The organism is Martinezella lusitana (assembly GCF_900094565.1).
Taxonomy (GTDB): domain Bacteria; phylum Pseudomonadota; class Alphaproteobacteria; order Rhizobiales; family Rhizobiaceae; genus Rhizobium; species Rhizobium lusitanum.
Window position 1 is genome coordinate 1 of record NZ_FMAF01000026.1, and the last position, 56,166, is coordinate 56,166.

General features: G+C 58.0%; 54 protein-coding genes and 5 pseudogenes (1 of these 59 only partly in view). 30 read left to right on the forward strand and 29 right to left on the reverse strand.

Translation table 11 applies throughout. The features are described 5' to 3' along the window. Positions 1-18: 18 nt before the first annotated feature. Positions 19-1,164 (reverse strand): annotated as a pseudogene (locus tag GA0061101_RS30325) (ISAs1 family transposase). A 519-nt stretch (positions 1,165-1,683) separates the two neighbouring features. On the opposite strand from GA0061101_RS30325, the gene GA0061101_RS30335 reads away from it, so the two are divergent. From GA0061101_RS30335 to arsK, 5 genes and pseudogenes are all read left to right on the forward strand, one after another. Further along, on the forward strand, positions 1,684-1,962 hold the full coding sequence (locus GA0061101_RS30335) for a hypothetical protein (RefSeq protein ID WP_004119911.1): 279 nt from the start codon (positions 1,684-1,686) through the stop codon (positions 1,960-1,962). Between the two features lie 279 nt (positions 1,963-2,241). Further along, complete coding sequence (locus GA0061101_RS30340) at positions 2,242-2,592, forward strand: DUF3088 domain-containing protein (protein WP_004119910.1); 351 nt, start codon at positions 2,242-2,244, stop codon at positions 2,590-2,592. A gap of 91 nt (positions 2,593-2,683) precedes the next feature. Continuing rightward, on the forward strand, positions 2,684-2,899 hold the full coding sequence (locus GA0061101_RS30345; protein WP_004119909.1) for a hypothetical protein: 216 nt from the start codon (positions 2,684-2,686) through the stop codon (positions 2,897-2,899). Between the two features lie 450 nt (positions 2,900-3,349). Continuing rightward, positions 3,350-3,556: pseudogene (locus tag GA0061101_RS30350) on the forward strand (arsenical resistance protein ArsH); the annotation flags it as partial. After that, a complete protein-coding gene (gene arsK, locus GA0061101_RS30355) occupies positions 3,553-4,788 on the forward strand; it encodes an arsenite efflux MFS transporter ArsK (RefSeq protein WP_004119907.1) in 1,236 nt (411 codons plus the stop codon). The pseudogene GA0061101_RS30350 and the gene arsK, both read left to right, overlap by 4 nt. 255 nt (positions 4,789-5,043) lie before the next feature. Here the strand turns inward: arsK and qatD are convergent, their stop codons facing one another. From qatD to GA0061101_RS30375, 4 genes are all read right to left on the reverse strand, one after another. Continuing rightward, the gene (gene qatD, locus GA0061101_RS30360; RefSeq protein ID WP_004119906.1) at positions 5,044-5,784 is read right to left on the reverse strand and encodes a Qat anti-phage system TatD family nuclease QatD; all 741 of its coding nucleotides are present in this window, start codon (positions 5,782-5,784) and stop codon (positions 5,044-5,046) included. Beyond that, a complete protein-coding gene (gene qatC / locus GA0061101_RS30365) occupies positions 5,781-7,016 on the reverse strand; it encodes a Qat anti-phage system QueC-like protein QatC (protein ID WP_240535453.1) in 1,236 nt (411 codons plus the stop codon). Before qatC ends, qatD begins: the two co-directional genes overlap by 4 nt. 35 nt (positions 7,017-7,051) lie before the next feature. After that, on the reverse strand, positions 7,052-7,648 hold the full coding sequence (qatB, locus tag GA0061101_RS30370; RefSeq protein ID WP_240535452.1) for a Qat anti-phage system associated protein QatB: 597 nt from the start codon (positions 7,646-7,648) through the stop codon (positions 7,052-7,054). 290 nt (positions 7,649-7,938) lie between these two features. Next, entirely contained in the window at positions 7,939-9,789 is a 1,851-nt protein-coding gene (locus GA0061101_RS30375) for a KAP family P-loop NTPase fold protein (RefSeq protein ID WP_004119903.1), read from the reverse strand. Between the two features lie 152 nt (positions 9,790-9,941). On the opposite strand from GA0061101_RS30375, the gene GA0061101_RS30380 reads away from it, so the two are divergent. After that, a complete protein-coding gene (locus tag GA0061101_RS30380; RefSeq protein WP_004119902.1) occupies positions 9,942-11,573 on the forward strand; it encodes an ATP-dependent nuclease in 1,632 nt (543 codons plus the stop codon). Continuing rightward, positions 11,570-12,709, forward strand: coding sequence for a UvrD-helicase domain-containing protein (locus tag GA0061101_RS30385; protein ID WP_004119901.1), 1,140 nt, complete (start codon positions 11,570-11,572; stop codon positions 12,707-12,709). Before GA0061101_RS30380 ends, GA0061101_RS30385 begins: the two co-directional genes overlap by 4 nt. Before the next feature lie 85 nt (positions 12,710-12,794). Here the strand turns inward: GA0061101_RS30385 and GA0061101_RS30390 are convergent, their stop codons facing one another. The 13 genes and pseudogenes from GA0061101_RS30390 to GA0061101_RS30455 form a co-directional block, all read right to left on the reverse strand. After that, positions 12,795-14,030 (reverse strand): type II toxin-antitoxin system HipA family toxin, encoded by a 1,236-nt coding sequence (locus GA0061101_RS30390; protein ID WP_004119898.1) that lies wholly within the window; start codon positions 14,028-14,030, stop codon positions 12,795-12,797. After that, positions 14,023-14,613, reverse strand: coding sequence for a helix-turn-helix domain-containing protein (locus GA0061101_RS30395; protein WP_015341966.1), 591 nt, complete (start codon positions 14,611-14,613; stop codon positions 14,023-14,025). Before GA0061101_RS30395 ends, GA0061101_RS30390 begins: the two co-directional genes overlap by 8 nt. A 152-nt stretch (positions 14,614-14,765) precedes the next feature. Then, the gene (locus GA0061101_RS30400) at positions 14,766-15,224 is read right to left on the reverse strand and encodes a hypothetical protein (RefSeq protein ID WP_240535451.1); all 459 of its coding nucleotides are present in this window, start codon (positions 15,222-15,224) and stop codon (positions 14,766-14,768) included. Further along, positions 15,221-15,841: a hypothetical protein gene (locus tag GA0061101_RS30405; RefSeq protein WP_004119892.1), complete on the reverse strand. Its 621-nt coding sequence runs from the start codon at positions 15,839-15,841 to the stop codon at positions 15,221-15,223. Before GA0061101_RS30405 ends, GA0061101_RS30400 begins: the two co-directional genes overlap by 4 nt. Before the next feature lie 23 nt (positions 15,842-15,864). Next, positions 15,865-16,590: a DUF5677 domain-containing protein gene (locus tag GA0061101_RS30410; RefSeq protein WP_240535450.1), complete on the reverse strand. Its 726-nt coding sequence runs from the start codon at positions 16,588-16,590 to the stop codon at positions 15,865-15,867. A gap of 258 nt (positions 16,591-16,848) precedes the next feature. After that, the gene (locus GA0061101_RS30415) at positions 16,849-17,838 is read right to left on the reverse strand and encodes a hypothetical protein (protein ID WP_004119888.1); all 990 of its coding nucleotides are present in this window, start codon (positions 17,836-17,838) and stop codon (positions 16,849-16,851) included. A gap of 6 nt (positions 17,839-17,844) precedes the next feature. Then, positions 17,845-18,348 carry a hypothetical protein gene (locus GA0061101_RS30420; protein ID WP_004119886.1) on the reverse strand — a complete coding sequence of 168 codons (504 nt, stop codon included), beginning with the start codon at positions 18,346-18,348 and terminating at the stop codon, positions 17,845-17,847. Positions 18,349-18,370: 22 nt separating this feature from the next. Continuing rightward, positions 18,371-19,471, reverse strand: coding sequence for a helix-turn-helix domain-containing protein (locus tag GA0061101_RS30425; RefSeq protein ID WP_004119883.1), 1,101 nt, complete (start codon positions 19,469-19,471; stop codon positions 18,371-18,373). 12 nt (positions 19,472-19,483) lie between these two features. After that, entirely contained in the window at positions 19,484-20,107 is a 624-nt protein-coding gene (locus GA0061101_RS30430; RefSeq protein WP_004119881.1) for a hypothetical protein, read from the reverse strand. An 85-nt stretch (positions 20,108-20,192) separates the two neighbouring features. Further along, a pseudogene (locus GA0061101_RS30435) lies at positions 20,193-21,269 on the reverse strand (RHE_PE00001 family protein); the annotation flags it as partial. 260 nt (positions 21,270-21,529) lie between these two features. Next, entirely contained in the window at positions 21,530-22,459 is a 930-nt protein-coding gene (locus tag GA0061101_RS30445; protein ID WP_004119876.1) for a TRADD-N-associated membrane domain-containing protein, read from the reverse strand. A gap of 71 nt (positions 22,460-22,530) precedes the next feature. Further along, on the reverse strand, positions 22,531-23,457 hold the full coding sequence (locus GA0061101_RS30450; RefSeq protein WP_004119873.1) for a hypothetical protein: 927 nt from the start codon (positions 23,455-23,457) through the stop codon (positions 22,531-22,533). Beyond that, positions 23,454-23,831, reverse strand: coding sequence for a Rap1a/Tai family immunity protein (locus GA0061101_RS30455; protein WP_004119872.1), 378 nt, complete (start codon positions 23,829-23,831; stop codon positions 23,454-23,456). The genes GA0061101_RS30450 and GA0061101_RS30455 overlap by 4 nt, the downstream gene beginning before the upstream one ends. 510 nt (positions 23,832-24,341) lie before the next feature. On the opposite strand from GA0061101_RS30455, the gene GA0061101_RS38975 reads away from it, so the two are divergent. The 5 genes and pseudogenes from GA0061101_RS38975 (at position 24,342) to GA0061101_RS30490 (ending at position 29,179) form a co-directional block, all read left to right on the forward strand. After that, positions 24,342-24,701, forward strand: coding sequence for a hypothetical protein (locus tag GA0061101_RS38975; RefSeq protein ID WP_028755196.1), 360 nt, complete (start codon positions 24,342-24,344; stop codon positions 24,699-24,701). A gap of 154 nt (positions 24,702-24,855) precedes the next feature. Next, on the forward strand, positions 24,856-26,526 hold the full coding sequence (locus tag GA0061101_RS30470) for an IS66 family transposase (RefSeq protein ID WP_028755408.1): 1,671 nt from the start codon (positions 24,856-24,858) through the stop codon (positions 26,524-26,526). Between the two features lie 653 nt (positions 26,527-27,179). Beyond that, the gene (locus GA0061101_RS30480; protein WP_004119867.1) at positions 27,180-28,097 is read left to right on the forward strand and encodes a recombinase family protein; all 918 of its coding nucleotides are present in this window, start codon (positions 27,180-27,182) and stop codon (positions 28,095-28,097) included. Positions 28,098-28,382: 285 nt separating this feature from the next. Beyond that, positions 28,383-28,835: pseudogene (locus tag GA0061101_RS30485) on the forward strand (Fic family protein); the annotation flags it as partial. Positions 28,836-28,975: 140 nt separating this feature from the next. Continuing rightward, positions 28,976-29,179: a cold-shock protein gene (locus tag GA0061101_RS30490; RefSeq protein WP_004119863.1), complete on the forward strand. Its 204-nt coding sequence runs from the start codon at positions 28,976-28,978 to the stop codon at positions 29,177-29,179. Here GA0061101_RS30490 and GA0061101_RS40405 read toward each other — a convergent pair. The 4 genes and pseudogenes from GA0061101_RS40405 to repA form a co-directional block, all read right to left on the reverse strand. After that, a pseudogene (locus GA0061101_RS40405) lies at positions 29,128-29,713 on the reverse strand (GNAT family N-acetyltransferase). The gene GA0061101_RS30490 and the pseudogene GA0061101_RS40405 sit on opposite strands and share 52 nt — an antisense overlap. A gap of 114 nt (positions 29,714-29,827) precedes the next feature. Beyond that, positions 29,828-31,042 carry a plasmid replication protein RepC gene (gene repC, locus GA0061101_RS30500; protein ID WP_004119862.1) on the reverse strand — a complete coding sequence of 405 codons (1,215 nt, stop codon included), beginning with the start codon at positions 31,040-31,042 and terminating at the stop codon, positions 29,828-29,830. A 161-nt stretch (positions 31,043-31,203) separates the two neighbouring features. Further along, on the reverse strand, positions 31,204-32,178 hold the full coding sequence (gene repB, locus GA0061101_RS30505) for a plasmid partitioning protein RepB (RefSeq protein ID WP_004119861.1): 975 nt from the start codon (positions 32,176-32,178) through the stop codon (positions 31,204-31,206). Positions 32,179-32,237: 59 nt separating this feature from the next. Next, a complete protein-coding gene (gene repA, locus GA0061101_RS30510; RefSeq protein ID WP_028755142.1) occupies positions 32,238-33,458 on the reverse strand; it encodes a plasmid partitioning protein RepA in 1,221 nt (406 codons plus the stop codon). A 378-nt stretch (positions 33,459-33,836) separates the two neighbouring features. Here repA and traI point away from each other — a divergent pair, with 378 nt between their 5' ends. From traI to GA0061101_RS30570, 12 genes are all read left to right on the forward strand, one after another. After that, complete coding sequence (gene traI, locus GA0061101_RS30515; RefSeq protein ID WP_004119859.1) at positions 33,837-34,475, forward strand: acyl-homoserine-lactone synthase; 639 nt, start codon at positions 33,837-33,839, stop codon at positions 34,473-34,475. Beyond that, positions 34,472-35,449 (forward strand): P-type conjugative transfer ATPase TrbB, encoded by a 978-nt coding sequence (gene trbB, locus GA0061101_RS30520; RefSeq protein ID WP_004119858.1) that lies wholly within the window; start codon positions 34,472-34,474, stop codon positions 35,447-35,449. The genes traI and trbB overlap by 4 nt, the downstream gene beginning before the upstream one ends. Beyond that, a complete protein-coding gene (locus GA0061101_RS30525) occupies positions 35,439-35,822 on the forward strand; it encodes a TrbC/VirB2 family protein (RefSeq protein ID WP_004119857.1) in 384 nt (127 codons plus the stop codon). Before trbB ends, GA0061101_RS30525 begins: the two co-directional genes overlap by 11 nt. After that, positions 35,815-36,114: a conjugal transfer protein TrbD gene (locus tag GA0061101_RS30530; RefSeq protein ID WP_004119854.1), complete on the forward strand. Its 300-nt coding sequence runs from the start codon at positions 35,815-35,817 to the stop codon at positions 36,112-36,114. Before GA0061101_RS30525 ends, GA0061101_RS30530 begins: the two co-directional genes overlap by 8 nt. A 9-nt stretch (positions 36,115-36,123) precedes the next feature. Next, complete coding sequence (locus tag GA0061101_RS30535; RefSeq protein ID WP_004119853.1) at positions 36,124-38,580, forward strand: conjugal transfer protein TrbE; 2,457 nt, start codon at positions 36,124-36,126, stop codon at positions 38,578-38,580. Continuing rightward, on the forward strand, positions 38,552-39,355 hold the full coding sequence (trbJ, locus tag GA0061101_RS30540; RefSeq protein WP_004119852.1) for a P-type conjugative transfer protein TrbJ: 804 nt from the start codon (positions 38,552-38,554) through the stop codon (positions 39,353-39,355). Before GA0061101_RS30535 ends, trbJ begins: the two co-directional genes overlap by 29 nt. Before the next feature lie 4 nt (positions 39,356-39,359). Then, on the forward strand, positions 39,360-40,538 hold the full coding sequence (gene trbL, locus GA0061101_RS30545; protein ID WP_004119851.1) for a P-type conjugative transfer protein TrbL: 1,179 nt from the start codon (positions 39,360-39,362) through the stop codon (positions 40,536-40,538). 24 nt (positions 40,539-40,562) lie between these two features. Continuing rightward, positions 40,563-41,225, forward strand: coding sequence for a conjugal transfer protein TrbF (locus GA0061101_RS30550; RefSeq protein WP_004119850.1), 663 nt, complete (start codon positions 40,563-40,565; stop codon positions 41,223-41,225). A 16-nt stretch (positions 41,226-41,241) separates the two neighbouring features. After that, on the forward strand, positions 41,242-42,054 hold the full coding sequence (gene trbG, locus GA0061101_RS30555; protein WP_004119849.1) for a P-type conjugative transfer protein TrbG: 813 nt from the start codon (positions 41,242-41,244) through the stop codon (positions 42,052-42,054). 3 nt (positions 42,055-42,057) lie between these two features. Next, a complete protein-coding gene (gene trbH / locus GA0061101_RS30560) occupies positions 42,058-42,492 on the forward strand; it encodes a conjugal transfer protein TrbH (RefSeq protein ID WP_004119847.1) in 435 nt (144 codons plus the stop codon). A gap of 10 nt (positions 42,493-42,502) precedes the next feature. After that, entirely contained in the window at positions 42,503-43,804 is a 1,302-nt protein-coding gene (gene trbI / locus GA0061101_RS30565; protein WP_004119844.1) for an IncP-type conjugal transfer protein TrbI, read from the forward strand. A gap of 158 nt (positions 43,805-43,962) precedes the next feature. Beyond that, on the forward strand, positions 43,963-44,667 hold the full coding sequence (locus tag GA0061101_RS30570) for an autoinducer binding domain-containing protein (RefSeq protein ID WP_004119842.1): 705 nt from the start codon (positions 43,963-43,965) through the stop codon (positions 44,665-44,667). A 3-nt stretch (positions 44,668-44,670) separates the two neighbouring features. Here the strand turns inward: GA0061101_RS30570 and GA0061101_RS30575 are convergent, their stop codons facing one another. Continuing rightward, the gene (locus GA0061101_RS30575) at positions 44,671-44,985 is read right to left on the reverse strand and encodes a transcriptional repressor TraM (protein ID WP_004119838.1); all 315 of its coding nucleotides are present in this window, start codon (positions 44,983-44,985) and stop codon (positions 44,671-44,673) included. A 249-nt stretch (positions 44,986-45,234) separates the two neighbouring features. Between GA0061101_RS30575 and GA0061101_RS30580 the strand changes: the two genes are divergently transcribed. Beyond that, positions 45,235-45,471 (forward strand): helix-turn-helix domain-containing protein, encoded by a 237-nt coding sequence (locus GA0061101_RS30580; RefSeq protein ID WP_004119837.1) that lies wholly within the window; start codon positions 45,235-45,237, stop codon positions 45,469-45,471. Positions 45,472-45,734: 263 nt separating this feature from the next. On the opposite strand, the gene GA0061101_RS30585 is transcribed toward GA0061101_RS30580, so the two are convergent. From GA0061101_RS30585 to traA, 4 genes are read right to left on the reverse strand one after another with little or no spacing between them, the layout of a single operon-like run. After that, positions 45,735-46,343 carry a TraH family protein gene (locus tag GA0061101_RS30585; RefSeq protein ID WP_004119835.1) on the reverse strand — a complete coding sequence of 203 codons (609 nt, stop codon included), beginning with the start codon at positions 46,341-46,343 and terminating at the stop codon, positions 45,735-45,737. A gap of 15 nt (positions 46,344-46,358) precedes the next feature. After that, positions 46,359-47,522, reverse strand: a complete 1,164-nt coding sequence (locus GA0061101_RS30590; RefSeq protein ID WP_004119833.1) for a conjugal transfer protein TraB — start codon at positions 47,520-47,522, stop codon at positions 46,359-46,361. Further along, entirely contained in the window at positions 47,512-48,078 is a 567-nt protein-coding gene (gene traF / locus GA0061101_RS30595; RefSeq protein WP_004119831.1) for a conjugative transfer signal peptidase TraF, read from the reverse strand. The genes GA0061101_RS30590 and traF overlap by 11 nt, the downstream gene beginning before the upstream one ends. After that, positions 48,075-51,386, reverse strand: a complete 3,312-nt coding sequence (gene traA / locus GA0061101_RS30600) for a Ti-type conjugative transfer relaxase TraA (protein WP_004119830.1) — start codon at positions 51,384-51,386, stop codon at positions 48,075-48,077. Before traA ends, traF begins: the two co-directional genes overlap by 4 nt. 256 nt (positions 51,387-51,642) lie before the next feature. On the opposite strand from traA, the gene traC reads away from it, so the two are divergent. The 4 genes from traC to GA0061101_RS30620 all read left to right on the forward strand — a co-directional run bounded on the left by traC (position 51,643) and on the right by GA0061101_RS30620 (position 54,939). Then, positions 51,643-51,939 carry a conjugal transfer protein TraC gene (gene traC, locus GA0061101_RS30605; protein WP_004119828.1) on the forward strand — a complete coding sequence of 99 codons (297 nt, stop codon included), beginning with the start codon at positions 51,643-51,645 and terminating at the stop codon, positions 51,937-51,939. Between the two features lie 4 nt (positions 51,940-51,943). Then, positions 51,944-52,159, forward strand: a complete 216-nt coding sequence (gene traD, locus GA0061101_RS30610; RefSeq protein WP_004119826.1) for a type IV conjugative transfer system coupling protein TraD — start codon at positions 51,944-51,946, stop codon at positions 52,157-52,159. Next, positions 52,152-54,128 (forward strand): Ti-type conjugative transfer system protein TraG, encoded by a 1,977-nt coding sequence (gene traG, locus GA0061101_RS30615; protein WP_004119814.1) that lies wholly within the window; start codon positions 52,152-52,154, stop codon positions 54,126-54,128. The genes traD and traG overlap by 8 nt, the downstream gene beginning before the upstream one ends. Before the next feature lie 232 nt (positions 54,129-54,360). After that, complete coding sequence (locus GA0061101_RS30620) at positions 54,361-54,939, forward strand: thermonuclease family protein (protein WP_004119813.1); 579 nt, start codon at positions 54,361-54,363, stop codon at positions 54,937-54,939. 149 nt (positions 54,940-55,088) lie between these two features. Here GA0061101_RS30620 and GA0061101_RS39595 read toward each other — a convergent pair whose 3' ends face one another. Next, the gene (locus GA0061101_RS39595) at positions 55,089-55,265 is read right to left on the reverse strand and encodes a hypothetical protein (RefSeq protein WP_015342042.1); all 177 of its coding nucleotides are present in this window, start codon (positions 55,263-55,265) and stop codon (positions 55,089-55,091) included. A gap of 361 nt (positions 55,266-55,626) precedes the next feature. Between GA0061101_RS39595 and GA0061101_RS30625 the strand changes: the two genes are divergently transcribed. Then, positions 55,627-55,884 (forward strand): WGR domain-containing protein, encoded by a 258-nt coding sequence (locus tag GA0061101_RS30625; RefSeq protein WP_004119812.1) that lies wholly within the window; start codon positions 55,627-55,629, stop codon positions 55,882-55,884. 22 nt (positions 55,885-55,906) lie between these two features. Here the strand turns inward: GA0061101_RS30625 and GA0061101_RS30630 are convergent, their stop codons facing one another. Then, a protein-coding gene (locus tag GA0061101_RS30630) for a hypothetical protein (protein WP_004119811.1) crosses the window boundary here: on the reverse strand, positions 55,907-56,166 show its 3' portion. It continues 40 nt past the right edge of the window; 260 of the gene's 300 nt are visible here — the last part of the coding sequence; its start codon lies beyond the right edge, outside the window; the stop codon is at positions 55,907-55,909.

The window sequence follows — 56,166 nt, forward strand, 5'->3', positions numbered from 1 at the left end:
CTGAATCCGGGTTAACAGTCATGCTCGGATGATTTCGGCCATGTATTGTGGGTTTCTGCCTGCTTTGTTTCGTCTGAGTTTGATACTGCGCTTGTCGTTATGGCTTCGAACCATGTTGATGGCGAAGTGTCGGACGACGGCCATGTTGGCTGGTCCATGCCCGGTTCGAGATCGGGCGGCATCCTCGTTGAAGGTGACGTCGAGTACCCAATGGAGGGAGTTCTCGATGGCCCAATGGCCACGTATGGCCTCGGCGAACTGGAGCGCGGTCATCGACCGCGAGGAGATATAGAAGCGGACCTGGCTGCTTTGCCTGGACTTTTCATAGACTTGTGCTTGCACCTTGACGATGGTGGCGATGGACGGGAAGCGGTATTCGCCGGGAAAGCGCCTGTCGCCGGAGAGCCAGTCGATTTGAGTGGAGACGGTGACCCGCCGCTCTTCGACCCGGCCATGGCCCTTGTCGACTTCGGTCACGGTTGAGGTGAGGTTTGCCGGAGCGTCGGCAAAGAAGCGCTCGATCTCACCCATCAGGCCGGGCTGATTGGCCTTGGCCGCCAGGAGGTAATCAGCGCCTGCATCGAGCACCGCCTAGGCGGTTTTGGCATTGCAGGCAATGGCGTCGATGGTCACGAGCGCGCCTTTCAGGCGATCCTTTTCGGCCAACCGTTCCAGCAGCAAGGGGATGGTGTCCTGCTCACAGCTTGTCGTTGCCACTGCCTCTTGTCCAAGAACCAGCCGTTCACGGGTGGCGAAAGCCGAGACGAGATGCAGCGCCGCCCGGCCGTTGGCCCGGTCATGACTGCCGCGCGAGGTCTTTCCGTCAATCGCCACCAGCGCCGGAGCATCGGGTCGAAGCGTCGCCGCCCAGGATATGAAGCAGTTCGAAAACAGGTCCGGATCGATCCGGTTGAGCAGAATGCGCAGCCAGCGCGAACCCGGTATGCCATGGTGATAGGGAAGAAACCGACGTAAAAACGCCAGGTTATCCTCCCCCCATTCGACGACCTCGTCAAAATCGTCGCATGCGCCGATCGTCCCGCAAACGACCAGAAGAAGCACCTCGGGTAACGGATGGGCGACCCGCCATTGCTCCCGCTCATCCTCAACGAGACTAAAATGGTCCAGCAAAACCCGCAGCCGCGGGCGATCGTCTTCAAACATGTCGGCCTCCAAATCACCGACACTCTTGAATCACACCCAAACCGTTCAGGGAAGAAACGTTAACCCGAGTTCAGAGCCGTGCCTCGAAACCGCTTCCCTTGACGTCGGATCAATCGTGTTGAAGCAAGGGCTGGAGCAAGCCTGGTCCCAGGAGGCGGTTTCAGGTGCATGGGGCAGTACTATTCACAGGATGTGCGATCGGGCCATAGCATCCGCACTCGAGGGCGTCAGCGGAAGCGTCAGCTACATAGTCGACAACACGCGCTTTCTACCTCGGTCCATCATAGCCAGCACGCCTAAATACATTACGGACCGCCACCTGTGGGAACACCAACCCGTCAGGGGTTCCGTGGAGCTGCAGCAAGGCTGCGGCGGAATAGAGCCTGGTCCGAAGGACGTGCCTGTGAAATCACGTGGCACCGATGGGAAAACAAATGAAGAACGATTTACGCCGTGCTATGCCTATTCACGGCACCTCGTTTCATAGGTGATGCAGGGATAGACAAGCAGGATGCTGTGATGCTGAAAACCGATACCCGCCAAGCGAATTGGCGCCGTGCCAATCCAGGCAAATACGATGCTCACCTTGCTGTGCAGCGAGCGGTGAAGGCAGGCGAGCTAGAAAAGCAAATATGCGAGGTTTGCGGGATCGAAGCGGTCGATGCCCATCATGATCAATACGATGAGCCTTTAAGGGTGCGGTGGTTATGCCGACGGCATCACACCCGGCTTCACCACTACGGCGAAGATATGTTTCCGATCAGGGACTTGATCACTGGCAGCGACTGCAGAAACTGACACGCAGTCCAATAACTGTCCGTACGGGGCAAAATGACCTGGTCATAAATTATCTTGGCAGGCTTTCGAACAGAGGAGATATTTCGGACAGCCTATTCGGCCTAAATTGACCCATACCGCACCTTTGCCTAATCTTTCAATTTCGTTGCGGAGGTGTGGCGAACTGGAAAAAGCCTGTCCGACAAACGGACGTTTTGCGGGCCGTGCAAGAGGCTGCCGCGCACTTGAAGATTGGCAAGCCCGCGCTCTACAATGCACTGAAATCGGAAAGGAAATGAAATGGCGAACCGCGACCGACTGTTCTTGCTGCGCCCGGGCTTTGACGATTCTGCCTATCCAGGTCAGCAGTTTTATTGCTGGCACTGCGCCCTTCTGGAGGGGGTGCTGGCCTCGTTCCCGGATTTGGCGATGAAGCTTAATGTCGAGCGCATAGAATGGCCGAGACCCAGACAAAGCGTCATCGCCCTTGTTGGAGAGCAAAACCAGTCCTTGCCCTTGCTGGTACTAGCGGAGGGAGACAGCTCGCCTCATCAAACAGGGGTTTATGAGGGGCGCATCTTCATCGCAGAGAAAGACAAGATCCTTGCCGCGCTATCGGATCGGCACTGCTTTCCGCTCCCACATCCATAACCAGTGAAAAGCGGTTCTTCACTCGTTCTCAAAAGCCGGACAGAATCACCACTTCGGTGTCGTGACGCCTAAAGGGAGAGGACATGAACGGATGAGACTGGTACGCCTGACCTTGAATGCCGCAGTCTTGGTGCTCGGCCTTGGCGCAATCTTCTTTATGATCGGCGCCACACTTGAATTTCTGAGGATCGATGTGGGCATGGCCGACGTGTTCCGTAGCACCATCTATTCATCGATTTGCACGATCCTGTTGGCATTCGCCGCCGTCTGCCTGGACAAAGCCAACCAAGCATTGTTGCGGAAATAGATGCTCTGAGGCGTGGGTGGGGCCATGGCCCCTGCTCGCGATGAGGTCTCGGAAGATAGCCAATCGGTTAAAGAGGAACCTGCTGGCAAATCACTTAGACCTGAGCCCGAGGCTGGCATACGCAGCCCCCTCCATCCATACCAATGGTCTTGCAGCGACGGTAAATGACTTGCAAATCGCGCATAATTAGGTTGATCAGGGGTTGTAGGAAAGCACTACCGGTGTGGCGGATATCCAAGTTCAACTGTGCGCATATCCTTGGTGGCAAGGCGGCCATCACTTGACGCGGAGAAAGATAATCGCGACATTTCAGAGATGACTATATTCAACCTCCTCGCTGTGAGAGTTCAGATCCGGACCGGCACCTTTGGTGCCAGTACGCGCTGCATCTGTCCTTCGCCTTGTCAGCAAGGCGGTCGACGCCGGTTGGGGCGAGCGGGAGGTTGCCGCAGCACTCGAAAGGCTTTCCAGGAATTCGATGCCAAGGGCCGGATGAAGCCATCCTCCTATTATGACCGTGTCGTCGATGTCTGCGAGGAGCTGGCAAAGTTCACCTGGCTGACGCGTGATGCGTCCGGCTACCTGACAGACCGCTACAGCGAGCGGAAAGAGGAGGCCGAAAAACTCGAACAGCGCGTGAGCCTCAAATCCATATGACGATGATCAGCACCGAACGACCGCCCGTCGCGGCTATCCTTGCCCTCGGTCTCACGCAGATCATCGGGTACGGATCGCTCTATTACAGCTTCAGCATCCTCGCACCGGGCATAGCGCGGGATCTGAAATGGTCGTCGAAATGGATTTTTGGCGCGTTGTCGGCCGGTCTCCTGATCGGCGGCTTGGCGGCCCCAGCCATGGGCAAGTGGATCGACCGCTTTGGTGCCGGTCGCGTCATGACAGCCGGCTCGGCGATTGCCGCCGCCGCCCTTGTGGCTTGTGCGTTTGCCTCTGGCAAGATTGCCTTCGTCGCCGCCCTGATCGCGCTTGAGACGGCTTCCAATCTCGTGCAGTACGGTGCGGCCTTCGCGCTTCTCGTTCAGATCAGACCAAAGGTCGCCCAGCGCAGCATTACCTACCTGACGCTGATCGCCGGCTTCGCCTCGACGATCTTCTGGCCGATCACGACGGCGCTCAACGCGCATATGTCGTGGCAGAATGTCTATCTGGTCTTCGCTGCGCTCAATGTCGCTGTCTGCCTGCCGATCCATGCGTGGCTGTCGTCCAGCGTCACCAGAAGCCGCAAGCGTGCATCGGCCGAGCCTGCAAAGCATGTCGAGCCAAGTCTCTCTCCGTCGATCCGCTCGCCAGCCTTCATGCTAATGGTAACAGGCTTTGCGCTGGAGAGCTTTGTCAATGCCGCGCTCCTCGTCCACATGGTCCCGGTTCTGTCGGGACTTGGGCTCGGAGCGATGGCGCTCATGGTAGGCACGCTGTTCGGCCCGTCGCAGGTGCTGAGCCGGTTCATCAACATGGTCTTCGGAGGCGGCCTACCGCAGCTGGTGCTGGCGCTGATCTCCGCCGTGCTGTTGCCGGCCGCGCTGGTCATCCTGATTGTCACCGCCCCCTCCGTGCCAGGCGCACTGGTGTTCGCCGTGGTCTTTGGCCTCGGCTCGGGCTTGAGCAGCATCGTGCAGGGAACCTTGCCGTTGGCGCTCTTCGGCAGTGAGGGTTACGGCCAACGACAGGGACAGGTATTGGCCATCCGTCTGGTGGTCTCGTCGACGGCGCCCTTTATCCTGGCATTCCTGATGACGAACGTCGGGGTGTTCTGGTCACTAACGGTTGCCGCCACTGTCGGCGCGATTGCCGTATTTGCGTTCGTCGCAATCAGCCGGCTGGCGCACCTGCCTGACCCTTCGCATCTCGCTCTTAACCGTGCCGAGACCTGATCTTTTCAACAGCCTTTGCGAAGGATCGAAGACAGTCCGCTCAACAGATCTCGAGATGTCCTCGACGGTGCCGCAAGGATCGCCATATCGCCAACCTCGCACGCCTTGAACCAATTCGAACTACCGACCGGAACGAAATTTTGCAAGGTACTGAAAACACATTCATTTCGCGATAAATCGAATGGCCCATGGTTTTGACGCAACGCATATTTTAGGAGGATGCTCTCGACAAGCGATCGCGCCCCTTATGCGCGGTTAGCTTTCGGCTCGACCATAGCCCAATTGTCGTAAGTTCTCCGCCACCCGCCCTTCGACCGAAAGCGCATCTTCCGACCACAGTTCTGCGATCGCGTTCAATACGCGGTCGAGCTCCCATGGTAGAACAGACCTGCCCTCGATTTGTGTGAATGGTCCGTCAGATTCGGTTAACAGGCGATCACGGGGGATCATTTTGACGATATCCCGGCCCTTCTGACCATGGATCATCCCTGGTCCCACGCTGAACCAACAGCCCATGGAGACGGCGCGATCCAGCTCTCGCTTTGTCCCCGAAAACCAATGAAGGATTGGTGTTCCTGCGCCTTTGTGCGCTTCGAGTGCGTCCATTACTTGCGTGGCCGCCCGCCGACTATGAATAGTCATTACACGACCGCCCGCCTGGTCGCATAGATCTAAAATGCGATGAAACACCCGCTTTTGGGTTTCCCAGTGGGGTCGCAACTCGGGTGAGCCGTCTAACCCGATCTCCCCTACGTATGTGGCTGATGGCAGGAGTTTTTCAAATAAGGGAAGTTCGCCATGGCGTTCATGTGCAATCTGTGGGTGCAGCCCGAGCGCCGTTCTGATCCGCTTTGCCTTATGTGAAAGAGCAAGCGTACCTTCCCAAGCCGAGGGCGTGTTAGTGACAGAGAGAACATAGATATTCCGGCTCACGCAGGACTGCGTGACCGCAACAGGATCCGGGTACAGATCAAGATGGCAATGGAAGTCAATCACTTAACACCATATAGTCGATGCAGCTCACCGAGTTCGTTTAACCCTCGATCTAGCATGCCGCGGACACCGTTACGATCACCAATATCCGGAGGCGACAAGGTGTGGCCAAGCCACCGATCGAGGCCGTCAGCTTTCACCGAAGCCAACGCTATGGCAACGGAACGAACATCATCGAACGACGCGTGGTCTTCATCATCCTTTCCCAAGGGCTCGTAGACGTAATCCGTCGTATCGCGCTTCGCGTCCCATGCGACGAATGCTGCCCGTCTCACTTGACAGGGAACGCAGCGACCGCAGTGCCGGTAATTGAACCGCTGAAAGCGCCCACAGCTGGTCGAATGCGCGGCCTCGGTCTGAAGGAAAATCTGGTCCTTGCATTCGATAAGCATCTCGCCCTTCGTTTTTTGGGCGTAGGGATTTTCGATCTTCACGTTGAGGCTTGCGGCATCGAGGATCTTCTGGAATCGCGTTAGGAAGACAGGGTGCGCCGTGCGCGTGCTCAGGCTTCCAAGCCGGGAACCGGTGAGCGGCGGATTGATCGCAATGAACCCATTTTCGCAAACGTAGAGCGGGGCGGTGTTGCCTTTTGCGTATTTCTCCAGCGATGTAGCTACGACCACGCCAAAGGTCAAAAAGATCAGAGAGCGCGCTCGCTGTGACGTTTCCTGCACGGTGGGGGAAGTCGCAACGTGATTGAGCTGCAGGTGCTTCGTCAGACCAATTTCCTGTGCGAAATCCCGTTGCTTCAGACCGTCCCCTCGAACGTTCTGGCTGACTGCCACCGGCTTCAATCCATCACGAGTCAGATCGATTGCGCCAACGAGACTGTCCAATCCGCCGGACAACAACACGACGCAGTCTTCTTTCAGCACCGAAATCTTCTTCGGCGGAGCGGGTAAAACGCCGCCGTCATGAAACCGAAGCTTCCAGCGGTCCGTTGTCAGGAACGCGAGCGCCTGCCGAAATTCGTTGGCCATCGTATTCCAGAAAGCTCGGTCGGAAACGGCGACATCGAGTTCAATCTCTCTAGTCCAGCCATCGGCGCTGTCATCCCGCAGTACCGAAAAGTCGGCGGTGATGATTGAAAGTGCGATCGAAAGCAGATCCCATGCCCGTCGATGGGGGTTCAGCCCCTTTCGCCGAAGCTCTGCCTTGACGGCTTCACCCGCACTTGCCTCCGAGGGGATGCGTGGCTGACCATACAGGACAACACGCAGATCGCCTTCTTCCAATGGAAGCTCGAACGATCCAGGTCCACAAACGAGCCTCATTCTGCGTATCCCTCGAAAACCTGAAAGGTATCCCGTAGTGCATCTCTAACCACCGCGGCGATACGGTTCGAGTTTACGCTCTTGCCCGCCGCTCTGAGTTTGCGAAAGGAAGCAGCTACGGTCTGCTTGATGTAGTCACGCACCTGTTTCAGGCGACTGAGAGCCACTGTGGCGGTGGGCGCTTTCTCGATGATTGTTTTTCCGACATCGAGTTCGAACCGACGAGCAACATCCATTGCGGTGAAACGCTCGATGGCGAATTCACGCTGTTCCGGTGTCAGGGCAGCCAAATCGGCATCAGGGTACTTCACCAAGAGATCCGAAAGCGAGTCCTTGATGGCGGTTCGTTCAGCCTCGGCGTCCTGAGTGCCGTCGACCGGCCGAACCGCTTCGACGACAGCATCCATCACCTCGTTCGCGGTGCGGCCCGCAAGAAGCGCCGGATCCAGTGCACTGCCTGCGGGCTGTTGCCCCATAGTTTCGAGGATGCCGCCGAGTGCACTGGCTGTGGAAGCGGTCCCACCAAATCTGCTGGTGGTCGTCCTCGATCCGCCGTAGCCGTTACGCACGTAGTTTCCCAAGCTGCGGCGCATATCACTTAAGTTTCCGGCCTTCGCAAATTCGCCAAGGCTTCGGCGGGTACCAGCGAACCGGTGACCGGGCGCGAGAGGGGCCGCTGGTGGCGGCACGTTAGGCGCAACGGGTTTGTTGGGAGCGGCATCTACCGGCTCCTGCTCCGGCGGATTTAGATCTGGAGCGGGGTCTGGCGGCGCGTCCGGTGGTTGATCACCGGAAGGCGGATCTTCCGCCGGTGGCGCGGGGGTCCACGCGGGCACCATGTGGACGCCTCCCTTGGGTCCGTTACTTGATTGAGATGTCCCCATTATTGTTCGGCCTTCTCAATCGCTCTTTTGACCACCAGCGGCACGCCCGTGCGCTTCCATTTCTCGAAAACGCCGTCCGCCCAAGGTTGGTCTCCGATTTTCGGAACGATCCCCGGAGTAATCTGCGCCGGTGGACGATCGTTCAGAAATGCCGCCAATCGTAGTCCTTGCTGAGGATCGGCTTTCGCAACCGCGAGGCAGGCTTCCAGGATAGCTGGAACTCCCCATTCTTGTTCTTGATGAGCACGGTCCAGGAGACGATCCATAATGATCGAGGTTTCTACGCGCGACACGCGTGCCAATTTGTCGACCAGGGCCGCAGCCATTTCAGGGTGGGTGAGCATTGCGGTCAATATTTCGGCCGCTTCGGTCGTTAAACGGTCACCGGGCGTTATGAGCGGCGCGTGCTCGCGGCTCACATACAAAGCGCCCAACAACTTCGCATCGTGTAGCGGCGGAGGCAAAGCCAGCCATTCCCTCGAGAAAGGAGCATCCCAGGGCGCGGCAAGGTTTAGGTCTTTTCCCTCTGTGGCCGCTTCTTCCCAATCCTTCAGGAATCTGGGTTTGCCGTCATCGTCTTGGCTAACGGCCTTCAATAGTTCGGCGTAAGCCAACGGGCTACCGAGACGTTCGAACAGGAGAAGCTTGGCGAGGACCGCCTCATCCACGCCGACGCCCTGAGCATTGGAGATCGCCATGCGGATAGAAAGTGCATTCAGGAAACGCTTGATCAGTCGGGGATTACCGACGATGCCCGAGGCAGTCGTCATGATAGGCGCAAGCCTTTCAGCCGTATCAAAACGTCCGATAAGATCTGCCGGTATGTTCTCGTGCAGTCCCGTTACATATGCCTTGTCGACGCGCGCGCCCTGCCACGTCTTTCGCAACTGATCGATTATCCCAACCCGCAGTTTTTCCTTTACGTCGTCCTTCAAGTCGCTGTTTTCGATGTAGAGCAACATCATGTACGCGCGGACTTCCTGCGTTCCCAAGGGAGGAACGCGGATAGGCACCTGGATCAATTTGTCGAAGTAGCTCGTTACAAGTAGATCGTCGGGAACGCCTTCGAAATGCTTGCGGACGGCGTGTTTGATCATGTCGTTGTCGGCCGCGATGACGAATGCCGTATTTTTCAGAAACAGGAACAGCCGTATGGCCTCAAGGGTCGAGATCGTCGTCTCGGGGAGGCAACGGTCAAGGTCGTCGATCAACACGACAAGAGTTACCCCAAGCTCCTCAAGGGTCTCCTCGAAATTATCCCTGAGGGCTTGGATTTCCTTAGGTGGTGAGGTTTCCTCTGCCGGATTGAGAAGCCCGGAGGCAGCACTTGCCACCTCACCCGCTTTCGATTTGGCGTCTTCGATTAGTTTTTGGTCGACGGAACCACCTAGAAACCGCTGCCCCAGCCCCCACACTTCGCCGATGAGCCCAGTTGGAGGAAGTCCCATCGACACCGCTATCGCCGAACCGGCAGCGAGCTTCATTGCACGCAGCCAGTTCACGCGCTTGATGAGCGCCTTGGCCTTGTCTACTCCTCTTTCGCGCGCTCTTGCTTCCTGCTCTAGCTTCGTCGCGATGACGTCCATCAATGCGGCGCGAGCGTCGTCATAACCTTGGTAAAGCCAAGCATTGAATTCGACGAAGACGAAGTCCTTCTCGCCTTCTTTCCTCTCTCGGTTAGCGAGGGATGCTTGGGTCAGTTTTATCATGGAGGATTTTCCAATGCCCCATGATCCCGAGACACCGATTGAAATTGGGCGCCCCCGCGCCTGGACGATGATTTCCGCTACGGTGTCGGCCACTCCCGAAAAATTAAGGAAGTCTTTTTCAGTCTCATTATCTGCCCACATTCAAGGCCTCCCCCGTCGCACCTGTCGATAGTAAAACCATCGCACCGAGACGTCGCACCGATGATTCGCGTCACCCTACATTTGCAACGTATTGTTCGCGCCGAAGCTGTGTCAATTTGGAAATTCTTGCCTCGCTGGAAATAGGGAAGTCGATGTACATCGAGAAGGTCAAGATAAAGAACTTCAAGTGTTTCGAAGGCTGGTTCGCAGCCGATTTCAATCGGGGCGTCAACATCATCGTCGGCAACAACGAAGCCGGAAAATCCACGCTGCTCGAAGCTATCCATCTATGCCTGACGGGTATGCTGAACGGGAAATACCTGCGCAACGAATTATCTCCCTATCTTTTTAACCGGAAGGTCGAGCGGGCGTATCTGGACAGCATCGCCGCGAAACAACCTCTCGATCCGCCGGAGATCCAGATCGAGCTGTTTTTCGGCGGTGATAGCGACGCGTTGGAAGACCTGCGCGGAAACGGGAATTCCGAGAAAAACGACAAGGCTCGCGGCCTTCTCTTCTCGATCGAGTTCGACAAGAAATATGACGGTGCCTATACCGAGTTGCTGAAGAACAGGGAGATCAACTCGATACCCTTGGAATTCTATCAGGTGCAATGGTCGGAATTCTCCCGCCAACCGGCGATGCCTCGCACCATTCCCATTAAATCGGCCCTCATCGATTCAACAAGCACGCGTGTGCAGAGCGGTTCGGATATGTACATCTCCCGCATCGTCAGAGAGTTTTTGGACGACAAGGAACGTGTTGCGATATCCCAAGCCCACCGCAAGCTGAAAGACGCCTTCAAGGCCGACGGCAATGTCGGCGCCATTAATGAAAGATTGGCGGAAGCGGCGAAGATCAGCCGAAAAAAGGTCAGCATCTCGGTCGATATGTCGTCTCATAATGCCTGGGAAAACAGCCTCATGACTTATATCGAGGATGTGCCCTTCCACTATATCGGCAAGGGCGAGCAGTGCATCGTCAAAACGCGACTCGCGCTGAGCAGCAAAAAGAACAGCGAAGCGACCGTATTGCTGATCGAGGAACCGGAAAACCACCTCTCGCACTCGAAGCTCAACCAGCTCATCAGCGATATCAGCACCGACAATAGCGGCAAGCAGGTCATCATCACCACGCATAGCAGCTTCGTCGCGAACAAACTAGGACTGGACCACCTGATCCTGTTACGGGAAGCGAAGGTCACACGGATCGAGGATCTGGACGCGAGCGACTTCTTCCATAAGCTGCCTGGCTATGACACGCTGCGTCTCGTGTTGTCGCAGAAGTCGATCCTTGTAGAGGGCGATGCGGACGAGCTGGTCGTCCAACGGGCCTACATGGATACCAACGGGGGAAAATTGCCGATCGACGACGAGATCGATGTCATCTCGGTCGGGCTTTCGTTCCTGCGTTTTCTCGAACTGGCGACGGCGCTGAAAATCCCCGTCGTGGTCGCAACCGACAACGACGGGGATACTGCTGCGCTTGAAAAGAAGTACGCCAAATACAAGGACGTCGATCATATCACAATCTGCTATGATCCTGTGGTGGATAAGGGCGACCTGGTCCTCGGCGGCAAGCCTTTCAACTATAACACCCTTGAGCCGAAACTGGTCAAATCCAATAGCGTCGAGACCTTCAACACGCTGTTCGGTACCAAGCATGATCTCGATAACCTTCATCGTTATATGAAGAACAACAAGACCGAATGCGCGCTGGCGATTTTCTCGGCGAAGACGAAAATCAGTTATCCGAAATATATTCTGGATGCGATCGCCAAATGATGGGGCCGAATAAGCTCGTCATTGCTGCGGCAGGCTCGGGGAAGACCACCTACCTCGTCAGGCAGGCGCTTGCCGTTGAACAAAAACGGGTCCTCATCACCACCTACACGGAATCGAACGAAAAAGAGATCCGGCGCAAATTTTTCGAAATCAATGGCTCGGTTCCGGGCAACGTGCATATCCAGACCTGGTTCAGTCTGCTGATCGAGCACGGCATCAAGCCCTTTCAAGGCAAGCTGTTCGATTGGGATGTCGCTGGCATGCTTCTAGTTTCGCAGAGATCCGGTTTGCGCGGGCGCGACCGGCAAGGCCGTCCCATGTATTGGGGTGAGGAAGATTTCAGACGCTGCTACTTCGACCGTCGAAATCGCGTCTATTCAGACAAATTGTCGAGGCTGATGATACGGTGCAACGAGGCATCGGACGGCGCTGTCATCGAGCGGCTTTCCCGTATCTATCACTTTATTTTCGTAGATGAGGTGCAGGATCTGGCAGGCCACGACCTCGACATTTTGGCGGCGCTCTTCCAAAGCCCCGTCAACGTCGTCATGGTGGGTGATCCCCGTCAGGTCACCTATGTGACCCATCTGGAGGCTCGCCTTAAGAAGTACAGGGATGGCGGCATTGCCGACTTCATTCGGGCGGAACTTCCCCGAAAGGTTACCTGCGATATTGATGTGACCAGCCTCATGACATCGCACCGAAATAGCACCGCTATCTGTGAACTATCGTCGAAGCTCTATCCAAAGTTGGCGGCTGCGACTGCATGTAAATGCGTCGACTGCAGGCAGCCGGTCCCTGGTGATGCGGGTCTCCACATCGTCCGACGTAACGATCTGCCACGCTATCTCAAGACCGGACGACCGGTACAGCTGCGATGGAGTTCCGCCGTTAAGGTCGCATCTGTAGAACTGCCGTCGCTTACATTCGGACGATCCAAGGGACTCGGTTTTGACCGCGTCATTATCTATCCGACGAATGAAATGATGGACTGGCTGAAGAGCGCCCAATCGGCGTTGAAAGCCGAAACCCGTGCAAAACTCTATGTTGCCCTAACCCGCGCAAGGCATACGGTAGCGGTGGTCCATGACCTTGCCGATGGTGAAGTCGTTCCAGGATTCACATTGTTCCAGTAGCGAAAATCTCCGGAAAATGCACCCTATATAGATCTATGATTTCATCCTTGGCGGTGGGGCATCATCTTCCGATGATGACCTTTTTCTAGGTAGCTTCGTTGAATTCCCGATACAGCTCGATTGTGGGCAGATGTGCATCGATAGTCTCGCGCACCTTCGCGGCCATCGGCAGGTTGTTTTTCTCGTTTTTCCACACATCCATAAACCGTCCGACCGTCTCGCGTGCTGTGTCGAGGACCAGCTTTTCGGACAGCGCCGACTTGGCGGCCAGATGTGCAAGCTCGTCCTTCGATAGCTCCGCCATTCTTTTCGTGCGTGAAAAGTTAAGCGCGGCCGTATCCTCTCCCTCGATATAGGGGATTGTCGATAGCAGGTCGTAAGCCGGCGAGAGCGCAGGGGTACGGCGATCGGGGTAGATCAGCGACCAGTTCTTCAGATGCATGTCGCCATTGCCGATCAGTGTGCTGAAGACCAACCGGCGGATGAACTCCGCCACGTCGGCCGTGCTCGTCTCGATGCCGAGGACGCGGGCGATCATCCGGTAATTGCCCTTGCTGTACTTGTCATCCGGCTTCACGCCAAACACCTGCGCAAAATCCTCGATATGCACCGGACCCTCCGGCGTACGGTCGAAACGCCTAATGGCGAGCGCCTGCCCGTGCAGTTCTCCTACCCCCTGTGGCAGGCCGCTCACCGCATCCAGCTCGACCAGCTGGATCTCCGGCACGTCCATGCCCATCATCGCGGCGATGGTCATCATGGAGAATTCGTTCTCCGGCACGCCGCTATACTGCTGGGAGGGCAGCTTCACGATCCATGATCCACCGGTACCCTCGGCCGGAATAGTCAGGCCGCCTCCCTTCGTGGTGTTCTTGAAGGCCGAGAATTTCAGCTGCACACCGGCCAACGAAAAGCGCAATGCATTCGGTCGCGCTTCGACAGAAGCCTGCTCGTCATCGGGCGGCAGGTCATCACCCACGGTGGGATGGACCGTCACTGCACCGGGCAGATCACGACCGAGCATCCAGAGCAGGAAGAATTCCCGCGTCTGTTTTACGCCAGCACGCTCGGCGAGGTATTTTCGCAGCGGCCCTTCCGGCAACAGGTTCGAGAAGAAGGGTGGGACCACCATGTTATATGGGCGGAACTTCGTAATCAGGGCGCCGAACGGGTCCTTGAAGGACAAGCTGAGTGTCGGCCGCTTTTCGTTTTCGATATAGTCCTCGTTGAATGCGAAGATGGTGCGCCCGTCCTGCAGGTTCGTCAGGGTCGCGACCGGTTCTCCGTTTAGCCTGACATCGAGTACCGTGACCTTAGGCATCATCGTCCTCCTCATCCAGCGCGTAGGCCGAGCGCGGGATTGCGTCATCCCGGTCGCGATGCACCGCGGCGTTGCGCAGTTGCCTTATCTCGCGAACGATCGCACCCATTTCCTGACGTGACATCTTGTCGGTCTGAGAATTTTCAAGGCGGTTGGCTGCCCGCCTGAGGATGTCCAGCTCGTCGGGAGTCAGTGGCAGATGGCGTAGGAGGCCCAGGCTATCCTTGAACGCGTCCGCGTCGGCACTCGTCCCGACCCCATACCCGTACTGCGCAGACGATCGCTCGAGACGCGCGACCAGTTTGCGTTGGTCAGATGTGAGGACGTCATTCGACGCCGAACTACTTTCGAGGATGTTGCGGATCGCCGGCATCAGCTTCTTCGGCGCAAGGACGATCTCGAGGTCGAGCGCGCGCGCCACATCCACCAAGCTGCCGAGCCCAGGCTCCATTGTACCCCGCTCGATCTGGGAAATATGGCTCTGCGTCAGGCCCGAACGAGCGCTCAGCTCACGCTGGCTTACTTTCTGTCCTTCCCGGGCAGCGCGTAACTGCTGTGTTATATGCTCTGTTTTATATGCCACGATCATTATCCTGTATCGCATGATGGGAGATATACAGGATAATATATAGACAATTCCGTAAGGCAGCGCAACTCTGATATACAGATCTGTATCACTGAACAATTTTATATATAATCATATGTCAATCAGCCATGATGACTCATCATACCGGCCTAGCTTCTGTAGCCGCCCATGAGGGCGCGCAACATATCGGCCTGTGCAGACCCTGCCGGCATCGTATCCACTGTGAAAGGGACATTGATATAGGCCTGCCCGTCAGGTTGCGGCTGCGCATGCACGCCGAATTCCTCAAAAAGCCGGTAACCGACCGCCCCGACATCGATCAGCGCATCATAGCTCGGCCACTCACCACGCGTATCCCATAGGCCGCGCAGCTGCTCCACCAGCCGGCCGATCGCCCTGACCAAAGCCTGATCCTCGGTCGGCAATTCTGGCGCCACCTCGCAGAGGTTGTCGGATTCGTTCATCCCGTCCAGATGGCCGAACAGGTAGGATGCGATCCGCAAGGGCTCAAGAATGACAATACCGACTTCCTGAAAGACCCGCACCACATTGCCATGCAGGCGATAGGACCGGATGGCATCGTGCGCCCTGCCGCGGCAATCCTTCAACCGAACGGCCAAATTGTCGCGGAAACGGGCTTCCTCGTTGACCGCGAACCCCGCCGACAAACGGCAGACCGCATATTCACCCCGGCAGGCTTCGGCGAAGTGCTGCTCGTGATCGCTGATGAAATGCCCGGTCGGCGGACGAAAATGGATGCCGGGAATTGGTCCTCGCGAAAGGCGATTTCTTCGACATGTGCGCATTCATGGGCGATGATGGCAATGGCCGTGCGGAAATCCTCTTCATCGCGATCGGCCCCCTCGAGCACAATCGGGCATACCGGACCCGCGGACAAAACGATATGTGTCTTCACGGCGTCGCCACGCATGACCACGACACTCTTTCCGACGCCGGCCAGGCCCTCGTCATTGGTGCGGCTCAACGGCGCCAGCCCTTCGACGCCCCGATCGAGGTCGCGCAGCGCCTCGTCGTAATCGACCGCTACGGTCACACCGTCGAGCGCGCTGATATCGATATATTCCCCGACCTCGCGCAGAATGTGGAACATCTGCTGCCCGAGGCATTCGGCGCCGTACTGGTTGGTGATGCCCTGTACCGTCACCTGAATCTGCGGAAGCGTGGAGGCAGGCACCTCTTGTCGCGGCGTGTCGCTCGTATCCATATTAGCCCCTCTCTCCCCTCACCTCATGCGGTTTCACCCAGCTGCGCCTGCCCGCCGGCGGCAAGCACCTTATAGCGGGCATGCAGGTTATAGAATGCTTCGTCGCCCACCATGGTGAGTATCATGCGCACAAGGCTGAAGACGCACAGCAAAACGGAGAGGCCGAGTATGTTCAGCGTCTCCTGCAGCTCGTCTTCCTCCAGCAGAGGATCGAGGCTGAACAATGCGGTCCCGTCCGGCAGGAACGAACGATGCCGTAATAGCGAGCTGTAGGTGACATGTGCCGTGTCGGCCGAGATCTCACGATACATGTGCGCCATGCGCGGGAACTGGCTGTCCTTGCTCAGGTCACTCGGCTTGAGCTGCGCGCCCTTCTTGTCATTCAGGAATTCCTGCAGCAGCTTATGCGAGCCGGCATCAAGGTCCGTCTGCATGTCCTTTAACGCCTTGGCTCTCGACCATTTACTCGTGGCTTCGTCATCCTTGAGCGCCTGCAAATAGTCAGGCTTGCGGCACGCTGCATCCATATGGATCGCGCATTCGACGACCTTGCGGCAGGTACTGCGCACATCGAGCACCTTGTCATGCTCAGCGAGCAACAATGCCGTGTCGAACAATGTCAGGGCACGGGCGAACAGCGCGAATTTCACGAACAGCAGTTCGGGCTCTTCGCCTTCCGGCGCATCGAAGCTGTCCACGTCCGCGAGCTTCGCCGAGCCATGCGGAAATCCCTCATCCATTGCAGCCATGCTTCATTTATCTGGGGCTGATCATCATTCATGCGATTCTTCCTGGTTGCCACCGGTACATGTGGAGTCAAATAGCTATCCGGAGGATAATCCCACCGCCAAATGGTTCGGCGGAATGCGATGCGACTATGCGATAATCAGGAAGTCGGCAGCCGTCAGCGCCAAACCTTTGTCGAGAGAGGCGAACTGGACCGCAGCAGCCTTTTCCGTACCGTCAGCCTGGTACTGGAGAGCACCCGTGTCTTTATATGGCCGTTCCTACATCGTGGCGAACGTGAACGGAATGCGGAAGCCGCAATTGCCGTGCTCATCCCATTGGAAGAAGAAGCCACCCTCGCCCAGCACATCGATGATGATCTCGCCGATCGGTGCGAATTCGCTTCGATCTTCCCATTGCCCGTACCTGGCCCACAGTTCTCTTAGCGCGGTGCGCAGCCTTTCGAAAAACGGCGCGAACCAATGCCCTCCCAGCGCCCTGCGAACCGCAGGCACATCGTCTATCGTCAAGCCGTGACCGTCCATATGGCCGAGCAGATAACTGCCGCTCGTCATCAGGTTCTGGTAATACCGCAGGACCTCGGAGAGTATTCGGTCATGGTCGTGATCGGTGCGATAGCGTCGGATACATTCGTTTGCCCGGTTCATCGTCTCCTCGAGATGGGTGATGAATGCATTGGTGTAATCCTGCAGAGGATCTCGGCCGAACGGGGCTGCGATGCGGCAAGCCGCATACTCATCCCAGCAGGCGTTTTCGGCCTGCCCTTCGCAGGCATCTGCGGCATCATCGTAGATTTTTTTCAGCAGCGTATCGGGGAACGCCTTGTCAGTCGTCATGGCGAGTTCGACATGTGCGCATTCATGAGCGAGCAGATGCAGGGAATGGGCATAGTGCTCATCTTTCTCGTCCGGCAGTGAATAGATATAGGCAGCGTTCAGTACCAAATGCGATTTGAGAATACCGTCACGGATGACGCTCGGCGCCATCGCAACGCCTTCGACCAGCTCGGAGCTGGGCGTTAGGCGGTGGTCCGTCTCATATCCTCTATCGAGTGCGAGAAGCGCTTCCTTGTAATCGACGGCGATGGTGATGCCGTCCAGCCGCTCGAGATTGATGTAACGGCTCAACTCCCGCACATAATCGCCGACGCAATAGGCGAGCTTCTCGCCTGCTTTTTCTTCCATGCCTTGGACTGAAATACCAATGCTGGGCACGGTGATCGGTCGCTCTTCCTCGGTGGTCTCCGTCATGCTTCCTCACTCTGACTGCAAATGCGTCTTGGCCCAGACCAGCGCGCTCAACGCCCCTGCCCTTGCCTCTTCCACGGATGCGAATTCCTTGTTGCCGCTGCGGGTCGCACCGTTCTTGCGGTTCGTCACCACCACGCCAAAGCCTGCATTTTTAGGGAATACCGTCAGATTATACCCTTCGGTGTTGATGTAATCATTGCCCTTGGCCGAACGTTTCCATGAGCGCTCGGCCCATGTCCTACGGCGTTTGGCGAGGCTCCTTAATCCCCTCTCCCGTTCTTTCGGACGGACATAGTCCTCTTCCATATGTTCGGCACAGACGCAGTCAACGGCCAATGCTTCCGTGGTCTGGCCGTGCTCCATATAATGGACGTAGCGGATGGTGACGCTTTCGCACATTTCGCAAAGCTGGGAAGGCTCACCCAAATCCTCGATCCCGACACATGACCATCCCTTTTTGGGCACCCCAGCTTCGGACCATTTGCCATGACTCGTGTGATCCCTGGTCATCGCGTCCACTCAATCTTGACGTCTATTTCACGATACTGAGCTTTGAGCGTCGGACTTCACCACCCTCATTGTCGGTACCGTGCTGGGGCAGAATACAAAATAAAAGTCGTTCGACCTCAGTCATTGGAAGCGATAGCTCATCGGCAACGTCCACGAGACTTTTCCGCTCCGCCCAAAGCTGGGATAAAACCTTCCCCCATAGCACAGACGTTTCCCTGGGGATGCCATCAGGCTCGCTCGTGCGATAACCGCGTTTCCCAAGCTCGATACATATGGAACGGTATTGCCATTCGGAGAGCATGGGTCTGGTAAGATGTGCCAGTCGGTATGCCAGCGCCATTGCCGAGACGCGCCACCTTTTCTTCGCCCGTAAAATGAGATCAGCCGTTATAAGACGGGGCATTCTGACCCTGACGTCTTCCTCCGGCATTAGAAAGGCGGAAGCGAAGCGGTTTGCCTCCACCTCGGCCGTGCGTGTATCTTCGTCCGCGCCTGAGGTTTGGCCATGCCTGTGCAGGACCAAATGGCCCAGTTCGTGAGCCGCATCAAAAATACTACGCTCCGCCGATTTGAACGAATTCAGAAACACATACGCTTTGTCATTTTGCCAGAACGAGAATGCATCGACATTTGCGGTGGTTTCTTCTAGCCCCAGGACGCGGATGCCTTTGGCCTCCATCAGTTTCATCATGTTTGCGATGGGTTGGTAACTGAGGCCCCAGTGCTGGCGGAGAGCATCGGCGGCAGCTTCAGGTGTCAATTCCGGGTCGAAATGCGGCAAATCCAACGCCGGTAGATTGTATCGATTTTCAAGCCACTCATAGACTTCGACCCCGTTATCGCCGGCCGAAAGGGCAGCGTTTCGTTCTTTCGCGGTCATGCTCGACAGGCTGCGAAAGCTGACGATTTCTGCTGAAAGGAGTGCGGGGTCCTCCTTGAAGAAAAACTGCACGGGATAACCGAGAACCTCTGCGAGCTTCTCAAGTGTTCCAGAATCCGCCTGGTTCTGACCGGTTTCAAGCCGCGTGATTGTGACCGGCGATACGCCGGCCTTTTCTGCGAGTTCCTTCGCTGTCAGCTTCTGCCTTTTCCTGGCGAGGCTGAGTCTCTTTCCATTGAACATGATTGTTCGGCTTTATTTTCGACTGACGACGATATCCAGATCCGGATCGTTGGTCGGTTCATTGATGCCAAAATCGACCGCGTCCAGATCGCCACCCTCAATCAAAAATACGCGATCGATACAGCGAAGGAATTGGCCATTCTTCACCACAGGTAAGCTGAGTTCCATTGCGCCAAACTGATCGACCATCAGGTAATATGTTTTGTGGTCTCCATGAAACTTGACCACGCTGATAGGGAGGTCGATACCGGCAGCTTCAAACATATCGCCACAAGCCACGCGCTCGGAGCCAGCGCCTTTTCGAGACCGCGCTCTAGGATCCGCTTTGCGGCAGGCTTGATTGACATTTACAAAGAGAACTCGAAGCTTGAGGACGTCATTGCGGATGCCTTCCACACCTTCCTCGCTAAAGATCTCCCAATTTCCACCGAGGTTTTCGGCTCGAAGGCCCTTCACTCCGTCCATATACGCGAACATGCCGGCGGCATTGGTGGGATGCAGTGGTGAGGCAGTCGCAGCAGCAGCAAGTGCGTGATGACCTGCCGCGATCAATTTCTCACGCTCAAGTTCCAGACGAGCAAGGTAAAGGTCGCCAATCTCAGGATCAGTGATTGTCTTTGGGCTGATATTTTCCATGCCGCCTACTCATGTTAATGTTCTCTACCTCATTTGTGGAGGAAAAAATTAACATGGTCAAGCTAGAAGAATGTATTCGGCTAATTCACAGGACGCTCCAGGCGCGAAACCTCCCCCGCCCCGTCATCTCGCGCAATCCGAGCTCGCCAACGATCCGCCGCGCCGCCTGCGGCGTGACGCCCAGCGTCGTTACGACCATCTTAGCCGACACCAGCGGTTTCGCCATCACCAGCTCGACCAGCTCCGGCAGTTTTGACGACGTCCGGCGCCCGTCCAGTTTTCGGTCCATCATCGTTTTCACCAGCGTCAGCCGATCATGCTCTTTCAGCCCGATCTCGGCGGCCGCGACCAGTCCATGGGCGATGGCGAGCAGCCGGGTTTCTCGATCGCGATGTCGGCGCCGATCGACGGGAATGGTTTTTAGTCCGAGATTGATGGCTGCGAGATGTGCGGCCGTGGTGACACCGGCCTGGCGGAGGATCGAGGCGGCCAACAGTCGTCCAAGCCAGGGCGCGTGCTGCAGCACCGCAATCTCGTTCCAGGCATCGAGGGCGACAATCGCCTGCAGCACCGCCGGCAGATCATCGGTCTGCCGCAACACGTTGCGCCACTCGCCCAGCCGCGCGTCCTCGTCCCAATCGAGATCGTAGATCATGGGATCTTTTTCTTGCGCGCCGGCCCGTCCGGACCGTGCGTTCTCGATCGCCGCCTCGGACCGGGCCAGCAGCGCATCAATGGCGGCATAATCGACGCCAGGCAGATCTTTGGCGTCGTCAGCATCGTCCCCCTCCCCTATCGGCTCGACAGCGACAGGCCGCTTGGCGGCGGCGCCCGACTCAGCATCATCGGCCCTGACCGATGTCACATCCGAGGTTTGCCTGAGCGTGCGAATGCCGTCGGGCGACAGTGCCCAGACCGGTGGTTGCGCGGCAATGCGTCGCCGGGTGCGCAACGCGTCGCGGGCGATTGTCAGTTCATGGGTGGGTGTGCGAATATCGCGGGTGTCGTCGTGGAGGACGAGGTCTTCGAGGTGAACAAGTTCGCCGTCGATCCACAGCGAGGCGCAGGCGTCGGCAAAGTGCGACCGTTCGATCCACCCCTGTCCGACCGCGGAGCGGGCGATGCGCTCGTCGAGACGCGCCAACTCAATGCCGGCTCGAAAAGTGTGGCTTCTACTTTGTTATTTCAAATGGGAAAACTTCATATGTCTGTTAGGTTTAGCCGATAAATGAAGGGCGATTTTCCGCTAACGATTTCACTGAAACGTCTCTTTGCCAAAACGATTTCAAGATCGAACATCAATGTCGGCTCGCTCGATCGAGGGAGAGCAGTGGTCGGCGTCGTCAAAGGCGTGCCGCGCTTATGCAAAGGTGCGACGTGCAGCTTCATCACGCTGGCAAGCATTACGCGTAGTCGGTCGCGCTACTCGGCGGCTGGCTCGGGTTGCGTTCTGGTGCGCCTTGCCGCTGGCTTCTTTGCCGCTGGGTCCGGAAGGTAAGCGGGCGCGGTCGTGCTGCGTTCCGCTACAATGAATATCAGCCTGTCCACGGCCTTCGCCCTTTCCTTTCCCTCTGGCAAGGACTCGGCAAGATGGATTGCCAAAAGCGTGTCCTGCATTTGCGCCAGACGGGAGAAGAAGAAATTAAGCTGAATCAGGCTTCGGTTATAGAGATAGAAATAGCCTCCGCCGATGAATTGAAGCAGTACACCCGCTAAGGGAACGATATATGCCGTCCCATCGCTTCGGCCCGAGGAGAACGCCCACCACGTACCCCCAATGATCGTCCCGAAACCGGCAACGATGGCGGTCAGGCTGGCAGTGTAACTCCTGCGCGCCTGACTTTTGTTCATGATGTAGTATTCGATCAGCTGACGGAGGTTCGCTTTGATGCCCTGAATAATGTCGTCGTCGGACTTGGCAGCGCTTTCGGTTTGCGGCGCCATCTTGGCATCGCCGCCCGCGCCTCCAGACTGCGCGTCGAGCAAGGGAGTGAAGCTGGATGCCCACGCCCTGAGAAGCTGGTCGTCGCTGTCACGATCTACGATTGCCTTGAGCTTATCACGGTCGATCACGCTGAAAGCGACCATCACGAGCATGAACAGGGCGAAGACGACCCCTATAGTGATGCCCGGCTGAAGGTCGTGCGGCTTATATTCATAGCCTTGCACGAACACGTGGCTTGTTGCCAAATAGAAGACGACATAGAAGCTTCCGGCAATGGTCAAAATGGAAATGATTGCGACCGCCCAGCGAACCTTCGGCGAGTACCGAAGGACTTCAACGATTACGAGGATGACGGTAAGAATAAGCTGATACATGAAGCCCCCGCCGAACAAATTCGCGACAGTCATCTGTACTCTCTCAACCTTTACGAATCGTGCCTATACAACCCTGGCGCGGAATAAATCGAGCGGGCGCGTCGTCACTTCAATGGCGGCAGCGTCATGCCCTTAATGCTATCGGCCACGGTCGGCCGCTTCCGCTTCCCGTCCGCGTAGGGATCTGGCAGAGCCCGTGCGGCCTTCTTCACGGCCTCGATGTCATAGCCGACCGGACGGCCAAGCAGGAACATCTCCACAAATCGGTCAACAAGCGACTGGTCTGCCAAAAGATTGGCTTTGACCGCCTTGCGGAAGGACGCGATATCCGAACCATTGGTCAGGTAGCCCAGATTCCGTGCCTCGGTGAGGTGCTCATCAACCCTCTTCTGAACGCCCTTGCCCATGCAAAATGCACGGACGTAACGCACTAGCGACGTGAACAGCAGCTCCTCGCTATGCATGAGGAGCAGCTTGTCTTTCAGGACTGCTCGGAACGCACCGATAAGCTCGCTCTTCTCGAAGACGTGCCGGTAAAACCGGACCACAGAATCCTCCGCATCGCCTGCCGTAACTTTGTTTTGGGGCGCGGCCAATATGTAGAATGGCGCGCGGGTCGTGACATGAATTTCTTTCACGAGATGAAAGCTGAAACAGGCCAGCGAGATGACGCACAGGTTATTGGCCGTGGCTATGTTGATCGCGCGCAGTCTCTCTGTGATCTCGGCCCAGCTGCAATCCTCGTTCGAGGCGACGATATGAATACCCATGTCCTCATCGCCATGGGTATCGAAATGGATGATCGGCAGCAGGCCGTCTTCAACCACCTTCGCCACATAATCCAAGAATCCCAGAAGATCAGCGGCGCTCTTCGGCTCAAATTTCATGAAGAAGATCTGGTTGGCCTGCAACAAGGGTTCCAAATCTTCGAGGACGCGGAGGGTCACCCCGTGCTCGCTCTCATGCAGGGACGTGATCCAGATCACGGAATTTACGCTCACATGGGATTGGATAGTCGCGGTCTTGGTCATTGGTCGCAAGGCCATGCAGCTTTATAGGGAGCCATCAACGAACGCTCGGCCGGCCAGGTTCCCTTCTCGGGATGCGTCGTCACCCAGTCGCAGCCAATCACGATGGCGCGGGCGACATTGGCGCCCTTCGGGATGCAGAATTTCCCGAGAATGCTCTCCCGAGCGATCCCGAGCATTTGCTCGTCCTTCATGCCCATCTTAACGACGCTATCGAATACAATCTCATCCTCGCGCCATTTCTCCATGAAGCCCATGACGTAATTTCCGGCAAGTGTGATGCTGCTCTTGCAGTCGCGCGCCAAATCCTGGGCCATCATAGCATTGGCGCCGGTCGCAAAAAGGGCGGCTGCAGCCGCCAGTATCATCCGTTTCATGATCTTCCCCAACCCAAGTTGGGGGCAGATTATCGAGTGCAACCGGTAACTGCAACAGGGTCAATTCGCTTGCTTCCCTTGGTTTTTCTTCACGTACCCGTGGCCGTGCGCAGTTGTCCGATGCACCTCGAGCTTGACGCCAAGACCGCCCTGCTCGCGCTGACGCAGTTCAATGGTAAAGAACTTTCGGTACCGTCCTTTGATGGGCGCGGCGATGAAAAGTGCATGTTCCACCGCCGATTGGGATGAAAATCGGAATTGCTAAGTGGTGGCGCAGCCAATGGAAACGGCGCATCTTTCTTTCATCACCGAGCTAGTGCCGGAGCCGCCAAGCCACCGTCCTCATGGGAGTTGATGGCCGCCGGTCTGCAACGCGACCGCATGAGCCGCGACGACGGCAACCGAGCATCTTGAGGAGCAGGTTCGGACGCTGAATCAGGGACGGCGACAAATGTAACTCATCTTATATTTTCCACGCGTCGGGCATTCCGCCCTTAGAAAGGACCTGACATGCATGAAATTTATCAGAACGGAAAGCCGATCGGCCTCACTTTCAGCGACCGCGAGGTGGCCAAAGCCATAGCCCGCGACATGCAGAGGGAGGGCGCCAAAAACGTCGAAATGCGGCCGTTTAAGCGCCGAAATCACTGGTATAATTGGCGCGCAAACGGGCGCAACGTGGCGTCTTATCTCGCCTCGTTACGCCCTGCCGCGCCACTTAGGAGGCCTTGTGATCCCGATAGAGCAATACTTATCTGGTCAGAGGCGGTACAAAATCTGATCGTTCCAGAAACCATCGAGGCTACACAACTCCCCACGCCCGGAACCTCCCCTCCCTACCATCTGCATATCAATGAAATTCTTAGCTAAAAGCGACACCCACGTACCCCTTTTAGTACGTGGGGCAAAATCGGTGGCAGCGTTTCGGTGAGCGAGCATAGAAGTGTGCATAACCCAGCGTTTTGAGAATTGATTGATAGCCTGGGGATTCTCCTGCCGGGGCAAATCATGATTCGATTCTGCCATGACGAAACGGCTCCCCTCCCCCGAGCATGCCGGCACGCTGTCGCTGAATGCGTTGCGCAGTCTGGTGTCCGGTCTGTTGGAGCGGTCGCAGCAGGCGGAAGCCCGGCTCGCGAAGCTTGAGGCCGACAACATCCAGCTGCGCGAGGAAAACGCCGCCCTTCGCTTGGAAAACACCCGGCTTAAAGTCGAGAACCAACTGCTGCGCGATGAGATCGCTCGACTGAAGAACCTGCCGCCGCGCCCGCCGTTTCGACCGTCCGGCATGGACAAGGCAACCGATATCAAATCCGGCGACAAACAGGCGAGCAAGAAGAAACCGCGCGGCCCGAAGCTCGATGTGAAACGGGTCAGCCGGGAAGAGATCGTGCGCACCAATGCTCCGGCCGGCTCGCGCTTCAAGGGATACAGAAGCGTCTATGTTCGCGACCTGGTGCTCAAGGCCGAGCTCGTGCATTACCGTCGTGAATGCTGGGTGACGCCGGATGGAAAGACGGTGCTGGCACCCTTGCCTATGGGAACCGTAGGTGGCTACGGCATCAACCTCAGGCGACTTTGCCTGATGCTGCATACACAAGGGCAGGTGACGACCGCGCGCCTGACGACTTTGCTGAACGACATCGGTATCGACATCTCAAAACGCCAGATTTTACGGCTTTTGACCCGGCAGCTGGATGGCTTTGTCGCCGAGGATGCCGCGGTGTTGCATGCCGGCCTGGTGTCGTCGTCTTATGTCACCGTCGACGACACCGGCGCGTGGCATTCCCATAATCCGTGTTACGCCACACACATCGGCGGCCCGAATTTTACTGTCTTTCGCACCACAAAATCGAAGTCCCGCCTGAATTTCCTGTCGCTGCTGCGCGGTGGCTACCAGGATTACGTGCTCAACGATGCCGCGTTCGATTACCTGAAAGAACGCCGTGCGGATGCGTCCATAACTGCCGTACTTCGCGCTTTTGAACCACAGCGCTTCTGCAACCAGGTCCCATTCATGGCGCATCTGGCCGAAAAGGGTATCGACATCTTCGACCGGCAGGAGATCGGCACGCTTGCCGAGGCCGGCCTGTGGGGTTCTATTCGTCACCACGGCCTGATGGGCAATACGGTGATCGTGTCCGACGACGCCGGCCAGTTCCGCGTCGGCAATCACGCGCTGTGCTGGGTTCATGCCGAACGTCTTCTGCAAAAGCTGATGCCAGGAACCGCCAAGGAGGAGCGGTCGCTCACCATGGTCCGCGATCTCGTCTGGCGCTTCTACAAGGCGCTGAAAGCCTACAAGCAGACCCCTTCCCCGCGGGCCGTTCCGGCCTTCAGACGACGGTTCGACCGAATCTTCGGCCTGCGCACCGGCTATGAGGCGCTCGACAAGCTGCTTGAGCGGCTGCATCGACGGAAGAGCGAGTTGCTGAAAGTTCTCGATCATCCCGAGATTCCGCTACACACCAATGCATCCGAAAATGCTTTGCGGAGCTTTGTGACGAAGCGGAAGATCTCCGGCGGCACGATGAGCCGCGATGGTCGTGTTGCACGCGATACCATGCTCGGTCTGATGAAGACCTGCCAAAAGCTCGGGCTATCCTTTTACCACTATCTCGGTGACCGGCTTGGCATCGGCAACGTCGGCCAACCGGTTCCGCCCCTGCCGGCAATCATTCTCGCTAGGGCGTGAACACGGGGTCACTTCAGTCCGGTTGCAGCACCACCGTTGCCCAACGAACCAGCACCGCCACCGAATCTGCCCCACTTACCCTTTTATCCGGGAATGTTGGCCGTTTCCATCTCGTTACCCATATGAATTAACGTTGTTCTTTTCCAGAACAGAAGCTATTTAAGCCATTGCTTCCGTCACTCGGGACGGCGCCGTGGATGGGCAATCACTTCCGATAAGTACTGCGTATCGATAGGTGATGGTTTTTGGCGGCAAGAGATAGCGTATTTGTCCGTGAGAATTGGCGGAAAAGCCGCAAATCCGGGCCCCTTGAGGGCTTTTCATTTTGGGTCGCTGGAAATTCTGCCTGATTGAGCGGAAATAACGCGTGCTGAACCGGTCGAGCTCTTCCCCTCCCCGACCGCCTCTCGGCGTCAGAACCTCATCAAAAAGCCGGAGCCGGAGCGACCTCTTCCGAAATAGCCGATTTCCCTGCGTTTTCGCCATAGATGCCCGCTGACGTGCGTTCTCGGGCGGCGATGGGTCGATGCCTGCCTCACGTCATAGAACGCTCTCTATCGCCTCCCATTTTTGTCATAAAACACGCTTGCAAATCCCCATTTTCTCATGCATTCATTATCTGTACAAAGGCCATCAAAAAAGAGCCAGAACGAATGCCCCAGGTTGCAATCGCCAGCTCCCCCTCTCCGCGGCCCCGGCTGATCGGATACGCCCGGGTTTCGACTGACGATCAGCTCAACGATGCCCAGGTCGATGAGTTGCGCGCCGCCGGCTGCGATCGCATTCATCAGGAGCACGGATCCGGGTTATCCCGCACAAGACCGGTGCTCACCAAAGTGCTGAAGGATCTCACCTCTGGCGACGTGCTAGTCGTCGTTCGTCTCGATCGCTTGGCCCGATCAGTCAGCCATCTGCTTCACGTGATTGAAGACCTCGAAAAGCGCGGAGTTCATTTCCGCTCGCTGCGCGATCCGATCGATACGTCCACGCCGCAGGGAATGTTTTCCTTGCAGGTGCTCGGCGCCGTCGCCCAGCTTGAGCGCGCCCTGATCGCCGAACGAACCAAAGCTGGCATCAAGGCTGCGAAAGCCAGAGGGAAGCTTCCCGGAAATCCCGGTCTGCGCGAGCGCCGACCGGAGGCGATCAAGGCGGTGTCGAAAGCACGCGAGAAACTTTATCTCGACGAACTGATTTCGTCGGCACAGACCTGGCTGCCGACCGTGAGGCAGCTCAGGCCACAGCATAGTTGGGACAACGTCGTGCGCGTCCTTAACCGTCGCGGTCATCACTGGACGGTCCAACGATTACGCCGCGCGGTGCATCGGATGGTTCGTGAGAAGCTTGCAGAGCCAGAGCTGCTGGCCCGCTCACCGCGCCGCGCGCCCGAAGATCATTTGATGAAGTTGGTCGCCGCGATCACCATCGCCGACCCCAGTTTGTCGCTGCGCGACATTGCCGCGCAACTGGATCAGATGGGGGAACGGCCGGCGCGTGGTGGCAGGAGGTGGCAGCCCTCTTCCGTTAGGGCGCTGTTGGACGAGGCACATCGCTTCGGGTTAGTTCGTCCTTGACTAGCTGATTCATAAGGGAGCGCCCGCGCTTTTTGCCCCGCGAGCTTCCTTTCCCGGCGGAGATCTCCTTCCAATCCGTGCTTGCCACGACCTGTTCGGCCAACCCCGCCAAGGTGGATTTCCTCCTCCACCTGACGCCCGTCCGGTTCAATGGTGTAGCCGGTCATCATTGTTCCTTCTGCCAACGACCGAGGTGGTTTCTCGTCTCGAACCCGCATGATGGTATGCCGGCTCGTCACGATCTTTCTTCAGCGCGGCGACCTGCTGGGCTGCTTGTTCGGCCCTCAAAAGTCGCTCGCGCAAAACATCGGGCAACCGAGCCTGATCTCGCTTGCATATACGATCAAAAGGAGCCGCAAGGCTTATTACGGAGAGCTCGAAACAAATCAGCGTAAGCTCGATATAATCGAAAGGCTCATCTACTCTACTTCTTGCAAACCATTCTCGATGCGCAGCAGACGACTCTCACGCGCGTTGCGTTTTATATCCGCAAGGCAAAGTTCTATGAACGGTTCCGCGACCAGTTCAACAATCGCCAAGGCGATCTCCCGCATGTTCCGCGAAGGGATTGAAGGCTTCAAAGGTGGCCTGAGCGCGGAAAATTACATCTCGATCACAGGGGCTTCCCGGGCAACGGCGACTCGAGACCTTCATGATATGGTGGAGAAGGGGGCAATGAACCGCAGCGGTGAACGCCGACATACGCGTTACACCTTAAACCTGCCGGAGCCAGAGTGATAGAAACAACGGCTGGGGCACGGCCTTTCGTCCACTCTATCCAAAGAGCGCGACATCACTCGGCGGAAGCAGACTGGCTTGATTCTTGCTGTGGCTGGTCGTTAGTTTGCTGCCTAAACTGCGAAGACACGAGGATTGTTATGCCAACTGGCAAGGTTAAGTTCTTCAACGCCGATAAAGGCTTTGGTTTCATCACGCCGGAAAGCGGAGGAGGCGACGTTTTCGTGCATGTCACCGCCCTGCAATATGGCGATTATCTCAGAGAGGGACAGTCCGTTTCCTACGATCTCGGTCAGGATCGGAAGACCGGCAAGTTAAAGGCGGAAAACGTCAGACCGCTCTGAGGCCAATTGACCGGAGCGGCGGCAACGGGCTCAAAAGCGCCTCGGGGCCACCTGCTCTTAAATTGCGAGATCTCGGCCTGTGCCAAAGGCGCAGCGCCCAACTTCTTGGCCCGGTCGAAGGGTGTCACATCCAGAAGCGGAACGTCTATGAGACTAGCATAGCCCTCAAACCCCATCTTGGTGCAATAGCAAGACTCATGATGTTATCGGCACGTACGGTCGCATTGATGAATTTCGAACACGAGTTCTTCGGCTGTTGTCCGAGTTGCGGTAAAAAGAGCTGTCGACGCTGGATATCTTTGGGTTCGCGCGTGCAAATGTAGGGATGTCGACAAAACGGTGGATCGCCGTACAGGCTTAACAACTGACAGCCGACAAGCAGCCGATCGTAACTTGCGATCAATAAACCACTCCGCGAACCCCGCGGCCGAAAGCAGCGTCTCCAGCGCCGTTGTTCCGCCGGCGCGGATGTCCGGATGATTTCGTTCAGAAGGCTACACAGCTCTTTGCATCCGAGGTTACGGCCCTTCGAATATGCTGTTTTCAGCGACCCCACTTTAGATTGATAGCTTATCGGCGATACTCGGGAGACCACAAGCCAGGATCTCACCTTGCTGCGGTCTCCAAACAGCATCAGCTTTTTGCAGCTCATGATGCTCTCCGGCCTGGCGAACCATTCGTTCGCATCAGCGCCATCAACATCGGCCCAAGTGAAAACTCTCCGCGTTCTGCCTTGCGGGTGAGGTCACGCAAATAACCGCCCGCATTGTTGATGTGCCCTGCCCTTTCGAGGATGCAGGCCATCACGGCCGCAGCATTCTCGGCACCGAGTGCCTCACAGGCATTCTGGTAGGCACTCGGACTGACGGCCAGCATCGATCGCACGACCACCGCGGCTGACATGAGATCGCGCCAACTCCCGACCGCCCCGCCCGGCCCGTAATTCGAAATCTCAGGGCAGGCCTGCAAGACCATTCCCAGTGGAAAAGCCTTTATCGGCTCTCGCATTCGCCCAATGTCTGGGTTCGATTTCGCCCCCTGCTCTGTTTCAGAGCGAGGTTCAAATTCATTGCTGGATTCGGGTTTTGAATTCTGTATGTGACGTCCAATTTGGACATCATTGGTATCTGTTTTTTGAGAATCTTCCTGAAATTCCAGTTGGTTGATGATCTCTTCACGCAACATTCGCATTTCGTCGAGGACGGATTCAATATCTTTGAGGGTTGGGGAGCGGGGGATGCCTGCGAGCAGCTGCACGTAGTAGCCCTCCAGCTTTTCCCAATCGCCAGAAGCGCCCTCTTCTATCGCAGCCGTCAGCAGCTTACGAACGTCACGACGGCAGATCGTCAGTGCTTCCTTGGCGCTGCGGAAGTGCCGGCGCTCGGCTGCTATCTGCTGTGCGAGCTGCGCAAGCTCTTCGGCGCGAGCAAGCAGCGGCGCGAGGCTGAAGCCGAACGCATCTTCGATCTGGCCGCCATTGTCCTTTCGGGCGTATCGTTTGCCATTAGCACTGTCTTTGCGCTGGATCAGTCCAGCATCGACGAGTGCAGCAAGGTGGCGGCGCAATGTCGTGCCAGCAATACCATGCGCTCGAACGGAAAGCTGTTCATTTGATGGGAACACCACCAGGCCGCGCTCTTCCGAAAGCTCATTGTCGGGATAGAAGGTCAAGAGCGCATCAAGAACGGCAAGGGCGCGGTCCTGAATGCCGAGCACTGCCCTCGCCTCCGAGGCATCGCGAAAGATCTTCCATTTGTCGGCCGTCTTACCTGGCCGCATCTCAGCCGTTTTCATTTGCCCTCTTACCTGGGCAAGCGATATCGGCCGCCGCCCGAAGGGCGTCGTCACACTTCCAATCTGCATTTTTTCTCTCACCTTAATTGAGGCAAAAGAGATCCGCCCGCCAAATCGACGGTTACGACTCTTGACAGGGATTCGTGGAAATGCGATTCTCAATCTTGCTTAGGGAATACGAGAAGGGCTTCCACGACTTGGTCGTTTGGGGGCCTTTTTCTTTTGCGGCTTCAGTCTCCTTTGCTTCCCTCCTTCAGGAATTGCTCGTAGAGCGCATCCAAATTGCGGGAAAGATATTCTCCGAAACGGCCAGCATTCTTCGCCTTCATCGAGAGCGAGAAAGCTTTGCCCGTATTCTTGATTTCGGCCTGCACTGCCTTGTCCCGGGGCTGCCACTTCGCCTTTTGAGTCGAAACCTCCGCCTTCCTCACGGGCCGCGCTGTTCTGTTGAGCGCCTTGTACAGAGATGAAAAGCGTTCATCGGACGGCAATGCGTCGAAGCCGTCCGTGCTCAAAACTTCTGACACTTTGCCGCTATTGGCGAATTTTCCGACTAGAAGTGAAAGCTCTATCCAGCGCTCTCGGCCCACACCGGGAGCCGACCCGATTTTTTCTATGACGTTAGCCGAGATGCGCTCTGCCACCGTCATCATCTTCGAGACCGAAGCCGCATTCGCGGACAATGCCAAGGAAATCACCTCTCGGCCGTAACCAAGATCATCCAGGCGCTTGGCAAATAACGCCCTTTCGATAAAAGAGAGATTCGCGCGCGCGGAATTTTCCTGCCCTTGAGCAATGACATGGGAACGGTCGTCGATTGCCTTGACAATAGCCCGGACTTTTCTGCCGAGGTCCCTTGCTGCCCTTACCCGTCTGTGGCCGAAGACAACCTGATAAAGACCATCGACCTTTGTATGGGGCCGCACGAGAATAGGCGTATCCTGCCCACGTACCCTAATTGCCTCTAGCAGATCTTGATACTCGCCGTCGTCGTCTGATATCCGATCCTTTACGAAGGAGCCTTCAATTTGTGCCGGATCAAGTTCGATAATTGCCTCGCCTTCGAGATATTTGTCAGCCTGCTTTGCCAGCTCGTCCAGCGAACGCACGAGAGATTTGCCTGCGCCTCGCATTGGATATGCAGGTGCCGTGCCGCTATCTTCATGCAGGTCAGCAAGTCCCTCGAGCAGATTTTTCCGTGCCATCTCATTTGCTCCGAGCAGCCGTTAGCTGCTTGTTTTTCCGCATAAAACGTTCGTTTTTGTCAGCTGACAAATCGACGTCCCCATGACTCGTGAACGAGGCCGGCAATTTCAGCATTCACTGCATCCAACGATTCCATCGCACGGTCATACGTGCCTCTATTCATGGATGCCCGATCGACTTCGTACAGAGTTTGCTTGGTAATTCCGGCATCTGAAACCGCCGTCGACTTCACCATCTGGTTCTTTAGTATGAACTCGTTGAACATCGTGGACATAAAGCCGACCATCTGGGCTTGCGGAACATCGGTCGGCTCGTAGCGCGTAATCAAGTATCTGTACCAGGAGAGGTTCACTTCCGCACCAGCGGCACGGATCGGCTTTAGGATTCCACCAAGCATCAGAAGGAACTGACCCATCGACATCACGTCGAGCATCTGCGGATGGATTGTTATCAGAACACTTGTAGCTGCGGTCAGTGCGGTCAGCGTCAAATATCCGAGCTGCGGTGGACAGTCGACGACGACGACATCATAACGATCGTCGACCTCAGCCAAAGCCCGCGATATGCGGGTGAAAAACGTTTTGCCTTCATTAGAAGACTTATCAGACATCGCAAGCGGCGTGTCATATTCATACTCCTGCAAATCGAGGTTTGCAGGGACAATGTCCAATCCAGGAAAATTAGTGGTCTGGATGATCTCCGAGATCGGCTTTCTCGCACCATCATAGCGAATGGCATCATAGATGGACGCGATCTGATCGAGCTCCGGTTGGAAGCCGTGCAGAGACGAAAGGGATGCTTGAGGGTCGAGGTCTACGGCAAGGACGCGATGCCCCGTCAATGCCAGGTACTGCGCTAAATGCGCGGCGGTCGTGGTTTTCCCCGAGCCCCCTTTGAAGTTGACTACAGCAAGCACCTGCAGCTTTTCACCGCCGCGCCGGTGGGGAACATACATGCGGTTGTCGGATCGACCGTGCGTATCCAGATATTGACGCAGTTCCAACATCTGTTCGGCGGTGTAGGAGCGACGACCGGAGGACGATGTTTGAGGGGAGGGGCCCTTTCCGTCCAGATGCAGCTTTTTCAATGTGCTCTGCGATACGCCGACATAGGTCGCGACCTCCGCCAGCGAGAAGCTTCGCAATGTCTTTTTCGCGTTGGGCGGGAATCGTTGTACGCTAAGTAGGTGCAGCTTTTTCGAGATCAAATCACCCTGTTCTAGGATTTGATCTTCAAAGTGCATCGGCATCTTAAGCGAAGCCATCGAATTAGCGTTCATTGTCAGAAATCTTTCAGATAACGGTTTTCGGCCCGATATTGCCACTGAACCGTTATTATGTCCGATTCTCGCGGGCCGGCAAGGAAAATGCGGCTAATAAACTGTTAATAGCCGGGACGCCCCTTGACCTATGGTTAACGCCGCCATCTGTATTTCCCTTGCAAATCCAATCTGTTACCGCTCCGAGTCACAACGTTCGTTGCATATTTGTTCACTGGTGATTCCTACAACTAAGGGAATAACACGCGAGATCAGATCAGCGCGTTGTCGCCCAAAACCGCGCGCGACTCACCAAAATACCTTGTAGGATTCTACAACTGCCCAGCCATTCTAATCCGTGCTGATCTTTGTCGATAAATTTAAGCGACGGAGATCAGTATGAAGGTTGTTGCGATATCGACCAGACATGGGCTTCCTGCACAGCACCTTCTCGAAGCACATCATCGACTTCGAGCTCAAGTGTTTTCAAATCGGTTGGGTTGGGAGGTCGGTGTTCTTGACGGCCGGGAAGCGGACGTCTTCGACGCTCTCCAGCCGACTTACATACTCGCCGTATCGGACAGCGCTCGTGTGGCAGGATGCGCTAGACTCCTGCCGGCCATGGGTCCGACGATGGTGACCCATGTCTTTTCGTCACTGCTAACGCATGGACACCTAAACGCCCATCCAAGTATGATCGAAAGCTCCCGTTTTTGCGTGGACACAACCTTGGTCGATCTTCGCGGAGGAGGCCTCGTCCACGAGGCCACTTTGACCATGTTCGCAGGCATCATCGAATGGTGCATCGCAAATGGGTACACGGAGCTCGTCACGGTGACCGATCTTCGATTCGAGCGGATCCTTGCACGCGTTGGGTGGCACCTATCGCGATTGGGCGAACCAAAGAACATTGGCAAGACAATTGCCGTCGCGGGCACCTTACCGGTGAACGCCGAGACATTCCTGAGGCTTCGTCCATCCAGTTACCGTTCTGAATTCATCTCCCCAGATGGGCAGCGGAAAAGGAGAAATCCATGAACCAGCTCCGCTCTCACCACCGGCTTGTCTGCAAACTTCAAGACGCGCTCGGCCATAAGCTGTGCGCCGCATTGGAAGACGTGGATGTGATCGAAATAATGCTCAATCCGGACGGAAAGCTCTTTATTGAGCGCCTCGCTCACGGCGTTGCGGCGGCCGGCGAAATGTCCCCCGTCGCCGCGGAAACGGTGATCGGAATTGTGGCGCATTTCCTTCAGTCCCAGGTAGACACGAAGCAACCGATCATCTCCGGCGAGCTCCCGATAGGTGGGCACCGCTTCGAAGGCCTTTTACCACCAGCGGTCGCCAAGCCAGCCTTTACGATCCGCCGCCGTGCCCCACGCCTAATTCCGCTGGAAGAATATGTGCGGTCAGGCGCGCTGACGGGATGCCACGCCTTAATGATCCGAAAGGCGATTTCCAAAAGGCGAAACATCATCGTATCCGGGGGCGCCGGTTCTGGCAAAACGACGCTTGCGAACGCGTTGATCGATGAGATCGTCAAATTCGCCCCCGAAGACCGTTTGGTGATCCTCGAAGATACCGCCGAAATTCATTGTTCGGCCGAGAACGCCGTTCTTCTGCATACCAGCGATACCGTTGATATGTCACGATTGCTGAAGAGCACGATGCGACTGCGCCCCGACAGGATTGTCGTCGGCGAAGTCCGCGACGGTGCCGCGTTGACTCTGCTGAAGGCGTGGAACACCGGTCATCCCGGAGGCGTTGCGACAATTCACTCGAACACCGCCATGTCGGCCCTCCGCCGCTTTGAACAATTGACCGCAGAAGCAAGCCAGCAGCCGATGCACGAGGTTATCGGTGAGGCAGTCGACCTCATCATCTCCATTGAACGGACACCGCGCGGGCGACGGGTTCGAGACGTCATCCACATCGAACGGTTCGCGGAGGGCCAATACCAGATCGGTTCAGACCAACTCGATGAGGAAGAGGAGGCCCGTCATGTCGCGTAAGCCTTCGCTCGCCAAGGTCACATTCTCTGTCCTAACGACAGTTCTCGCTTCGCTTGATCCGGCACTCGCCAGTTCGGGCGGTGGCGGACTGCCCTGGGAAGGACCACTGCAGCAGATTCAAGAGTCGATCACCGGACCTGTCGCAGGATACATCGCACTTGCGGCTGTCGCCATAGCCGGCGGCATGCTCATATTTGGTGGGGAGTTGAACGACTTCGCGCGGCGACTTGTATACGTGGTTCTCGTCGCCGGCATTCTGCTCGGTGCCACGACCATTGTGGGCCTGTTCGGCGCGACTGGAGCTTCAATTGGCCTGACGAGGGAGCTGGTCGCCTCGGACGGCTTCCAAGGCGCAGGAGTGACAAATGGCTGAGTCCGCGTCCGGTCTGCAGCGGAACCGCATCCACCGCGCGCTGTCGCGCCCGAACCTTCTGGTGGGCGCGGACCGGGAACTGGTGCTGATCACCGGCTTGGCCGCAGTCATCCTCATCTTCGTCGTTCTTACGATCTATTCGGCGCTCTTCGGCGTTGGCGTCTGGATTGTCATCGTCGGGCTCTTGAGAATGATGGCAAAGGCCGATCCGCTCATGCGACAGGTCTATGTCCGCCATATCTCGTACAAGCATTACTACAAGGCGACCTCCTCGCCGTGGCGCCGGTATTGAGAGGAACGCATGGTCGCTCTCAAACGCTTCCGGGCCCCCGACCCATCCTTTGCTGATCTCGTCCCCTATGCCGGCCTCGTCGACAATGGTGTTCTCCTGTTGAAAGACGGAAGCCTGATGGCCGCCTGGTATTTTGCGGGACCAGATTCAGAGAGCGCCACGGCCCTCGATCGCAACGAACTGTCGCGCCATATCAATACAATCCTCTCGCGGCTCGGGAGCGGCTGGATGATCCAGGTCGAGGCAGTTCGCATCCCGACATTCGACTATCCGTCGGATAATCGTTGTCACTTTCCCGATCCTGTAACTCGCGCGATCGACGCCGAGCGGCGGGCGCATTTCGCCCGCGAACAGGGGCATTTCGAGAGTAAACACGCGCTGATCCTGACCTATCGGCCGCTCGAATCCAAAAAAACGGCGCTCAGCAAATACATCTACTCGGACGAGGTGAGCCGCAAGAAGACCTATGCCGACACGGTGCTGTTCATTTTCAAGAACGCGGTCCGCGAGATCGAGCAGTATTTCGCCAATACGCTTTCGATCCGTCGCATGGAAACGCGGGAGGCTCTCGAGAGGGGAGGGGCGCGGGTTGCCCGCTACGACGAACTGCTCCAATTCGTTCGCTTCTGCATCACTGGTGACAACCATCCGATCCGGCTGCCGGATGTGCCCATGTTTCTCGACTGGATCGCGACCGCCGAGCTTGAACATGGGCTGACCTCAAAGGTTGAAAGCCGCTTCCTCGGTGTCGTCGCGATCGACGGCCTGCCGGCCGAGAGCTGGCCGGGGATCCTCAACAGCCTCGATCTCATGCCGCTAACCTACCGCTGGTCGTCGCGCTTCATTTTTCTCGACGCGCAGGAGGCCAGACAAAAACTGGAGCGGACCCGCAAGAAATGGCAGCAGAAGGTGCGCCCATTCTTCGACCAGCTTTTTCAGACGCAGAGCCGTTCGCTTGATCAGGACGCCATGAACATGGTCGCCGAGACAGAAGAGGCTATCGCCCAGGCTTCGTCGCAGTTGGTCGCATACGGCTATTACACGCCCGTCATCGTTCTCTTCGATCACGATCGTGAAGGACTGCAGGAAAAGGCAGAGTCCATCCGCAGACTTATTCAGGCGGAGGGCTTCGGGGCGCGCATCGAAACGCTCAACGCCACCGATGCCTACCTCGGCAGCCTACCGGGCAATTGGTATTGCAACATCCGCGAACCGCTGATCAATACCAGCAACCTTGCCGATCTCATTCCGCTCAACTCTGTCTGGTCGGGCTCCCCTGTCGCGCCGTGCCCGTTCTACCCGCCGAATTCACCGCCACTGATGCAGGTGGCGAGCGGGTCGACGCCGTTCCGGCTGAACCTACATGTCGACGACGTCGGTCACACACTCATTTTTGGGCCGACCGGTTCGGGCAAGTCGACGCTGCTTGCACTAATCGCCGCGCAGTTCCGGCGCTATGAACGCGCCCAGATCTTCGCCTTTGACAAGGGGAACTCTCTCCTTCCGCTGACCCTTGCCACCGGAGGTGATCACTATGAGATCGGTGGCGACGCTCAAGAAGAGGCGAAGGCGCTGGCCTTCTGCCCGCTGTCGGACCTCTCCAGCGACAGTGATCGCGCATGGGCCGCGGAATGGATCGAGATGTTGATCGCGCTGCAGGGCGTGACCATCACCCCGGACCACCGCAATGCGGTCTCTCGCCAGATTGGCTTGATGGCCAGTGCAGCGGGCCGATCTCTCTCGGACTTTGTAAGCGGCGTACAGATGCGCGAGATCAAGGACGCGCTCCATCACTACACCGTCGATGGTCCCATGGGCCAGCTTCTCGATGCTGAGAAAGACGGACTGTTGCTTGGCTCATTCCAGACCTTTGAGATCGAAGAGTTGATGAACATGGGCGAGCGGAACCTCGTACCTGTTCTCACCTATCTGTTCCGCCGCATCGAAAAGCGCCTCGATGGCTCACCGAGCCTCATCGTCCTAGACGAAGCCTGGCTGATGCTCGGCCATCCGGTCTTCAGGAGCAAGATCCGAGAGTGGCTGAAGGTGCTGCGCAAGGCGAACTGCGCGGTGGTATTGGCCACGCAATCCATTTCCGATGCTGAGCGTTCCGGCATCATCGACGTGTTGAAGGAATCCTGCCCCACGAAAATTTGCCTGCCGAACGGCGCCGCAAGTGAGCCTGGGACCCGCGAGTTCTATGAGCGGATTGGCTTCAACGAGAGACAGATCGAGATCGTTTCGAATGCGATTCCTAAGCGAGAATATTACGTCGCAACGTCCGAAGGCAGGCGGCTCTTCGACATGTCGCTCGGCCCCGTGGCGCTCAGTTTCGTTGGCGCATCCGGCAAGGAAGACCTGAAGCGCATCCGCACGCTCAGTTCCAAACACGGCCGCGACTGGCCGATCCACTGGCTACGAACGAGAGGAGTTCAGGATGCCGCAGCGCTGCTCAACCTCGAATAAATTGCTCACTGGCCTGGCGGCTGTCGCATTGATGGCCGGCACTGTCGTGCCCGCAAATGCTGGAACTGCCACGGGTGCCGCCACCGAGTGGACGCAGGTCCTCAATAATGGCGAGCTGGTCGCTTTGGTCGGGAAGTCCGGCGAGCAGATCCAGAACCAGCTCACCCAGATCAGCCAGCTCGCACAACAGATCGAAACGCAGCTGAATATCTACCAAAACCTCCTCCAGAACACGGCGACGCTTCCGTCGCATATGTGGGGGCAGGTCGAAAGCGATCTCAACCAGCTGCGCAGCATCGTCGACCAGGGCCAGAGCATCTCGTTTTCCATGGGCAATGCGGATGATGTGTTGCAACAACGTTTTCAGAGCTACTCAAGCCTTAAAACCAACCTGCCAGACAATTCGTCGTTTTCTACCACCTATCAGTCCTGGTCCGATACGAACCGGGACACGATCGCCAGCACGCTGAAGGCGGCGAGTCTGACGGCCGAGCAATTCGATAGCGAGGAAGGCACGATGTCCTCGCTGCGGTCCATGTCCGAGACCGCCGACGGGCAGATGAAAGCCCTGCAGGTCGGGCATGAGATCGCCGCGCAACAGGTCGCCCAGATTCAGAAGCTTCGCGGCCTCGTCTCGCAGCAAATGACGATGATGGGCACCTGGCTCCAGACCGAACAGACCGACAAGGACCTTGCGCAGGCGCGGCGTGAGAAATTCTTCAGCGGGACTGCCCCTTCCACCTCCGGCGGCGAAAAGATGAAAGTCGAGTGGTAAGCACATGACAACAATATGTCTTCGGCGGCTCCGCACCGCGATGGTGATTGCCACCTTCTGCATGCTGGCAGCACAGCCGGCAGTCGCCCAAGAAGGTTCAGTGCTGACCTCATTACAGAGCCAGATCACCACGGCCGCAAAGGGGTGGGAAACTACTGTCATGGATGCGGCGAAATCCTTGTTCTGGATCCTCGCGACAATCGAGATTGGCATCGCCGCCGTCTGGCTCGCATTGCAGGCAGCTTCGCTAGACAGCTGGTTTGCCGAGCTTGTCCGGCGGATCATATTCGTCGGCTTTTTTGCCTTCGTTTTGGGACAGGGGCCGGCCTTTGCGAAGGCAGTGGTGGATAGTTTGTTTGAGATTGGGGCTGGAGGCGGCACGGCCTCCCCAGCAGACGTCTTCAATGCTGGACTCGCCGTCGCAACGAAGATGTCGGAAAAGATACAGTTCGGTCTTTTTGAGGACAACGCGTTGGCGATCTCGGCTGCTTTTGCAATGGTCGTCGTCGTCATCTCATTCTCGCTTGTCGCCGCGATTTTCGTGTCGGTCATGGTTGAGATGTATATCGGCCTTCTTGCCGGTATGATCATGCTGGGGCTTGGCGGCTCGTCCTATACAAAGGATTTCGCGGTCCGATATTTGGTCTACGCCTTCTCGGTCGGAATGAAACTCATGGCGCTCGTCATGATCTCGCGTATCGGATCAGAGGTGCTGATCGGGTTGGCAGACCAGCCCGACATTGGCGACCAGTTCCAGACTGCGCTTGCGATCGCTGGTATCGCTGTCGTGGTCTTCATTATCGCCATCTACGTCCCGAACATCATGCAGGGTGTTGTTCAGGGCGCGTCCGTCTCGGGCGGAATGGAGGCAATAAGGCACGGTGGTCAGGCCGCATCGTTTGCGACAGGAGCAGGGTTCCTCGCGGCGGGCGCTGCCGGGGCGGGATTTGCGGCGGCTCAAACCGCGCGCGCCGCGGGGTCATCCGTCGCAGGCGCAATGCTGCGGGGTTTCGGCGCAGGGATCGGCTCGGCAGGAAAAGCGGCGGGCTCGGCTACCAAGGAGAAGGCCATCGGCTCTCCCGGTGCCTACGCCGGGTCTATCCTAGGCCTTGCTAACGCCAAGCTGGATCAGGCGCGCAGTGGGCACAGCGGACCAAAGCCACTTCCCGAACTTAAAGACTAATAGCAATCAGAAAGTGATCGATCGATGGCAGCGAAACGCGCTCCCGAAAACCCGTATCTTGCCGCGCGCCAGGAATGGAATGAGCGATACGGCTCCTATGTGCAGGCCGCGGCCGCATGGCGCATCGTCGGCATACTGGGTCTGACCATGGCCGTGATCGGCTTCGGGTACGCGATATACCTAAGCACGCAGGTGAAGCTGGTGCCTTATATCGTCCAGGTCGACAAGCTCGGCACCTCGGTCACCTCAGGGTTCCCCGAGCAGATCGAATACGCGGATGTGCGGGTGGTGCGCGCCACGCTTGGCAACTTCGTAACGAGCTTCCGCAGCGTCACACCGGATGCCGTAGTGCAAAAGCAATATATCGATCGAACCTATGCGCTTCTGCGAGCTTCCGATCCCTCGACCCAGAAGATCAATGACTGGTTCCGCAGCAATTCGCCGTTCGAAAAGGCGAAGTCGTCGACGATCGCCATCGAGGTCAACAACATAGTGGCGCTCTCCAATCAGACTTATCAGATCGACTGGACCGAATACGAACGGGACCGGAAGGGCAAGGAAACCGGGACGCGCCGGTTCCGCGGAATCGCGACGGTTGCGCTTACCGCGCCGCAGGACGAGGCGACCATCCGCCTCAATCCGATCGGCCTCTACGTTAGGGATTTTGACTGGACGGCACAGCTTTGAGGGCAGGGGATTTGACATGCACAGAACAGCACTAATTGCAGCCACCGGCTGCTTGGCGGGACTCGTCTTTGTGGGCGGCGCTGAGGCGCAGACCATGACGGCAAATGAGGTGAATGGCACGACCATTTCCAGGAAATGGCGCGTCGCGCCCGGACTGGTGACGGCAGGCTCCGATGGCAAGGTCACCTTTCTCTTCGGCGAAACCCAGCCGTCCGTTGTCTGCTCGCCCTTGCAGGTCTGCGATATCGAACTCCAGAGCGGCGAGATCGTCCGCGATGTTCTCGTTGGAGATACTGTTCGCTGGAAGGTGGAGCCTGCCACCTCCGGTGCAATCGGCGGCCAAGCGATCCATCTGATCGTCAAGCCGTCGGAAGTAGGTCTTGTCACCTCGATGGTGGTCACGACGTCGCGACGCACCTATTACATCCAGCTCAAGTCACATCCGAGCCAGTACATGGCACGCGTCGGCTTCGAATATCCGGAGGACGTCTCGACCAAGCTCGCCGACATCAATTCCCGGCTCGAGACCGGCGGCATTCCCGGGGCGGCACCCGACAAACTGAACTTCTCATATTCCGTGAGTGGCTCGGCACCTTGGAAGCCGACGCGGGTCTATTCGGATGGCGTGAAAACCTACATCCAGTTTTCGAAGTCGATCTCAGGTCAGGATGCACCGGTGCTGGTCGTGATCCACGGCGGCCAGAGCCGCATCGTCAATTACCGAATGAAGAACGACTTGATGATCGTCGATTATGCCGTCGACGAGGCGATCCTCGTCTCCGGCGTCGGCTGGCGCCAGCAGAAGATTACCATTCGGCGAGGAGGCTAAGCTATGCACAAGCTTCTCGTCATCATCATCAGCGGCTTTCTCACCGCATGCCAAACTGCTGGGGATGGGTCTGACGCCAGGTCAAACGCCGCGCCGGTCTCCGGGCCCGCCGCAAGTGCCATCGCCGCCGACATGGCAAGCCGGCTCGCCGAGCAGATCAGTCCCGTGAGGTCGACGACAATCAAGATGGAAAGGGACACATCGGAGTTTGCGGCGGCACTCGAGGCGGCCCTCAAGGGCTCTGGCTACACCGTTCTAACCGACGGCAAAGTTGGAAAGGACGTGAAACCGGTCGAGCTCACTTACGCGATCGATGGCACTCAAGATCAGGTGCTCGCGCGGCTGTCAACACCGTCCATTACCCTTGGCCGCGCATACAAAGCAACGGCCGCCGGTGCGACGCCGGCAAGTCCGCTCTCCATCATGCAGCGTAATTGAGGGGAAAGGTATGATCCAATCGCTCCAGCTCGGCCCTTCAAAGCAAGCCGACGATCCGAAAGGAATGCGCCGCCTCAATCGGCTGCCAATTATTACCGCAACCGTCCTCATCGCGCTATTCTTCGGCGTGGTCGTGATCGGCCTATCGTGGCGAGGACTTCCCTTCAACTGGAGCTACGATATCGACAGCAACTTGAATACACCGGCGACGAACTTCGGTGACCAGCTCAAGCGCGGCATCAGTGACGGCATCATCGGCGAGCCAGGTGAGCGCGAAGTGCTCCAGCCAACACCCACCGTCGAGCAGAAGGTGGAGAAGGGAGCACCTGTTATAGACCGCCGGCCTACGGAACGGCAAGAAAGAGGCCCGCAGCTCGAATCAGAGGAGGAATGGCGAGCCCGCCTAAAGCGGGAGCAGGATGAACAATATATCCGTGAAGCTCAGCGCCAGCGGATGGCTCACCTGCAGGCGCGGGCAACCGCTTTGGACTCGCCTTTGAAGGTGGATATTTCTGATGTCGAGAAGGCCGCTAAAAGTTCCACAGACGCCGGTCGTCAGACTGCGACGACGACAGCCAACAATGCTTCTGATCTCTACACCGCCGCATCGAAATCCGGGCTGACGGCCCAGAACGTCGACCCGAATGCCCAAAGTTCGAAGGAGGATTTCTTCAATCAGGACATCAAGGATCTTGGCTATTTGCCGAATAAGGTCGTGCCGCAGATGTCGCCGTATGAGCTGAAGCGCGGCTCGGTCATTCCAGCCACGTTGATCACAGGTCTCAACTCAGACCTTCCGGGCCGGATCATCGGGCAGATCAGCCAGAATGTCTATGATAGCGCCACCGGCTACCGGCTCCTGATCCCGCAGGGAGCCAAGTTGTTCGGCCGTTACGATTCCAAGGTTTCCTTTGGCCAGGACCGCGTGCTCGTCGTCTGGACCGATCTGATCTTCCCGAATGGCTCGACGCTGCAAATCGGCGGCATGGCTGGGACCGATGGGGCAGGTTATGGCGGGTTCAAGGATAAGGTCGATCGGCATCTCTGGCGCACGTGGAGTTCGGCAGCACTTGTCGCGATACTCGGAACCGGCATCGACATGTCGATGCCCGAAAGCACGACGCTTGCCACCCAGGACACGGCCTCCGATGCCGCCAGACGGAATTTTGCGGACACCTTCGGTCGCGTTGCCGAGCAGACGATCTCGAAAAACTTGAACGTTCAGCCGACAATCCAAATCCGGCCGGGATACGAGTTCAATGTCTTGGTCGATCAGGATATCGTCTTCCCCTCTACGTACAGCAGTCAGTGATACAGCATCAGAAGAGATCTTTGTTTAACTTCATCTCTTGGTCAGAAGGTTTGATTGCGAAATAGAGGTGAATAGACGTTTGCGCGGGTGAGCGCAGATCTGTATCACTTCCGAAGGAGCGGGGGCGCCTTCACGTACAACAGAAAGGAGACAGGTCTGTGGATCCAGCCTTAAGCGCTCTCATTGACATGGTTGAAGCCTCATACGATGAACGGATGATCAAACGCGGGCTCAAAGGGTTCGTTCATTCGTGCGGATTTCAATTCTTTGCATATCTGCAAACGGAAGGCCTTAGCGCCCGCGCGCTCAGTTCCTATCCCGAGAAATGGCAGAAAATTTACCTAAGCAACCAATATTCTCGGGTGGATCCGGTCGTTACGGAAGCCAAACGCCGGATGGAGATGTTTTCCTGGGCGATCGATGACTGGCCGTCTCGTGGGAGCTCTGAGTTCAATCGTTTTCGGGATGAAGCGGTAGAACATGGCATTCGCAGTGGGGTGACGGTTCCCGTTCAAGGCAGTTTCGGCTCGATCATTATGCTGACATTCGCGTCCTCGGGGCATAAAGCTGATATTTCAAAATGTCAAAAGCAACTAAACCCGCTTCAGGCGGTGTTGGCAATTCACTATCGCCTGAAGATCATAGCTGCGTCGACGATCGTCGCACCCAGCCGGCTGCTTTCACCAAAGGAAGCGATGTGTCTTACGTGGGCGGCAAAGGGTAAAAAGGCTTGGGAGATTGCCATTTTAATGGGAATTACCCAACGAACAGTGCAACACCATTTCGATCGCGCACGCAAAAAGCTGAATGCCGCGACGATCCCTCAGCTCGTGGCAATCGCGAAGGACCGCGGTTTGGTTTAACCATCATTCGTTGTTTTCGGAGGGCACATCGGGAACATAACCAAGCGCATCGACGATTTCCGAGAGTTCTTCCTGCTGCGCTTCTGACTTCTTTTGACGATCGAGATACTCATCTTGCAGGCTCTTGAGCACGTCCCTGGAAGTCGAGGCGTTGGCGGTTGCAAGAGTCCACGTTTCGTAGACAGCTTCATCCGCGGCTAGAAGTCGGCGGTGCTCGCGGATCGCAGAAATTGCTAACGCTTTCAAATCGGCTTCTCGCATCGCTTTATAACGAGACTCTCTTTTGCCGCTTGTCTCGAATGAGACCTCGTTGTCCATCCGCTTCTCCTCTTACCTCGTTTGCGACCCGGCAAGGATCGAGACCTTCCGGTAGCGTATACGCTTTGCAGAATAGATCCCATCCTTCAGTAAGATGGGTGGCTACAAACTCGACAATTCATTGCTCGCAAGAAGAGGGCATCAGTGAACGCCTAATCACCCTGATTCGTATGAACATTCCATATCCGGAATACGGCTGTAGAGAATACTCCGTGGAGAAATACTCTGCAAGCCGCTGCTCTCTCCAGCATGGAGATTCGAGAGGTGTTTGCACGGAATCTGAAAGCCGCGCGTCAAGCCAAAGGCCTGTCGCAAGAAGAGCTCGCGTTTGAGGCAGGCATCGATCGAACTTATATCAGTTCTTTGGAGCGCAGTGTCTATAATGCAAGCATCGACGTTGTCGATCGCCTGGCGACGGTCTTAGGTGTTGAGGCGTCTGAACTGCTGAAACGTCGGCCTGAGACAAAAATTGAGCCACTGAGATGACGGGTACAGGGCTGGGAACCGAAAACAAGGCAAACAAGGACGCAATGCTCAGCGCGTCCTCAACCCCGAATGTCCGACAGGCTCTGGAGGAATTGCTATGCGGCCATAAAAGGTCATGCCATCCGGCGAACGTTCCGCGGTACCCTTTTTCGCCTGTGGCGTTGGCACTTTGGAATTGCCCTTCAACTTTTCGACGAGGATGATTATGCATGCCGGGGATGTTCCATCCGTCGCGCCGTTTCCGACGTAAGAAACTCGAGTGCTTATTTGCCTCCGATCCTCGAAAGATCGATCCGAATTCCGGCTTGGCCAATAACCTCATTCACCTTCGTCCGCATCTCGGGAGTGGTCGCGGTGGCTGGCGGTTCATCGACGGACCGCGCTTCGCTTTGCCGAGGCAATTCGATGGAGGCTCCTGGATCCTGCGCTTGAAACACACCGACGCCCTCGAACTCGCCGGCTTTCCACGCATAGAGCGCATCCTCGAAAATCTGGCGGAAGACGTCATCGCTCTTCGGATCGCCGTACCATTTGGCAACAATGCGCAGGACCTTGGCGAACATCGCCGTTCCCTTGCGCAGGTTCTGGCAAGCATCGACCAAATCCGTTTTGAGATCGGCCAGGTCCTTGACGCCCACACCGGCTGGAAACTGCGTCAGACCGACACGAACGACAGCGTTGCCGGCATATTGGCGCACGATGTCCATCGCCTCGTCGGGTGATCTGGCCTTGGGCACCAGGATCAACCGCCCTCCCGAGCGCACGGTCACCGCAAGGGGATCGGCAGAGCCCGCCGCCGCGACGAACTGCTCGACGATCGCGGGTTTCAGTGAAGGGTCGGCGCAGTCTTTGATAAGGGCGGCGTCGAGCATGGGACCTCCTCGGCATCAGGTGTTGAAAGAAAAAACGACTGGCCTGGAAAACAGCTTTGCCCAGGCGGCGGTGCTGGCGCGCTGGATGGCGACAATGGACGTGCCTTTGGTCCACCAGCCGTTGCCGACCGCAACGATCACGTCCGGACTGCCGAGCATCGATTGCAAGACCGGCCAGACGAGCAGTTGCTCGTAGCAGATCAGCACCGCCACCCGCCCGGAGCCGAGCGCGACGACAGGATTTGCAAAGATGTGCGCTTGCGCTCCGGCGTTGCCGCCGAAGAGCGGCTGCCAGGGCTGCCACATCGAGCCCGGAACCGGCATCCGTTCCCGGTAGAGGATCCGACTGCTATCTGCGGAGATTGCAACCACCACATTGTCGTATCCGGCCGCGTTAACGACTGCCGCGCCCGCGAGAACGGTCGTGTCATGCCCTGATAGCGCGCGGATCCAAAGCCGTTCGACCGTCGGCGTCCAGAAGCCCAACGTACTTTCAGGAAGGATGACGGTTCGAACACCGTCGGTCCCTCGTTCAAGCACCGTTGCAATTAGATCACGGTGGCGGGCCATGCTGGTGTCCCGCCCGACCGACGCACCCAATTCGAGATCGACGCCCCGCCAGGCTTCCGGTAGCTTCGGGTCCGTCCACGAAGCGGCGGACCAAAGCCAGAAGCCTATAAGGCCCATGGCGACAGTTGGGCAGAGGCGGGAAACGAGGCCCGCCAAGCCGGCTGTCGTGACGGCCAGTCCCCACCATCCCCATCCCGGAAACAACACGCCTGCGGCCGTGATGGGATGCGCCCAGCCGGTAATGCCGAAAGGGGGAACCACCATCAGTACGGCCGCCAGGACGTAGCGGCCCGGACGAAGGCCAACCTCCTTCGTCCACAGGAGCGCATGCGCCGCGACAAAGCTGGCCGAGGCAGCCAGCCACAGCAGCAGGCCCGGCCAGATATCCGCAGCATAGAAGGTGGCCACGCCTTGCGGCAGGCCGCGCGACGCCGACAGGAAATATGCTGCGGAAACCAAGGTTGCCGTCTTTTTCGTTCTCGACAGCGACCAGAGGACGGGAAAGCCGAGCGCCACCGGCAACAACAGCACGTGGCCGCTCCATGCCACCGATCCGACGCCGACCGAGGCGATGATAAGCAGCGTTGGCCAAACCCAGTCATGGCGCATAGGTCAGCACCTCACGCGCCAGACCGAGAATGCCGGATGTCGGCACAGGCCCGAAATAACGGGAGTCGAACGAGCCGGCGAAGGCCGAATGCAGGAAGACCTCACCGCCCGGTACCACGCCGCCCGAAAACCGTGTCAGCGGCCGACCTTCTCCGTCTTTTTCGGCGACAGTGGAAGCACGAACCAGGCGCCCATCGACCGTCACCTCGTTGGCGATCTCGACGCGCTGGCCGGCGACCGCGACCACCGACTTGATGAGCGGCGCGAGATGACCGGGGCAAAGTCCGGAGCGGAGATAGCCGCGCGCCCTCGCTTCGTGCATGGCGGCTGTGTCCGGTGGGCAGATGAACACCAGGTCGTCCACACCAGGCGAACGGTCGAGCGGGACAATCTGCCAGAGGCCAAGTGGCTCGCTCGGCGTAAGATTGATGCGATAGCTGCCTAATAGACCGGCCAGTCCGATCACTGCGATGGCGGCAGCAGAAACCGATGAAGTGACGGCAGCTTGTTTTCGCTGCGCCATGGCTCGCTCGCGTGTTCGACCCGGACGCGTCATTTGAGCGAGAGCCCCTGGCTCTTCGTTTGCCGCAGCGTCTCGGCCTGCTTCAACGCCTCGGTCGTGCGCTCATGCGCGGAAAGTTGCTGCACCGTTCGCATCGTGCTCCAGGCCGATTGCACTTCCGCCTTCTGCCCGGCAGACATGCTCGAGGTCACCGACTGGAAGGTCTGACCTGTCATGTCTTTGGCGGCGAGCGGTAGGAAGGTGCGTTCCCCGAAACGTTCCGATACGGCTCTCGCAAAACCTTCGAGTTCGGCTTTCACCATTTTGTCGGCGAGCGCGTTTTCGAGTCCTGCGGGAAGGTCGTTGCGATCGATGGCGTCACGGACGCGTTCGAGCGTCTGCTTTGCCGCCGGCGACAGCGCCGGGATGTCGAGAGAGATCTTCATGCGGACGGCGCGCTCCTCGGCGTCATATTTGTGTTCCGCCTCCGTGCGCTGCCGCAGATAGCGTTCCAGGTTTCGGGCAAGCGCCGGCGCATTGGTGACGGCCCTCTCATGGGCCTGCTTGTCGGCGCGGCCGGCAAGGATCCCGGTCTTGCCTTTCAGCGCACCAAAGGTCTCCGGCTCGGAACCGATCTTGGTGATCGTCGATTTCGCCGCCGCTTCGTTTCTCAGCATCGCATCGACGTTGACAGCCTTGAACGCGTCTTCCGGCTGAGCGTAGACGAGATGGAAGCGCGCTGAGACTTCCTCCCATTGCTTCTTCAAGCCGGCGTCCGCTGCAAGCAGGTCCTCGACGACCTGTTCCAGCGATTTTGGGAACGTGGTGATGCCCGATACCATGGGTTTTGCCTCCTGCATGCTGTGCGATTGACTGGTCTTGGCCGCGCCGGCGGACAGACCAAGCCTGCGGGCGATTGCCGCCAGACGAGCGCCAAGCGCGGCGAGCTTCGACTTTTGCCGGACGGTCCATTCGATCCGGTCGCGAACGACAGTGCGTGCGACGTTAACGAGGTGAAGGCCACGGGCGTCGGCGAAGCGAAGGGCTTGGGCGTAGAAGCGGCCACTCGCATAATCGAGCGTCGTTTCCTTGGCTTGTCTGCGCGACAGGATCGGGATCAGGCCGCCTGCCTTGGCGAAAGATCGGCGGCCGTGGTAGAGACCGAAGTCCTCTCGGTGACGGGTCATGGCCACGTAAGTGAGATGGCGGTCGAGAGAGAGGGAAGCCAGCACCTTCACCCTATCGACGGTGGCACCCTGGCTCTTATGGATCGTGGTGGCATAGCCGTGATCGAGATTGGCGTAGAAGCGTTGTTCGACCGTGACCTGGCGGCGGTGTTCGCCGTCTCCGACTTCCGCGACAATACGCCCGGGCGTCGCGTCCACGACCTTCGCCAGCATACCGTTCTTGACGCCGAGCGAGCCCTCGTTCTTCAGGAACACGATCTGGTCGCCGGCCGCGAATTTTCGGTGCCCGTCTTCGGTCCGGAAGGCGAAACCGTCGGCGACGAGACCGCGTTCGACGAGCTTTGCGCGAGCCATGCCGTTGAGCATGCGCACGTCTCTTCGCAAGTGCGCAAGAATGAGGCTCGACCTTTGCGGATCGTAGTCGCGGTTCCAATCGGCAATCAGCGCCTGCACGGCATCGGCCTTGAGATCGGCTCCGCTGACGCGGCCCTGGGCGCGATAGGCTTCGACGGCTCTGCCGATATTGCCGCGGGCCAGATCGAGCGACGCCTCGCGCATCCACTGTTCACGCTGGCGGTAGATGTTTTCGAGTTCGCCATAGCCGATGCGGTCGGCAATGGCGCGGAAGGCAGCGCCGGCTTCGATCGGCTGGAGCTGTTCCGGATCTCCGACAAGCACGAGTTTGGCGCCGGCCTTGGTCGCCGCTTCGACAAACAGCGCCATCTGCCGCGACGACACCATGCCCGCTTCGTCGAGAACGAATACGGTTTTGTCGTCCAGCTGATTGCGGCCTTGGTTCCAGCGCAGTTCCCATGATGACAGCGTGCGGGAGAGAATGCCGGCTTCCTTCTCCAGGCCCTCGGCGGCCTTGCCCGCAAGCGCCCCGCCGACGACGCGATAACCGGCCGCTTCCCAGGCTTCGCGCGCCGCCTTCATCATCGTCGTCTTGCCGGCGCCTGCACGTCCGATCACCGCAGCGATGCGCTCGCCGCCGGTAACATGTGCGATCGCCGTCTTCTGCTCGTCCGCCAGGCGCAGGTGGCGGGCGAAGGTGGCTTCGCGCACAGCGTCCGCAACGCCGTGAGAAGAGCGTTGAGCCAGCCAGATCGCCCGGTTGGCCATCTCTGCTTCCAGCCGGACGAGGTCCCGCGTCGTGTATTTCGTCGGCACGCGTAGGCCGCCTGAAAACTCGATCCGCTCGCGTTCGAGCCGGAGCGTTTCGGGGCTCTGCAGGATCCTTGCCATCAGACTTTGGAAGAGGCCAGCGTCGTCTATGTAGCGGTGGAGGATCTTGGCAACGTCGCGTTCGTCGAAGACGCTCTTCTCCCGCGTGATCAGGTCGAGCACGAGCTCGGGACGGCGCTGAATGCGGCGGGCGTTTTCGGCCCGGCGCTCCTCCTGCAGCTCCAACCGCTCCAGCGAAGGGGCCCGCTCGGCTTCCGCCGACTTGCGCTCGATCGCCTTGGCGCCGACACCGAGGTGGATGGTTGGCGTCAGATTGATCCCCTGCTTCTCGAAGGAATGGCCGTCGACGCGGAGATCGAGGCCGGCGCGCGCCAGGTGCCGGTTCTGACAGGCGAACCAGCCGTCACGAAAGGCATTGAAATCGTCGAGGCTGCCGGCCCAGAGCTCGTAGACGATCTTGCCGGCATCGTTGCGCACTGGCTTGCCGCCAGGGCCGGTCACTGCAACCTTCTTGGCGCCGAACCCGTCTTCGGTCAGCGGCCGGAGCGTCGTCATCAGGTGCACATGCGGATTGCCGGGTGCATCGTGATAGACCCAGTCGGCGATCATGCCCTTCGACGTGATGTGACGCTCGATAAAATCCCGCACCAGTTCGATGTTCTGCTCGCTTGAGAGCTCCATCGGCAGCGCAACGGTCACATCCTTTGCAAGCTGGGCATCGACGCGTTTCTCGAAGATTTCGACACTGTTCCAGAACGCTTCCGACGCGCCGGAGACGGATCGGTCGGCAATCATCGTCCGCAGCCATGACGGCGCATCGGCAGGGATGACGAACTCCTCGTGCAGCAAGCCCTGCTTGCGGGTGTAGTCGATCGTGCGGGCCTCCCGCTCGTACTCCATCTTGGCGCAATGCCGATAGGCCGCCGACAGCACAGCGCTGCGGCCGGAGCCGCGGGCGACGATGCTGACGGAGAAATGAGGAACGGCCACGGCGGAATTCTCTCCCGATTCCGAGCAAAATCAACATGTTCGCCAGCGAGATCGGCTCCGCCAGGCGCTCTCAAAAGAACGTCGCGCCAGCGACGTATAATTGCGCCCTTCGGATGCCGCTCTTGTCGAGCGGCCGGGATCATCCACGAAAGCATCGCCCTTGGCGATTGTAGGATTCACAGTAGTGCGTTCCGCACCGACATCCGGAAGATGGGGTCCGAAAGACAAGCTTTCGCACCCAAGGAGACATCCGGACATGAAGAAACCATCCTCGAAAATCCGCGACGAAATCGCCAGGCTCCAGGAGCAATTGAAGCTCGCCGAGACCCGGGAGGCCGAGCGCATCGGCCGGATCGCGCTTAAAGCCGGGCTCGGTGAGATCGAGATCGACGAGGGTGAACTGCAGGCAGCATTCGAGGATCTGGCGAAACGCTTTCGCGGAGGCAAGGTCCGTTCGACCGGAGGGAAGGGGGCAAGCGGCGCAGGCGAGGGCAGCGCGCCCGCCGCGCAGAACCCGCCTGGTACGGCTGAGGGCAGGACTGGCGAGGCTTGAGCGGATGCGAAGATCCACGACATCAGATGCCCGCAAGAAGGACACGCGCGAAAAGATCGAGCTCGGCGGCCTGATCATCAAGGCGGGGCTGCGCTACGAGAAGCGCGCGCTGCTGCTCGGGCTCCTCATCGATGCCGCCGCGCGCCTGAAGGGAGACGCACAGGAGCGCTCACGGCTCGCCGCACTCGGTGCTGAAGCGTTCGGAGAGAGAGATGACTAGGATCCTGCTGTTCGTAGCGCCATGCGCGTTGATGATGCTGATGGCCATCGGCATGACCGGGACCGAACTGTGGCTATCCCACTTCGGCAAGAGCGATGCCGCCCGGCAGATGCTCGGCCGTGCCGGCATCGCTCTGCCCTATGTCGCCGCGTCCGTCGTCGGCATCATCTTTCTGTTTGCGAGCGCAGGCTCCGCGCGGATCAGGACGGCAGGATGGGGCGTTGTCACGGGCGCGACAGCGACGCTCGTCCTAGCGGTCCTGCGCGAGGCATCGAGGCTCTCCGCGTATCTCGAACAAGTCCCGGCCGGCAAAACCGTCTTCAACTATCTCGATCCCGCGACGGCGATCGGGGCTGCTGCCGTGCTGATGTCGGCGCTGTTCGGCATGCGTGTGGCGATTGCCGGCAACGCGACATTCGCGAGGGCCGAACCGAAGCGCATCGTTGGGAAACGGGCGCTGCACGGCGAGGCCGACTGGATGAAACTATCGCAAGCCGAAAAGCTGTTTGCCGAGAGCGGCGGCATCGTCATCGGCGAGCGCTACCGGGTCGACCGGGATAGCATCGCGGCACCATCGTTTCGCGCCGACAGCGCCGCGAGCTGGGGAGCGGGCGGCAAGTCGCCGCTGCTTTGCTTCGACGGCTCGTTCGGCTCGTCGCACGGCATCGTGTTCGCCGGATCCGGCGGCTTCAAGACGACATCGGTCACGATCCCGACGGCGCTCAAGTGGGGTGGCGCGCTCGTTGTCCTCGATCCTTCGAACGAGGTTGCGCCAATGGTGTTGAAGCACCGTGGCGACGCCAACCGCGACGTCTTCGTGCTCGATCCGAAACACTCGGAAATCGGCTTCAACGCGCTCGACTGGATCGGCCGGTTCGGGGGAACGAAAGAGGAGGATATCGCCTCCGTCGCATCGTGGATCATGAGCGACAGCGGTGGCGCGCGTGGGGTCCGTGACGACTTCTTCCGCGCCTCGGCCTTGCAGTTGCTGACGGCTCTCATTGCCGACGTTTGCCTCTCAGGCCACACGACGGAAAACGACCAGACACTCCGGCAAGTACGCAAGAACCTGTCCGAGCCAGAGCCCCAACTGCGCCAGCGGCTGCATGAAATCTACGACGATTCGAATTCGGATTTCGTCAAGGAGAATGTCGCAGCCTTCGTCAACATGACGCCGGAAACCTTCTCGGGCGTATATGCCAACGCGGTCAAGGAAACGCACTGGCTGTCCTATCCGAACTACGCCGCGCTGGTCTCGGGAACTTCCTTTTCGACGAGCGATCTGGCGGACGGAAAGACGGATGTCTTCATCAACATCGATCTCAAGACGCTGGAGACGCATGCGGGCCTGGCGCGCGTCATCATCGGCGCGTTTCTGAACGCGATCTACAACCGCAACGGAGAGATGCAGGGAAGGGCACTGTTCCTTCTCGATGAGGTGGCGCGCCTCGGCTACATGCGCATCCTGGAGACCGCGCGCGACGCCGGCCGTAAGTATGGAATCACGCTGACCATGATCTACCAGTCGATCGGCCAGATGCGCGAGACCTATGGCGGCCGCGATGCGGCGAGCAAATGGTTCGAGAGCGCAAGCTGGATTTCATTCGCCGCGATCAACGATCCCGAGACTGCCGACTACATCTCACGCCGCTGCGGCATGACGACCGTCGAGATCGATCAGGTCAGCCGCAGTGTCCAATCGAAAGGATCGTCGCGCACGCGGTCGAAGCAACTCGCCGCCAGGCCGCTGATCCAGCCGCACGAGGTGCTGCGCATGCGGGCCGACGAGCAGATCGTCTTCACCGCCGGAAACGCGCCGCTCAGATGCGGACGCGCGATCTGGTTTCGGCGTGACGATATGAAGGGGTGCGTGGGCGCGAGAGCGTTTTCGAAAGCAGCGAACCCCGCAGAGAATTCGCCCGATCGGCCGGCGCGCAGCGCAGCGAGCAAGGCCGATCGAGAACAATGAAGAGTATCGGAGAAATCAGCGTGGGCGTCCGCCGAAGGGCGGGATTTCTGGAATTCTCGTCGTGCAAGGAGCGGGAAAAAGCGCAGCCGCAGGAGCCTCAACATAGTGGCCCACACCGGGGAGGCGGGACCGACTGCGCCCGCTCCTAAACTCCATCTGAGGCCGGCTTGTTCGTAAAGACAGAAGAAACCGGGCTCGACGTAGATTGATGCGAACAGCAGAGGACAGGCACGTGGCGAAATCGAATGTGGTGCCGTTGAGACCGCGGCGCAAATCCGGCCGCGGGAGCGATCGATATCGGCCGCAGCGAAAATTCCGAACTGGACAGAACGGCCCGCGCAAGTCGCTGATGGCGGTCATCTCAGCCATCATCATTGGAGCAGGCGGATGGTTTGCGTTTGCCGGCGCCGGCGATCTTTCTGGCATCTTAGCTTTGGCCAAGGCGCCGACAACGGATACGTCGCAGGCCACGTTTTCGTTGTGCGGCGAGAGCGTGCGAATGAACTGCGTCGTCGATGGCGACACTTTCTGGTTTGGGGGAGAAAAAATCCGCATCGCTGACATCGACACGCCGGAGCTCAGCCCACCGCGCTGCGAGGCGGAACGGATCAAGGGCGAGGCAGCGAAAGCGCGCCTGCTGGCGCTTCTGAACGCCGGCAAGTTCTCGTTGTCAGTAGGCTTGCGGGACGAGGACAAGTATGGCCGAAAACTCCGGACCGTTACACGGGAAGGGCGCTCGCTCGGCGACCGCCTCATCGATGAAGGTCTTGCCCGGCGCTGGGACGGCGCAAGACATGGATGGTGCGGGTGAGGGGCTGCGAGAGGATCGCACCTGGATGGGCGGAGACCGTTTTCGGGCACCGTGAGCATCGCGAATAGAGCCGTGCGCCGCAGGCGTCTCGCCCAAGAACCGTCGGCTTTGCACGACCGAGGCCCGATATCCATCTGTTGATAGTCACGTTAGCGCGCTCGTGACCCGCGATAGTAAAAGCGCTCGACCAGCGCAGCACCCAGAACCGGCAGCAGCGCCAAGACCGCAAGCTGGAACATCCCATCAAGGCCGAAGAGAATGGACACAGCGACCGCGACGATGGCGCCCAACAATGCGCCGATGACATAGGGAAGATAGCCTTTCATGTGACATCCTCATGCTATTTTCGAAATTTATGATCTTCTCGGAGGTGAAATCCCGGCGAAGTGAGAAACCTGCGCCAGCGCACGCCTAAAAAAAGCGAAGCTCCCTGAAATTAAACCTCTATCATCTGATGTCGGCGGCAGTCGAAGACGCTCATTGTGCCAAGCCCAGCCTCGAAAGGAAATCCCGCGGAATTGGTTTAAGTTCCTTATCGATGGTCGCCATCCGCACGGACCGTCATCAGGCAAATTCGAGCAAGGCCATCGTGTCCGGTCGCAGGTCATCAGCGATATGAATCGATCCTTGCCGACCGATTCATAAGTCTCGTTGGACGCGATTCCCGGCATAGGCGATTCTTGTCTCATGATCGCGCAACCGTACCATCTTTATGTCGAACGCTCTGACGCCGCCAGAAACATGGCGCGCTACTACGCCATGTCGATCGAGCCCAACCTGTTCGGGGATGTCTGCCTGCTCCGGAAATGGGGCCGCATCGGCACGAAGGGTCAGATGATGGTCCACCATTTCGGGCGGGAAGAGGAAGCAGTCGAACTGTTTCTCGACCTGCTGCGGCAGAAACGAAAGCGCGGCTATCGTCCACGCACCTCCGTGCCAACATGAGAATGGCCCGCCGAAGCGGGCCTCATCGGCGCCTGTTCCAGTCGGTCTCGAAGGACATCTCGATCTCGACGAAGAACGGGATCTTGACGCCGAACATATTCCGGTTCCGTATCGCACCGAAAAAGCCGGCGGCAGGCTCGATGTCTGTCGTCGGCTTGCCTATCTGGCCAGTCGGCCCCGCCTCACGGTGGGGCGTTTCCGGCTCAGTCCCGGTTGGTGATGAAAATTTCGAAGCGCCGTTGCGGGTAGCGAGCGAGGCGCAGCCGGTCCGCGTCAGACGTG

Bases quoted from the DNA above. Each gene is read 5' to 3' on its own strand.
- GA0061101_RS30335 (WP_004119911.1), top strand. From the start codon at position 1,684: ATGCTGAAAACCGATACCCGCCAAGCGAATTGGCGCCGTGCCAATCCA.
- GA0061101_RS30340 (WP_004119910.1), top strand. From the start codon at position 2,242: ATGGCGAACCGCGACCGACTGTTCTTGCTGCGCCCGGGCTTTGACGAT.
- GA0061101_RS30345 (WP_004119909.1), top strand. From the start codon at position 2,684: ATGAGACTGGTACGCCTGACCTTGAATGCCGCAGTCTTGGTGCTCGGC.
- arsK (WP_004119907.1), top strand. From the start codon at position 3,553: ATGACGATGATCAGCACCGAACGACCGCCCGTCGCGGCTATCCTTGCC.
- qatB (WP_240535452.1), bottom strand. From the start codon at position 7,648: ATGCGCCGCAGCTTGGGAAACTACGTGCGTAACGGCTACGGCGGATCG.
- GA0061101_RS30375 (WP_004119903.1), bottom strand. From the start codon at position 9,789: ATGTGGGCAGATAATGAGACTGAAAAAGACTTCCTTAATTTTTCGGGA.
- GA0061101_RS30380 (WP_004119902.1), top strand. From the start codon at position 9,942: ATGTACATCGAGAAGGTCAAGATAAAGAACTTCAAGTGTTTCGAAGGC.
- GA0061101_RS30385 (WP_004119901.1), top strand. From the start codon at position 11,570: ATGATGGGGCCGAATAAGCTCGTCATTGCTGCGGCAGGCTCGGGGAAG.
- GA0061101_RS30390 (WP_004119898.1), bottom strand. From the start codon at position 14,030: ATGCCTAAGGTCACGGTACTCGATGTCAGGCTAAACGGAGAACCGGTC.
- GA0061101_RS30405 (WP_004119892.1), bottom strand. From the start codon at position 15,841: ATGGATACGAGCGACACGCCGCGACAAGAGGTGCCTGCCTCCACGCTT.
- GA0061101_RS30410 (WP_240535450.1), bottom strand. From the start codon at position 16,590: ATGGCTGCAATGGATGAGGGATTTCCGCATGGCTCGGCGAAGCTCGCG.
- GA0061101_RS30415 (WP_004119888.1), bottom strand. From the start codon at position 17,838: ATGACGGAGACCACCGAGGAAGAGCGACCGATCACCGTGCCCAGCATT.
- GA0061101_RS30420 (WP_004119886.1), bottom strand. From the start codon at position 18,348: ATGACCAGGGATCACACGAGTCATGGCAAATGGTCCGAAGCTGGGGTG.
- GA0061101_RS30425 (WP_004119883.1), bottom strand. From the start codon at position 19,471: ATGTTCAATGGAAAGAGACTCAGCCTCGCCAGGAAAAGGCAGAAGCTG.
- GA0061101_RS30430 (WP_004119881.1), bottom strand. From the start codon at position 20,107: ATGGAAAATATCAGCCCAAAGACAATCACTGATCCTGAGATTGGCGAC.
- GA0061101_RS30445 (WP_004119876.1), bottom strand. From the start codon at position 22,459: ATGACTGTCGCGAATTTGTTCGGCGGGGGCTTCATGTATCAGCTTATT.
- GA0061101_RS30450 (WP_004119873.1), bottom strand. From the start codon at position 23,457: ATGACCAAGACCGCGACTATCCAATCCCATGTGAGCGTAAATTCCGTG.
- GA0061101_RS30455 (WP_004119872.1), bottom strand. From the start codon at position 23,831: ATGAAACGGATGATACTGGCGGCTGCAGCCGCCCTTTTTGCGACCGGC.
- GA0061101_RS38975 (WP_028755196.1), top strand. From the start codon at position 24,342: ATGCATGAAATTTATCAGAACGGAAAGCCGATCGGCCTCACTTTCAGC.
- GA0061101_RS30470 (WP_028755408.1), top strand. From the start codon at position 24,856: ATGACGAAACGGCTCCCCTCCCCCGAGCATGCCGGCACGCTGTCGCTG.
- GA0061101_RS30480 (WP_004119867.1), top strand. From the start codon at position 27,180: ATGCCCCAGGTTGCAATCGCCAGCTCCCCCTCTCCGCGGCCCCGGCTG.
- GA0061101_RS30490 (WP_004119863.1), top strand. From the start codon at position 28,976: ATGCCAACTGGCAAGGTTAAGTTCTTCAACGCCGATAAAGGCTTTGGT.
- repC (WP_004119862.1), bottom strand. From the start codon at position 31,042: ATGCAGATTGGAAGTGTGACGACGCCCTTCGGGCGGCGGCCGATATCG.
- repB (WP_004119861.1), bottom strand. From the start codon at position 32,178: ATGGCACGGAAAAATCTGCTCGAGGGACTTGCTGACCTGCATGAAGAT.
- repA (WP_028755142.1), bottom strand. From the start codon at position 33,458: ATGAACGCTAATTCGATGGCTTCGCTTAAGATGCCGATGCACTTTGAA.
- traI (WP_004119859.1), top strand. From the start codon at position 33,837: ATGAAGGTTGTTGCGATATCGACCAGACATGGGCTTCCTGCACAGCAC.
- trbB (WP_004119858.1), top strand. From the start codon at position 34,472: ATGAACCAGCTCCGCTCTCACCACCGGCTTGTCTGCAAACTTCAAGAC.
- GA0061101_RS30525 (WP_004119857.1), top strand. From the start codon at position 35,439: ATGTCGCGTAAGCCTTCGCTCGCCAAGGTCACATTCTCTGTCCTAACG.
- GA0061101_RS30530 (WP_004119854.1), top strand. From the start codon at position 35,815: ATGGCTGAGTCCGCGTCCGGTCTGCAGCGGAACCGCATCCACCGCGCG.
- GA0061101_RS30535 (WP_004119853.1), top strand. From the start codon at position 36,124: ATGGTCGCTCTCAAACGCTTCCGGGCCCCCGACCCATCCTTTGCTGAT.
- trbJ (WP_004119852.1), top strand. From the start codon at position 38,552: ATGCCGCAGCGCTGCTCAACCTCGAATAAATTGCTCACTGGCCTGGCG.
- trbL (WP_004119851.1), top strand. From the start codon at position 39,360: ATGACAACAATATGTCTTCGGCGGCTCCGCACCGCGATGGTGATTGCC.
- GA0061101_RS30550 (WP_004119850.1), top strand. From the start codon at position 40,563: ATGGCAGCGAAACGCGCTCCCGAAAACCCGTATCTTGCCGCGCGCCAG.
- trbG (WP_004119849.1), top strand. From the start codon at position 41,242: ATGCACAGAACAGCACTAATTGCAGCCACCGGCTGCTTGGCGGGACTC.
- trbH (WP_004119847.1), top strand. From the start codon at position 42,058: ATGCACAAGCTTCTCGTCATCATCATCAGCGGCTTTCTCACCGCATGC.
- trbI (WP_004119844.1), top strand. From the start codon at position 42,503: ATGATCCAATCGCTCCAGCTCGGCCCTTCAAAGCAAGCCGACGATCCG.
- GA0061101_RS30575 (WP_004119838.1), bottom strand. From the start codon at position 44,985: ATGGACAACGAGGTCTCATTCGAGACAAGCGGCAAAAGAGAGTCTCGT.
- GA0061101_RS30580 (WP_004119837.1), top strand. From the start codon at position 45,235: ATGGAGATTCGAGAGGTGTTTGCACGGAATCTGAAAGCCGCGCGTCAA.
- GA0061101_RS30585 (WP_004119835.1), bottom strand. From the start codon at position 46,343: ATGCTCGACGCCGCCCTTATCAAAGACTGCGCCGACCCTTCACTGAAA.
- GA0061101_RS30590 (WP_004119833.1), bottom strand. From the start codon at position 47,522: ATGCGCCATGACTGGGTTTGGCCAACGCTGCTTATCATCGCCTCGGTC.
- traF (WP_004119831.1), bottom strand. From the start codon at position 48,078: ATGACGCGTCCGGGTCGAACACGCGAGCGAGCCATGGCGCAGCGAAAA.
- traC (WP_004119828.1), top strand. From the start codon at position 51,643: ATGAAGAAACCATCCTCGAAAATCCGCGACGAAATCGCCAGGCTCCAG.
- traD (WP_004119826.1), top strand. From the start codon at position 51,944: ATGCGAAGATCCACGACATCAGATGCCCGCAAGAAGGACACGCGCGAA.
- traG (WP_004119814.1), top strand. From the start codon at position 52,152: ATGACTAGGATCCTGCTGTTCGTAGCGCCATGCGCGTTGATGATGCTG.
- GA0061101_RS39595 (WP_015342042.1), bottom strand. From the start codon at position 55,265: ATGAAAGGCTATCTTCCCTATGTCATCGGCGCATTGTTGGGCGCCATC.
- GA0061101_RS30625 (WP_004119812.1), top strand. From the start codon at position 55,627: ATGATCGCGCAACCGTACCATCTTTATGTCGAACGCTCTGACGCCGCC.